Annotated in this window: 53 protein-coding genes, 4 tRNA genes and 1 pseudogene (1 of these 58 cut by a window edge); 30 read left to right on the forward strand and 28 right to left on the reverse strand. The window is 70.5% G+C overall.

Annotated elements, in window-relative coordinates; all coding sequences use genetic code 11:
- Positions 1–40 precede the first annotated feature (40 nt).
- Together N801_RS07635 and N801_RS07640 are read right to left on the reverse strand one after the other, a co-directional pair.
- A pseudogene (locus N801_RS07635) lies at positions 41–493 on the reverse strand (transposase); the annotation flags it as partial.
- Between the two features lie 216 nt (positions 494–709).
- A complete protein-coding gene (locus N801_RS07640; RefSeq protein WP_035935810.1) occupies positions 710–1,876 on the reverse strand; it encodes an amidohydrolase family protein in 1,167 nt (388 codons plus the stop codon).
- A gap of 225 nt (positions 1,877–2,101) precedes the next feature.
- Here N801_RS07640 and N801_RS07645 point away from each other — a divergent pair, with 225 nt between their 5' ends.
- Both N801_RS07645 and N801_RS07650 read left to right on the forward strand, forming a co-directional pair.
- Positions 2,102–2,797 carry a GntR family transcriptional regulator gene (locus tag N801_RS07645; RefSeq protein WP_052112742.1) on the forward strand — a complete coding sequence of 232 codons (696 nt, stop codon included), beginning with the start codon at positions 2,102–2,104 and terminating at the stop codon, positions 2,795–2,797.
- A gap of 59 nt (positions 2,798–2,856) precedes the next feature.
- A complete protein-coding gene (locus N801_RS07650; protein WP_211254687.1) occupies positions 2,857–3,297 on the forward strand; it encodes a RidA family protein in 441 nt (146 codons plus the stop codon).
- Here the strand turns inward: N801_RS07650 and N801_RS07655 are convergent.
- Positions 3,268–3,927: an SRPBCC family protein gene (locus N801_RS07655; protein WP_035935816.1), complete on the reverse strand. Its 660-nt coding sequence runs from the start codon at positions 3,925–3,927 to the stop codon at positions 3,268–3,270. The genes N801_RS07650 and N801_RS07655 overlap by 30 nt on opposite strands.
- A 113-nt stretch (positions 3,928–4,040) precedes the next feature.
- On the opposite strand from N801_RS07655, the gene N801_RS07660 reads away from it, so the two are divergent.
- The 15 genes from N801_RS07660 to ribA all read left to right on the forward strand — a co-directional run bounded on the left by N801_RS07660 (position 4,041) and on the right by ribA (position 21,908).
- Positions 4,041–5,033: an LLM class flavin-dependent oxidoreductase gene (locus N801_RS07660; RefSeq protein WP_035935820.1), complete on the forward strand. Its 993-nt coding sequence runs from the start codon at positions 4,041–4,043 to the stop codon at positions 5,031–5,033.
- 313 nt (positions 5,034–5,346) lie between these two features.
- Positions 5,347–6,360 (forward strand): ABC transporter substrate-binding protein, encoded by a 1,014-nt coding sequence (locus tag N801_RS07665; protein WP_052112744.1) that lies wholly within the window; start codon positions 5,347–5,349, stop codon positions 6,358–6,360.
- 62 nt (positions 6,361–6,422) lie between these two features.
- Complete coding sequence (locus N801_RS07670) at positions 6,423–7,214, forward strand: ABC transporter ATP-binding protein (RefSeq protein WP_035935823.1); 792 nt, start codon at positions 6,423–6,425, stop codon at positions 7,212–7,214.
- On the forward strand, positions 7,214–8,083 hold the full coding sequence (locus N801_RS07675; protein WP_245618304.1) for an ABC transporter permease: 870 nt from the start codon (positions 7,214–7,216) through the stop codon (positions 8,081–8,083). Before N801_RS07670 ends, N801_RS07675 begins: the two co-directional genes overlap by 1 nt.
- Before the next feature lie 29 nt (positions 8,084–8,112).
- The gene (locus N801_RS07680) at positions 8,113–8,847 is read left to right on the forward strand and encodes an ABC transporter permease (RefSeq protein ID WP_084108479.1); all 735 of its coding nucleotides are present in this window, start codon (positions 8,113–8,115) and stop codon (positions 8,845–8,847) included.
- 80 nt (positions 8,848–8,927) lie between these two features.
- On the forward strand, positions 8,928–11,198 hold the full coding sequence (locus N801_RS07685) for a xanthine dehydrogenase family protein molybdopterin-binding subunit (protein ID WP_084108481.1): 2,271 nt from the start codon (positions 8,928–8,930) through the stop codon (positions 11,196–11,198).
- On the forward strand, positions 11,195–12,097 hold the full coding sequence (locus N801_RS07690; protein ID WP_035935829.1) for an FAD binding domain-containing protein: 903 nt from the start codon (positions 11,195–11,197) through the stop codon (positions 12,095–12,097). The genes N801_RS07685 and N801_RS07690 overlap by 4 nt, the downstream gene beginning before the upstream one ends.
- The gene (locus N801_RS07695) at positions 12,087–12,608 is read left to right on the forward strand and encodes a (2Fe-2S)-binding protein (RefSeq protein ID WP_052112745.1); all 522 of its coding nucleotides are present in this window, start codon (positions 12,087–12,089) and stop codon (positions 12,606–12,608) included. Before N801_RS07690 ends, N801_RS07695 begins: the two co-directional genes overlap by 11 nt.
- Complete coding sequence (locus N801_RS07700) at positions 12,605–13,609, forward strand: TIGR03557 family F420-dependent LLM class oxidoreductase (RefSeq protein ID WP_035935830.1); 1,005 nt, start codon at positions 12,605–12,607, stop codon at positions 13,607–13,609. Before N801_RS07695 ends, N801_RS07700 begins: the two co-directional genes overlap by 4 nt.
- Positions 13,610–13,669: 60 nt before the next feature.
- Positions 13,670–14,443: a sulfite exporter TauE/SafE family protein gene (locus N801_RS07705; protein WP_035935955.1), complete on the forward strand. Its 774-nt coding sequence runs from the start codon at positions 13,670–13,672 to the stop codon at positions 14,441–14,443.
- Between the two features lie 85 nt (positions 14,444–14,528).
- Complete coding sequence (locus N801_RS07710) at positions 14,529–15,716, forward strand: acyl-CoA dehydrogenase family protein (protein ID WP_035935831.1); 1,188 nt, start codon at positions 14,529–14,531, stop codon at positions 15,714–15,716.
- Positions 15,713–17,941 carry a thiamine pyrophosphate-dependent enzyme gene (locus N801_RS07715; RefSeq protein ID WP_245618292.1) on the forward strand — a complete coding sequence of 743 codons (2,229 nt, stop codon included), beginning with the start codon at positions 15,713–15,715 and terminating at the stop codon, positions 17,939–17,941. Before N801_RS07710 ends, N801_RS07715 begins: the two co-directional genes overlap by 4 nt.
- A complete protein-coding gene (locus tag N801_RS07720) occupies positions 17,934–20,522 on the forward strand; it encodes a bifunctional FO biosynthesis protein CofGH (RefSeq protein WP_035935833.1) in 2,589 nt (862 codons plus the stop codon). The genes N801_RS07715 and N801_RS07720 overlap by 8 nt, the downstream gene beginning before the upstream one ends.
- Positions 20,519–21,250: a 2-phospho-L-lactate guanylyltransferase gene (gene cofC / locus N801_RS07725; protein WP_052112746.1), complete on the forward strand. Its 732-nt coding sequence runs from the start codon at positions 20,519–20,521 to the stop codon at positions 21,248–21,250. The genes N801_RS07720 and cofC overlap by 4 nt, the downstream gene beginning before the upstream one ends.
- A 64-nt stretch (positions 21,251–21,314) precedes the next feature.
- The gene (ribA, locus tag N801_RS07730; RefSeq protein ID WP_052112747.1) at positions 21,315–21,908 is read left to right on the forward strand and encodes a GTP cyclohydrolase II RibA; all 594 of its coding nucleotides are present in this window, start codon (positions 21,315–21,317) and stop codon (positions 21,906–21,908) included.
- Positions 21,909–22,503: 595 nt separating this feature from the next.
- On the opposite strand, the gene N801_RS07735 is transcribed toward ribA, so the two are convergent.
- A tRNA-Phe gene (locus tag N801_RS07735) sits at positions 22,504–22,577 on the reverse strand.
- A 186-nt stretch (positions 22,578–22,763) separates the two neighbouring features.
- Here N801_RS07735 and N801_RS07740 point away from each other — a divergent pair.
- Together N801_RS07740 and N801_RS07745 are read left to right on the forward strand one after the other, a co-directional pair.
- Positions 22,764–23,774 (forward strand): aldose epimerase family protein, encoded by a 1,011-nt coding sequence (locus tag N801_RS07740; RefSeq protein WP_084108491.1) that lies wholly within the window; start codon positions 22,764–22,766, stop codon positions 23,772–23,774.
- 98 nt (positions 23,775–23,872) lie between these two features.
- Positions 23,873–24,796 carry an NADP-dependent oxidoreductase gene (locus tag N801_RS07745; RefSeq protein WP_035935840.1) on the forward strand — a complete coding sequence of 308 codons (924 nt, stop codon included), beginning with the start codon at positions 23,873–23,875 and terminating at the stop codon, positions 24,794–24,796.
- A gap of 10 nt (positions 24,797–24,806) precedes the next feature.
- Here N801_RS07745 and N801_RS07750 read toward each other — a convergent pair whose 3' ends face one another.
- The 5 genes from N801_RS07750 to N801_RS07770 all read right to left on the reverse strand — a co-directional run bounded on the left by N801_RS07750 (position 24,807) and on the right by N801_RS07770 (position 27,355).
- Positions 24,807–25,430 carry a LysE family transporter gene (locus N801_RS07750; RefSeq protein ID WP_035935844.1) on the reverse strand — a complete coding sequence of 208 codons (624 nt, stop codon included), beginning with the start codon at positions 25,428–25,430 and terminating at the stop codon, positions 24,807–24,809.
- 76 nt (positions 25,431–25,506) lie between these two features.
- A tRNA-Asp gene (locus tag N801_RS07755) sits at positions 25,507–25,583 on the reverse strand.
- A 25-nt stretch (positions 25,584–25,608) separates the two neighbouring features.
- Positions 25,609–25,681: transfer RNA gene (locus N801_RS07760), tRNA-Glu, on the reverse strand.
- Positions 25,682–25,844: 163 nt separating this feature from the next.
- Complete coding sequence (locus N801_RS07765; protein WP_035935846.1) at positions 25,845–26,219, reverse strand: GntR family transcriptional regulator; 375 nt, start codon at positions 26,217–26,219, stop codon at positions 25,845–25,847.
- An 83-nt stretch (positions 26,220–26,302) separates the two neighbouring features.
- The gene (locus N801_RS07770; RefSeq protein WP_035935849.1) at positions 26,303–27,355 is read right to left on the reverse strand and encodes a PHP domain-containing protein; all 1,053 of its coding nucleotides are present in this window, start codon (positions 27,353–27,355) and stop codon (positions 26,303–26,305) included.
- A gap of 48 nt (positions 27,356–27,403) precedes the next feature.
- Between N801_RS07770 and N801_RS07775 the strand changes: the two genes are divergently transcribed.
- Positions 27,404–28,750 carry an alpha-hydroxy-acid oxidizing protein gene (locus N801_RS07775; RefSeq protein WP_035935851.1) on the forward strand — a complete coding sequence of 449 codons (1,347 nt, stop codon included), beginning with the start codon at positions 27,404–27,406 and terminating at the stop codon, positions 28,748–28,750.
- 210 nt (positions 28,751–28,960) lie between these two features.
- Here the strand turns inward: N801_RS07775 and N801_RS07780 are convergent, their stop codons facing one another.
- The 4 genes from N801_RS07780 to N801_RS07800 all read right to left on the reverse strand — a co-directional run bounded on the left by N801_RS07780 (position 28,961) and on the right by N801_RS07800 (position 33,513).
- Positions 28,961–30,178, reverse strand: coding sequence for a cysteine desulfurase-like protein (locus N801_RS07780; protein ID WP_035935855.1), 1,218 nt, complete (start codon positions 30,176–30,178; stop codon positions 28,961–28,963).
- A gap of 24 nt (positions 30,179–30,202) precedes the next feature.
- On the reverse strand, positions 30,203–30,985 hold the full coding sequence (locus tag N801_RS07785; RefSeq protein WP_156996611.1) for a hypothetical protein: 783 nt from the start codon (positions 30,983–30,985) through the stop codon (positions 30,203–30,205).
- 126 nt (positions 30,986–31,111) lie between these two features.
- Positions 31,112–32,080 (reverse strand): PQQ-binding-like beta-propeller repeat protein, encoded by a 969-nt coding sequence (locus tag N801_RS07795; RefSeq protein ID WP_035935864.1) that lies wholly within the window; start codon positions 32,078–32,080, stop codon positions 31,112–31,114.
- On the reverse strand, positions 32,077–33,513 hold the full coding sequence (locus tag N801_RS07800; protein ID WP_035935867.1) for a GuaB1 family IMP dehydrogenase-related protein: 1,437 nt from the start codon (positions 33,511–33,513) through the stop codon (positions 32,077–32,079). The genes N801_RS07795 and N801_RS07800 overlap by 4 nt, the downstream gene beginning before the upstream one ends.
- Positions 33,514–33,552: 39 nt before the next feature.
- On the opposite strand from N801_RS07800, the gene N801_RS07805 reads away from it, so the two are divergent.
- Positions 33,553–34,806 carry a DUF445 domain-containing protein gene (locus N801_RS07805; protein ID WP_035935869.1) on the forward strand — a complete coding sequence of 418 codons (1,254 nt, stop codon included), beginning with the start codon at positions 33,553–33,555 and terminating at the stop codon, positions 34,804–34,806.
- Positions 34,807–34,907: 101 nt separating this feature from the next.
- On the opposite strand, the gene N801_RS07810 is transcribed toward N801_RS07805, so the two are convergent.
- Both N801_RS07810 and N801_RS07815 read right to left on the reverse strand, forming a co-directional pair.
- Positions 34,908–35,336, reverse strand: a complete 429-nt coding sequence (locus N801_RS07810; RefSeq protein WP_052112748.1) for a hypothetical protein — start codon at positions 35,334–35,336, stop codon at positions 34,908–34,910.
- A gap of 121 nt (positions 35,337–35,457) precedes the next feature.
- Positions 35,458–36,246: a DUF1295 domain-containing protein gene (locus tag N801_RS07815; RefSeq protein WP_035935872.1), complete on the reverse strand. Its 789-nt coding sequence runs from the start codon at positions 36,244–36,246 to the stop codon at positions 35,458–35,460.
- A gap of 107 nt (positions 36,247–36,353) precedes the next feature.
- Here N801_RS07815 and N801_RS07820 point away from each other — a divergent pair, with 107 nt between their 5' ends.
- From N801_RS07820 to N801_RS07830, 3 genes are read left to right on the forward strand one after another with little or no spacing between them, the layout of a single operon-like run.
- Entirely contained in the window at positions 36,354–37,634 is a 1,281-nt protein-coding gene (locus N801_RS07820; protein ID WP_035935967.1) for an NAD(P)/FAD-dependent oxidoreductase, read from the forward strand.
- Positions 37,631–38,410 (forward strand): DUF1365 domain-containing protein, encoded by a 780-nt coding sequence (locus N801_RS07825; protein WP_245618294.1) that lies wholly within the window; start codon positions 37,631–37,633, stop codon positions 38,408–38,410. The genes N801_RS07820 and N801_RS07825 overlap by 4 nt, the downstream gene beginning before the upstream one ends.
- Positions 38,407–39,663 carry an SAM-dependent methyltransferase gene (locus N801_RS07830; protein WP_035935875.1) on the forward strand — a complete coding sequence of 419 codons (1,257 nt, stop codon included), beginning with the start codon at positions 38,407–38,409 and terminating at the stop codon, positions 39,661–39,663. Before N801_RS07825 ends, N801_RS07830 begins: the two co-directional genes overlap by 4 nt.
- A gap of 43 nt (positions 39,664–39,706) precedes the next feature.
- Here N801_RS07830 and N801_RS07835 read toward each other — a convergent pair whose 3' ends face one another.
- Positions 39,707–40,702 carry an NAD(P)H-binding protein gene (locus N801_RS07835; RefSeq protein WP_035935878.1) on the reverse strand — a complete coding sequence of 332 codons (996 nt, stop codon included), beginning with the start codon at positions 40,700–40,702 and terminating at the stop codon, positions 39,707–39,709.
- Positions 40,703–40,724: 22 nt separating this feature from the next.
- On the opposite strand from N801_RS07835, the gene N801_RS07840 reads away from it, so the two are divergent.
- The 3 genes from N801_RS07840 to N801_RS07850 all read left to right on the forward strand — a co-directional run bounded on the left by N801_RS07840 (position 40,725) and on the right by N801_RS07850 (position 42,746).
- Positions 40,725–41,450: a CPBP family intramembrane glutamic endopeptidase gene (locus N801_RS07840; protein ID WP_035935882.1), complete on the forward strand. Its 726-nt coding sequence runs from the start codon at positions 40,725–40,727 to the stop codon at positions 41,448–41,450.
- A 56-nt stretch (positions 41,451–41,506) separates the two neighbouring features.
- Entirely contained in the window at positions 41,507–41,869 is a 363-nt protein-coding gene (locus tag N801_RS07845) for a TFIIB-type zinc ribbon-containing protein (RefSeq protein WP_035935885.1), read from the forward strand.
- Between the two features lie 61 nt (positions 41,870–41,930).
- The gene (locus tag N801_RS07850) at positions 41,931–42,746 is read left to right on the forward strand and encodes a hypothetical protein (RefSeq protein ID WP_156996613.1); all 816 of its coding nucleotides are present in this window, start codon (positions 41,931–41,933) and stop codon (positions 42,744–42,746) included.
- A 10-nt stretch (positions 42,747–42,756) separates the two neighbouring features.
- Here N801_RS07850 and N801_RS07855 read toward each other — a convergent pair whose 3' ends face one another.
- The 6 genes from N801_RS07855 to N801_RS07880 all read right to left on the reverse strand — a co-directional run bounded on the left by N801_RS07855 (position 42,757) and on the right by N801_RS07880 (position 48,047).
- Entirely contained in the window at positions 42,757–43,191 is a 435-nt protein-coding gene (locus tag N801_RS07855; protein ID WP_035935889.1) for a hypothetical protein, read from the reverse strand.
- A gap of 88 nt (positions 43,192–43,279) precedes the next feature.
- A complete protein-coding gene (locus N801_RS07860; RefSeq protein ID WP_035935891.1) occupies positions 43,280–44,308 on the reverse strand; it encodes an NAD(P)H-binding protein in 1,029 nt (342 codons plus the stop codon).
- A 134-nt stretch (positions 44,309–44,442) separates the two neighbouring features.
- On the reverse strand, positions 44,443–46,323 hold the full coding sequence (locus N801_RS19675) for a DUF1996 domain-containing protein (RefSeq protein WP_052112751.1): 1,881 nt from the start codon (positions 46,321–46,323) through the stop codon (positions 44,443–44,445).
- A gap of 292 nt (positions 46,324–46,615) precedes the next feature.
- A tRNA-Lys gene (locus tag N801_RS07870) sits at positions 46,616–46,691 on the reverse strand.
- A 43-nt stretch (positions 46,692–46,734) separates the two neighbouring features.
- Positions 46,735–47,157 (reverse strand): DUF1810 domain-containing protein, encoded by a 423-nt coding sequence (locus N801_RS07875; RefSeq protein WP_035935894.1) that lies wholly within the window; start codon positions 47,155–47,157, stop codon positions 46,735–46,737.
- Positions 47,148–48,047 (reverse strand): crotonase/enoyl-CoA hydratase family protein, encoded by a 900-nt coding sequence (locus N801_RS07880; protein ID WP_035935897.1) that lies wholly within the window; start codon positions 48,045–48,047, stop codon positions 47,148–47,150. The genes N801_RS07875 and N801_RS07880 overlap by 10 nt, the downstream gene beginning before the upstream one ends.
- A 29-nt stretch (positions 48,048–48,076) precedes the next feature.
- On the opposite strand from N801_RS07880, the gene N801_RS07885 reads away from it, so the two are divergent.
- From N801_RS07885 to N801_RS07895, 3 genes are all read left to right on the forward strand, one after another.
- Positions 48,077–48,718, forward strand: a complete 642-nt coding sequence (locus N801_RS07885; RefSeq protein WP_035935899.1) for a hypothetical protein — start codon at positions 48,077–48,079, stop codon at positions 48,716–48,718.
- Positions 48,719–49,108: 390 nt separating this feature from the next.
- On the forward strand, positions 49,109–49,735 hold the full coding sequence (locus tag N801_RS07890; protein WP_035935902.1) for a DUF47 domain-containing protein: 627 nt from the start codon (positions 49,109–49,111) through the stop codon (positions 49,733–49,735).
- Positions 49,736–49,740: 5 nt separating this feature from the next.
- Positions 49,741–50,745: an inorganic phosphate transporter gene (locus N801_RS07895; protein WP_035935906.1), complete on the forward strand. Its 1,005-nt coding sequence runs from the start codon at positions 49,741–49,743 to the stop codon at positions 50,743–50,745.
- A 93-nt stretch (positions 50,746–50,838) separates the two neighbouring features.
- Here N801_RS07895 and N801_RS07900 read toward each other — a convergent pair whose 3' ends face one another.
- The 6 genes from N801_RS07900 to N801_RS07925 all read right to left on the reverse strand — a co-directional run.
- Positions 50,839–51,891, reverse strand: a complete 1,053-nt coding sequence (locus tag N801_RS07900) for a type IV toxin-antitoxin system AbiEi family antitoxin domain-containing protein (RefSeq protein WP_035935908.1) — start codon at positions 51,889–51,891, stop codon at positions 50,839–50,841.
- 169 nt (positions 51,892–52,060) lie between these two features.
- Positions 52,061–52,837, reverse strand: a complete 777-nt coding sequence (gene pstB, locus N801_RS07905; protein ID WP_035935910.1) for a phosphate ABC transporter ATP-binding protein PstB — start codon at positions 52,835–52,837, stop codon at positions 52,061–52,063.
- Between the two features lie 64 nt (positions 52,838–52,901).
- Positions 52,902–53,822, reverse strand: a complete 921-nt coding sequence (pstA, locus tag N801_RS07910) for a phosphate ABC transporter permease PstA (RefSeq protein WP_035935912.1) — start codon at positions 53,820–53,822, stop codon at positions 52,902–52,904.
- Entirely contained in the window at positions 53,819–54,832 is a 1,014-nt protein-coding gene (pstC, locus tag N801_RS07915) for a phosphate ABC transporter permease subunit PstC (protein ID WP_035935915.1), read from the reverse strand. The genes pstA and pstC overlap by 4 nt, the downstream gene beginning before the upstream one ends.
- A gap of 102 nt (positions 54,833–54,934) precedes the next feature.
- Complete coding sequence (gene pstS / locus N801_RS07920; protein ID WP_035935919.1) at positions 54,935–56,062, reverse strand: phosphate ABC transporter substrate-binding protein PstS; 1,128 nt, start codon at positions 56,060–56,062, stop codon at positions 54,935–54,937.
- A 256-nt stretch (positions 56,063–56,318) separates the two neighbouring features.
- Positions 56,319–56,866, reverse strand: partial view of an NUDIX hydrolase gene (locus N801_RS07925; protein WP_035935920.1) — the 3' portion only. 373 nt of this gene lie beyond the right edge of the window; 548 of the gene's 921 nt are visible here — the last part of the coding sequence; its start codon lies off the right edge, out of view — the gene reads right to left on this strand; it ends in the stop codon at positions 56,319–56,321.

Raw genomic sequence — 56,866 nt, forward strand, 5'->3', positions numbered from 1 at the left:
GGCCGATGATCGATTCGGCCATGGCGTTGAGGCCCCTATGTCAAGCGGCTGTGTCGAGGGCGTTTTCGTGGCGTAGAGCGTCTCGGATCAGGCCGAAGGTTTCTCGGGCGATGTAGCGCTTGAGGACCCGCAGGGTGTCGTTGCGGCTGTCGCCGGTGGTCTTGCGGCGTGCGGCGAATTCGCGGGTTCTGGTGTCGTGGATCATCCGGTTGTTGGCGATGGTCCATAGGGCGTTGTTCGCTGCTCGGTCGCCGCCGCGGCTGAGTCGGTGCCGGTGGGTCTGACCGCTGCTGGCCTGGACGGGGCTGACTCCGCAAAGGGCGGCGAATGCGGCGTCGTTGCGGAGTCGTTCGGGGTTCCCGCCGGCGGTCATGAGCAGTTGAGCGGCGCTGTGGATCCCGATGCCCGGGCGGGCCAAGAGAGCGGGCGCGGTGCGCCGCACGAGGGTCCGGATCATCGCATCGAGCTGCAGGATCTCGGTGTGGAGCTGGAGCCGAACCGTCGACCTTCCGATTTGTTAGTCGGACGCTTGTAGCAACTGAGCAACTGAGCAATGGCCTAAGGGTTGAGCGCCCGCTACCCACGTCCCCCAACGACCTGACGCTGCGGAACGCCCCTGCGACCCATTGCCGCACCAGCGCCCATTCCGCCCACTGAGGTCGCCCATCCTCGGGGTGGCCTCGTCCCGTCGCAGGGACGCGCTCATGGGTCACGCCCAGGTGACGTGGCGGCGAGGTGGTGGCGTTTGCTCGCTGCGCCCCAGGACGAGTGGTTCGCCGTCAACCATAATCGCCGCGATGCCGGGCAGGTCCCCCAGCGCGAAGCAGTCGAGGACGGTGTCGGCCTGGGACCCGGTGATCGGCCCCAAAACGAGGAGGTCGGCGGGCCTTCCTACTTCGATGACGCCCACGTCCAGTCCGTGCGCGCGGGCGGTGTTGCCCGTCCCAGCCGCCACGGCCACCGCCGGGTCCATCCCGCACACGGAGGACAGGTACAGGATGTTTCGAAGCATTCCCCGAGGGATGACGCCGGTCCCCCCGGGTGTGTCGGTCCCGAGGGTGAGGCGGTGCAGTTCCCCACGCAGGGTGAGCTGGTCGACGGCCACCTGCGTGGCGCGGTAGTTCATCGAGCTACATACTTCGATGTAACCGGTCAAATCGTCAATGGTATGGCGGATCTCGTCGTCCGGCATGGGGATGGGGCCCCCCGAGATGTGGGCCACCACGTCGGGCTTCACCGCTGACACGAGGTCGTATCCTGCGACGCGACTCGCGCCGGATCGTGACACACCACCAGAGTGCATCTTGACGACGATTCCGCGCTCATGGGCCCAGTCGAGGTAATTCATGGGTTCGCCCGAGTCGAGGTGGCTCCAGTCGTAGAAGATGAACTTGGCTTGGCTCGCGCCCGCCTCGGCCAGGCGATCGAAGTGGCTCTGGGTCATGCCAGTCGTGAGCAGCACGGTGCCCGCGGTCGTCTTGACCCCCGAGGCGCGGACGCGACCGGTGGTTCCGAGCGAGACGACCGCCAGGCTGACGACCAGCTCGGGGTTCAAGGCGTCGACGGCCAAGCCCGGCAGGTGCAGCTCGCCGGCCGATACCATGCTCGTCGTCCCGCCGTGCAGGTAGTTGTGCATCCACCCAATGGAGTTCTGAGCGGGCGTCCATTCCCCGAACGTCGGGTGCACATGTCCGTCGACCAGGCCCGGCATCATGCTTAGGCCTCCAGCGGAAATGACCCGGTCCGGTGCGGCAAGATCTTCGCCGATGGCGGCGACGAGCCCGTCCTCGATGACCAGCTGGGTGTCGCGGAACACGCTTCCGTCGGCCCGTCCGGTGACGAGCATGTCGATGTCGGTGATGAGCGTGGTCGTCACGATGGGCCCCTGACGGTTGCGGTGGATGGACGTTCTTTATATCGTATCCAATATGGCGGTTCTCGTGCAGCGACACTTGATGGTCCGCGAGCAGCTCGTTCGAGGGGCATCATGGGTCCGCCTGACACCGCGCAGCCACGCTGCGGAAAGGGCTCTAGTGATGAAGGGATCCGTGGGGATGCAGACGCGCAGCGGCCCGACCTCCGAACGGCTGAGGGGGCAGCCGTGACGGCGAGTGCCTCGGGTGTGCCGTCGGCAGAGACTCGCTTCCTTCGACCGCAGACCGCGCAGCAGGCTGTCCTTGCCGAACTGCGGGCCCTCATCGTGCGCGGCGAGATTCCTCCCGGCAGCGCGATCGTGCAGGACGCCCTGGCCGAACGTTTCGGAGTTAGCCGAGTCCCGGTGCGGGAGGCCCTCAAAATCCTCGAGGGTGAGGGCCACATCACTTATGCCCCCCACCACGGCTACAAGGTTGCCAAGCTCGAGGTCGCCGAGCTGCTGGAGGTCTACGACCTGCGCGACGTGCTCGAGTCGTACGTGGCCAGGGTGGGAGTCCCCAAGATCGACGACCGCCACGTGGCAAAGATGCAGGCCGCCATGCAAGCTATGGACTCCGCAGCCGATCGTGAGGACATGATCGGCGTGGGTGTCCAGAACCGGATCTTTCACTTCGTGGTCTTCGATGCCAGCGGCCTGACGCGGGCGGTTCGCATGATCCGTCAGCTCTGGGACACCACGGACCCCTATCGCTCGCTGTACTTCGTCAAGCCGCTCAACCGCGAGACCGTCAATGCTGAGCACTCCCAGATCTTCGAAGCATGCGTGTCCCGGGACGCAGAGGCGGTCGTCGGCCTCCTCGAGATACACCGCAGCCATGCGGTGCAGGACCTGCGGGCCATGGCCGAGGCCGCGCAGGGATGAGCAGCCAGTCCGCGGAAGGCAGACGGCGGGACGCCCGAGAGCGGTTGGAGCGACTGGGCTTGCAACTGCGTGACCCGCTGGTGAGCAAGGGCCTGTACCTCTCGGTCCGGCGCCACGCCGGCCTGCTCTGGGTGTCCGGTCACACCGGTAGGGGGCCTGCGGGCCTGCACGTCTCCGGCGTGGTCGGAGCGGATGTCACTCTCGCCGAGGCGAAGGACGACGCGCGCCGAGCAGCCCTGAACCTCTTGGCTGCCGTGGACGGCTCACGCGAGCTCGACGCCGGGCTCGGGGACGTCGGGGGCGTCCTCCACATGCGGGTCTACGTTCGGTCCACGCCCGACTTCGCCGACCATCCCGCGGTTGCCGACGCCGCGAGTTCTCTGCTGCGCGAGGTGCTCGGCCCGGAGGTGGGCGATCACGCGAGGACGGCTGTCGGTGTCGCGTCCCTGCCCGGGGGTGCCCCGGTCGAGCTAGAAGCGGTGCTCGCCTGCGCCGACTGACCGGATGGCACGGGTGATCGCCACGCCGAGCAGGGTGCCGGCTGCGACCGTGGCAACCAGAGGGGCGAGCTTCCCCCAACGTTCGAGGAGAGGCGGGGCTGATGGCTCCGCCCCATCGACCGTGACCGACGCCGCTGAGAGCCCTGCCGTCTTCGCCAGGCCTGGGTGCTCGGCCCGGATCAAGTCGTCGAGCCGCTTGACGAACTGGTCCATGATTCGTCGGTTCACCTGCGTGATGGCGGCCCCACCGAACTGGGCCACACGACCAGAGAGCTCGAGGTCGGTGACCACTCTCACGGTGGCGGCCGCAGCGGCGATCGAACCGGACTCGATGTCGTCCACCGTCATGGTGATTACAGCCTGCGCCCCGCCCTGGCCCGACCTCTCACGCGCTGTCCCGCGCACGACGAACCGACGCTTCGAGGCGTCCCGCTCGACGACCGTGCCGGAGCTCGCCATGACGAGCTTCACGGGGCCGATCCGCACGCCCAACTGGCCGTGGTAGCTCTCCCCGTTCCGCCCCTCGAGGGTGGCGCCGGGCAGGCAGGAGGCGATGCGTTCGAGGTCCGACAGGATCGTGAAAGCTTCGTCTGCCCCGGTCGGGACGGTGAATTCGTTGACGAGTTCCATCTGGACCTCCGCGGGTCGATCGAAAGAAATAGTGGCTCAAGGGTTGATTGTATACGAGATACAAGACACAGTATGGGTGGTCAAGGTCGACCACCACGCCTCCGGAGGTAGATGTGCTCAGCAAAGGAATCGGGCTCTTTCCCACCGAGCCCGTCGGTGCCCTGCGGGAGTATGTGGCCCTCTGCGAGTCCTTGGGCTACGACAACGTCTGGTTCGGCGACTCCCAGAACATCTGGCGCGAGTCCAGCGTCGTGATGGGTGCGGCGGCGGTGGGAACCGAGCGCATCGTCTTCGGTACCGGTGTCACCAACGCCGTGACGAGGCACCGGTCGTTGCTCGCATCCTCGTGGGCCACCCTGGCCGAGTTCACGGGGGGCCGGGCCATCCTCGGCATCGGCACCGGCGACTCGTCCCTGCGCACGATGGGGCTCAAGCCGCTCAAGCTCGCAGAGCTGGAGGAGGCCATCGAGGAGCTAAGGGCGCTGTTCCGCGGCGAGGAGGTCACCGAACCGACCAGCGGGGCCAAGTACCACCTGGGCTACCTGCAGGGTCCGGTCGAGGTCCCCATCTACATCGCGGCCTCCGCACCCAAGATCCTGCAGATGTCGGGACGCATCGCGGACGGAGTCATCGTGCTCGTTGGCACGGCCCCGCACTTCATCGAGGCCGCCCTGGAGCGTATCGAGGCCGGAGCCAAGCAGAGCGGTCGGACGCTGGACGACCTGCGCATCGTGCTGTGGACGCCGACGGCGATCCAGGACGACAGCACCGAGGCCCGAGACCTGGTCCGCGCCCACGTGAGCAGAGTCGTGATCCGACCGCTTCCTGCGCCGGTCGCCCCGCACCTGCAGGCGGCGGTCGACCGCATCCGAGAGACCTATGACTACTACCACCACATGGACACCGAGGCGTCTCACGCCGAGCTCGTCCCGGACGAGCTCGTGGACCTCTTCGCTCTGGCCGGCACCCCGGAGGAGTGCGAGAAGCGGCTGGCCGAGATCAGCCACCTGGGCATCGACCAGGTCTCGATCGTGCCGTTCGTGCGGCCTGGCCAAAGCAAAGAGGGCACCATCCGTGCCTTCGCCGACATCGCCACAAGGGTCTGACACCCATGGAGAGGCAGCCCCAGCACCCCGCACCCGGCAGCTCCGTCCCGGGTGCGCCGCCCACCCTGCGACGCGATCTCACGGCGCAGGACGGGGTGACCGCACCACCGCCCACCACCACGCCGCCCGCGACCTCGGTGGCGGGCGACCCCAACGTGCGAGCCCACGGTTTTGCACGACCAGAACGTCCCGCCAGCACCTTGGACCACTACCTAACCGCTCTCGGTTTCATCAGCGTGGCTGTCGCCATTGAGGTCGGAACCCGACGTACCCGAGCACACTTCGTGCACCGCGCCGCCCACAAGGAGATCTCATGACACTGAACTCGTTCCGCTCGTTCCGCTCCACGGCGGCCGTCGCCGCCGGCGCTGCCACGATCCTGGCCCTGTCCGCGTGCGGTGGCACCGCCGAGGGGGAGACCGACTCCGGTGGCGAGAGCGCCACCACCAAGCTCAGCATCTCGGCCACAGGCGTCGACAGCCTGCCGTTCATGGCCATCCTCCAGGTGGGTGTCGACAAGGGCTGGTTCAAGGAGGAGGGCCTCGACGTGTCCATGTTCTCGGGCGGTGGCGGTGGCAACACCCTGCGCGTGGTGACCAGCGGCGATGCCGACATGGCCATCGCCGGGAACAGCTCGGTCCTGCTGGCCGCGAAGCAGCCGTCTTCGAACCTGACCGTTGTGGCGCCTTGGTTCCAGGTGAACGACTTCTACTGGATCGCACCAAAAGGCAAGAGCCAGCCACTGGACAAGGCCACGCTCGGTTTCTCGTCTGCGGGGTCGTCGACGGAGCTTCTAGTCAAGGGCCTGGAGAAGAAGCTAGGCGTCAAGAGCCAGGCAGTCGGCGGGATGGGCGACAACTGGACCGCAGCCAAGGCCGGCGAGGTGACCGCGGGGTGGGCAATGCATCCCTTCCTCACGCAAAAGCAGGAGGAGGAGGGTGCCGAGGTGCTGGTCTCGGCACGGGAGCACCTGGGGGACGTGCCCGCTGACCTGGTAGCCGTGAACTCCGACTACGCCAAGGCGAACCCTGAGAATCTTCGGAAGTTCTTCAAGGTTTCGCAGCGCCTTATGGACTACGTCGTGCAGGACTCAGCCGCCGCCGCGAAGGACATCGCCCCGATCGTCAAGGTGGACGAGGCGATCGTGGCCAAGGCTTTGGCGGACACCCCGGACCTCGAGAAGGCGTACTCGCTCAAGGTTGACGCCAAGGCCCTGGAGAACCTCTCGAGCCTGATGGTCGATGCCGGGCAACTGACGGACCCGGTCGACTGGTCAAAGACCCTGGACCAGCAGTACCTGTCCGAGTCGGACCGGGCCACCTTCTAGCCGGACCTCGAGCCGTGGGGCCGCTCCGGCGGCCCCACGGACCCGTACACCAGGAGCAAAACATGTCCACGATCCAGCTTGACGACATCAGGGTTGAGTTCGACACCCCCTCCGGCAAGGTGGTGGCAGTCAACGGCGTGACGCAGCAAGTTCCGTCCGGGGGCTTTGTCTCCCTGGTCGGCCCCAGCGGCTGCGGAAAGTCCACGCTGCTCGCCGTCATCTCCGGCCTGACGCGTGCCACGAGCGGTCAGGTCGCGGTCGGCGGCAAGGCCGTCACCCGGCCTGGTCGCGGGATCGGCGTGGTCTTTCAGGAGGAGTCGACCCTGCCGTGGCGAACGGTGCAGGAGAACGTCCAGTTCGCACTGCAGATCGCCGGCGTCGACAAGGGCGAGCAGGTCGAACGGGCCAACTGGGCCATCGACCTGGTCGGCCTCAAGGGCTTCGAGAAGTCATACCCCTCGATGCTCTCCGGGGGAATGCGCCAGCGTGTCGCCTTGGCGAGGACGCTCGCGCTCGAGCCGGGGGTGGTGCTGATGGACGAACCCTTCGCGGCGTTGGACCAGCAGACCCGGATTTTCCTCGGTGCCGAGGTCCGCGACATCTGGCAGCGCAGCCAGCAGACCGTTCTGTTCGTCACGCACGACATCTCCGAGGCGATCCTGCTGTCCCAGCAGGTGTGGGTGATGTCCTACCGCCCGGGCCGCATCATCGACGTCATCGACGTCGACCTGCCTGAACACCGGGATGCCTCCATCGTCTCCAGCCCGGCTTTCAACCAGCTGCACAACCGGGTGTGGTCCTCGTTGCAGGAGGAGTCCAAGCGCGGGTTCCGACAGCAGGAGACCCGCACGTGATGACCTCAGTCATGGGCGGAGATGTCGAGCCGGGGACGGGCGACGACGTGTCCATCGAGCGACCGGACACGGAGTCCGACAGGCCGGTCCAGCTGCCTCGTCGGTGGCGCCTGAGCGACCCCCTGATCAGCGCCGGGGCCACAGCCGGGTTGCTCGTCGTGATGGCCGTCGTCGCGGAGGTGGGGGCGCGCAGTGGCTGGTGGCGCGCCAGCACCCTCCCCGCTACGTCGACCATGCTCTCCGGGGTCGCAGGGCTCATGGACGACCCTCAGTTCTGGTCTGACCTCACGCGCAGCGGGCTGGAGATCGGGCTGGCTATCCTGTTCGGCTCCACCGCCGGACTGCTGTCAGGCCTGCTCTTCTGGAAGCTGCCGACGCTCGGTCGAATCTTCGAGCCCTACCTGGTGTCGTTCTATGCCGTGCCGATGGTTCTCTTCTATCCCCTGGCGATCGTGGTCGTGGGTATCAACGCGAGCTCGGTGGTCATCCTCGCGACGATCATGGCCACCATCCCCGTGGCGCTGAACACGACTGTCGGACTCAACGGCATACGACCCGTGTACCTCAAGCTCTCCCGCTCGCTCCAATGCAAGCCACACCAGATGCTTTTCTCGATCGCGTTGCCGGCAGCCGCCCCCTTCATCGTGGCGGGTTTGAGGCTGGGGGTCGTCTACGCCCTGATCGGAAGCATCGCCATGGAGTTCGTGACCGCACAGGCTGGTCTCGGGTACCGCATTCGGTATTACTACGAGATCTTCGACAACGACCGGATGTTCGCGTACATCCTCGTCGTGCTCGTGCTCTCGGTGCTCCTCACGGCGCTTCTGGCCGGGCTCGAACGACTCGTCGTCAAGGGGCGGACGTCATGAGCCTCGCGGCTAGGAGGTCGGCCAGCGCTATGCGCGGACACGAAAACGTCAAGGAGATTGCGGGCTCCGCTGGCCTGGCCCTCGTGGCGCTCGTGGTCTGGCAGGTGGCCAGCGGCCTCACCTTCGTCATCCCCACTCCGGTGGAGACGCTCAGGGTGCTGGTCGCGAACCTGGGCGACCCGGCATACCTGACCGACGTGCGGGCGACTGCGGTCGCGGTCGTCAGTGCCTTCACAGTTGGGACGGTGCTCGGCGGCATCATGGGTCTGGTGCTCGGGTTGTCGCGATGGGCGCGGCTGATCTTCGAGCCCCTCGTCATCGCCCTCAACGGCGTCCCAAAGATCGTGCTGTACCCGATCCTGCTGCCCATCTTCCAGCTCAGCGGATCCAAGGTCGTGATGGGGATCCTCTTCGCCCTTTTTCCTGTGCTGATCAACGTCGCCACCGGGGTCCGCGAGGTGCCAGCGGTCTACTGGAAGCTGGGTCGCTCCGTGCAGGCCTCCCGGGTGCAGATGCTGCTCCACATCATCCTGCCCACCATCCGACGTCCCCTGCTCACAGGGATCCGCCTGGCCGCAAGCTTGGCCGTCGTAGGGGTCGTGCTGTCCGAGTTCTTCGCGACACGGAGAGGCCTCGGCCGCGTCGTCCTGCAGAGCTACGGTCACGGTGACTACGCCGAGATGGTGGCGACGATCCTGCTCCTCATCGTCGTCTCCTTCACCGTGTCAATCATGCTGTGGCGCTGGGAGAAGCGAATCCGTTGACGTCCACCGATGCAGAGGCAAGCAGCCGCGTTGGGCCCTACGTCGGACGGCCGGTGGCGCGACGTGAAGACGAACGCCTCATGAGCGGCCGAGGCCGCTACCTCGCCGACCTCGCGGCTGGTGCGCTGTCGGTCGTCTTCGTGCGCTCCGCGGTCCCGCACGCCCTGATCAACACGATCGACACCTCAGCGGCCGTCGGCATGCCTGGAGTGGTCGGGGTGTACACCGGTGCCGACCTCGGCCTGGTCAACGACCACATCGCCGAACTGCACGTGCCCCATCCCGCCTTCGTCGACGCCACCGCTTTCCGCATGGCCGAGCAGCGCCTGGCCATCATGCCGACGGACCGTGTCCACTACGTGGGCCAGCCCCTCGTGGCGCTCATCGCTGTCGACAGGTACACCGCCGAGGACGCGATGGAGGCAGTGGACATCACCTACAGTCCGCTGGCGCCATGCCTTGATGCGGACGCGGCTCTTCGCGAGGACGCCACCCCGATCCACCGACACCTGCGGGACAACGAGGCCGCCAGCATCCACATCGAGTTCGGCGGTCTCACTCCGGACGTGACCGCGGACCTGACGGTCGAGGGAACCTATCGGATCGGTCGGCACGGAGCAGTCCCCCTCGAAGGTCGTGGAGTGCTCGCCCGGGTGGACGCACGACGCGTCTCGGTGTGGACGTCCACCCAGATCCCGCACATGGTCCGGCGGGGCATCTGTGAGGCGACCGGGTGGGCGACCGAGGAGGTGCGTGTCGCGGTCCCTGATGTCGGTGGTGGCTTCGGCACCAAGGCGAACGTCTATGCGGAAGAGATCGTCATCGCTGCTCTGGCCCGCCGCACGGGGCGCGACCTCGTGTGGGTCGAGGATCGCCAGGAACACCTGGTCTCCGCTGCCCAGGGTCGCGACCAGACCCACCGGACCCGCCTGGCCGTGGACGGCGAAGGACAGATCGTGCACTGGGCGGATGACTTCACCGTGGACATCGGGGCGGGAGGGCTCTGGGTCGCGGGCGTCGTCGCGAACACCGCGATCCATGCCTTGGGTCCGTACCGGGTCCCACGCGCGAGGATCACGGGTCGGGCCGCCTTCACCAACAAGACCATCACGGCGCAGTATCGCGGGGCCGGCCGCCCGGAAGCGTGCTTCGCGCTGGAGCGCAGCCTCGACGACGCGGCACGTCGGCTGGGCCTGTCGGGTGCGGAGATCCGGCGACGCAACCTGCTCACAGCGGAAGACCTGCCCTACCCCCGGCCGCTGCCCTACCGAGACGGCGTCGACGTCGTCTTCGACGGGGGTGACTACGCTGGGTGCCTAGAGGCAGCTCTCGAGCTGCTGCCCGTGGAGGAGATCGAGGCACTCCAGGACGACCATCCCGATCTGCAGGTCGGCCACGGCGTCGGCTGCTACCTTGAGGCCACGGGACGTGGTCCCTATGAGACCGGACGAGTCCGGCTTATGAGCACCGGGCAGTTCGAGGTGTCCTCCGGCGCAGCCTCGGCGGGTCAGGCCCATGAGACCGCCTTCGCCCAGGTGGCGGCGGATGCCCTGCGGGTCGATCTTGCCCGGGTGAGGGTGCGACAGGCCGACACCGACTTGGTCGAGCACGGCATCGGCACGTTCGCAAGCCGGTCGGCGGTGCTCGCCGGATCGGCCATCCGCAAGGCAGCCGACGAGGTGCGGACCCTGGCCACCGCGCGGGCCGCTGAACTGCTGGGCGCGCCTGTGCACGCCGTCGAACTGAATGACGGCATCTTCAGGAGCCACATCGGCGAGCCCGGGAGCGGCGGGGTGGGCTGGGATGACGTCGCCCGTGCGGCCGCGCCCGGAGGTGCGCACGAGGAGCTCGGACCGCTCGACGTCACGGAGGTCTTCCGGCCACAGACCGTCACCTGGACGATGGGAGCCCACGCAGCCGTGGTCGGGGTCCATCGGCGCACTGGTGCAGTGCGGGTGCTCGCGTACGCCGTGGCGCACGAGGGTGGCGTCGAGATCAACCCCCAGGTCGTCGAGGGGCAGGTCATCGGCGGCGTGGCGCAGGGAATCGGCGGGACGCTGATGGAGGAGTTCCGCTACTCCCCGCAAGGCCAGCCGCAGTCCACCACGTTCGCGGACTACCTGCTCCCCAGCACGTGCGACGTCCCCGAGGTCCGCGTGCGTCATCTGGGTGTCGACACACCGGGCAACCCGCTTGGGGTGCGCGGCGCGGGTGAGAGCGGGACCATCGCGGTCGCGGCTGCCGTCGCCGCTGCGGTCGAGCACGCGCTCGGCGACCGGGTCCAGGTCACCGAGACGCCGATCAGCCCAGCACTGCTGCGGACCGCCCTGCGCCAGGAGCAGCGGGCATGAAGCCGGCAGCCTTCGACTACCTGCGCGCCGAGACCATCTCGGAGGTGCTCTCGGCACTGGCGCATCCGGACACCGAGACCAAGGTCCTCGCCGGTGGCCAGAGTCTGGTGACCCTGATGAACCTGCGGCTGGCACGGCCCTCCCGGCTGGTGGACATCGGGTCCCTCGACGAGCTCGACCGGGTCTTCGACGACGTCGACGGCGTCGTGCTCGGGGCCCGGGTCCGGCACCGGACCCTCGAGTCACATCGGCTGATCCGAGAACGGCTGCCGCTGGTGGCTGCCGCTGCCGGTCACATCGGCCATGTCAGCATCCGCAACCGCGGGACTCTCGGAGGGTCGCTGGCCCACGCCGACCCGGCGGGCGAGCCTCCCTTGGCCATGCTCGTGCACGACGCCACCGTGCATGTCGAGTCGGCGGCCCGGGGATCCCGAGCCATCGCTGCCGAGGACTTCTTCGAGTCGGTCTTCACAACAACCCTCGAGCCCGACGAGCTGCTCACGTGGGTCAGCGTGCCCGCCCTCACGCCCGGCCAGGGGTGGGGTTTCGTGGAGTACGCACCGCGGCACGGCGACTATGCGCACGCCGGGGCCGGCTGCCTGGTCACCCTCGGATCGGATGGCAGGGTCTCCGGCCTCCGCGCGGGGCTCATGGCCGTCGCGGCCCGACCCGTGCTGGTGGGCTCGGCCCAAGACGTCGTCGGTGAGCAGCCGTCCGAGGACCTGTGGCGCAAGGTCGCCGCGCACTGGGTGGGGGATCTCGACCTCGCCGGTGACGACCCCGACCACGTACGCCATCTGAGCGCCGGGGCGCTGACCGAGGTCCTCACGGCAGCGTCCCGACGCGCCTCGGGCCACCATTCGGACCACGCGAGAAATGAGGCGGAGCATGACCGTTGAGCAGACCGACGCCCCGCAGATCCAGCACGTCAGACTCACGACGACCGTGAACGGGAACGTTGTGACCGTCCACGTGCCCCCCCGGCTGACCTTGGCCGACCTGCTGCGCGACGAGCTTCGCCTGACCGGCACGCACCTGGGATGTGAGCACGGGGTCTGCGGCGCATGCACCGTGCTCGTCGACGGCGACAGCGTGCGGGCCTGCCTGATGTTCGCTGTGCAGGTGGAGGGCCGACAGGTGTCCACCATCGAGGGCCTCGAGGCGTGCGCCACGACCGCGCGCCTCAAGGAGGCGTTCACGCGTCACCACGGACTGCAGTGCGGGTTCTGCACGCCCGGGATGCTTGTCGTGGCGACCGAGCTGATCGACGGCAGCGACCCACGCGTGCCGTTGACCGAGACCTGCGTCCGGGAGGCCTTGTCCGGCAACGCCTGCCGGTGCACCGGCTACCAAGGAATCGTCCGTGCCGTCCTCGACGCGGCGGACCCCTCCCCTGAAGGAGCGCCATGAACGGACCGTTGACCATCGGGTATGCCGCGATGCTGGAGCAGTTCGACCCTCGCGAGAGCGTCGAGCTCACGGTGCTGGCCGAGCAGCACGGGTTCTCCGGCTGTATGGCGGCCGACCACTTCCAGCCCTGGGTTCCGGCGCAGGGTCAGGCGGCCTTCGTCTGGAACGTGCTCGGGGCCGTGGGCGAGCGCACCCACGGTGACCTCGGTCCTGGCGTGACCTGTCCCAGCTTCCGTTTCCACCCCGCGATCGTCGCCCAGGCGGCGGCCACCCTCGAGGCGATGAACCCCGGCCGCACCTGGTTGGGACTCGGCACCGGGGAGGCTCTCAACGAGCACGTCGTCCCGGGGTACTGGCCTGAGGCGGGGGAACGCTCGCTGCGCATGTGGGAAGCCATCGAGCTCATCTCCACCTTGTTCGCCGGCTCCCTCGAGAGGCGGGACGTGAAGTTCAAGGGGGAGTACTTCACCATGGAGAGCACCCGGCTGTGGACCATGCCGGCGGAACCCCCGCCGATCCTTGTCGCCACAGCAGGGCCGATCAACGCGAAGAAGGCCGGAAAGTTCGCCGACGGCATCATCACGGTCGGCGCCCCGCTCGAGAAGATCGAGGGGCTCTTCGCGCGATTCGATGCGGGCGCTGCTGAGGCAGGCAAGGACCCGGACACGATGCCCAAGGTGCTGCAGCTGCACATGTCCTGGGCGGAGACCGACGAGGAGGCGTTGGTCAACGCGATGACCGAGTGGCCCAACGGTGGCATGAAGTTCCCGAAGGCTGACATCCGGTCACCGCACGACTTCGCCGAGATGGCGAAGCTGGTCCGGCCCGAGGACTTCCGGGGGCGCATGGTGATCTCGTCCGACCCCGACGAGCACCGTGCGTACATCCAGAAGTTCCTCGATCTCGGCTTCGACCGGGTCTACCTTCACAATGTCGGACGGAACCAGCGTGAGTGGATCGAGACCTTCGGCCGTGACGTCCTGCCGCACCTGCACCGATGAGTCGTCCTCGCGTGACCGTTGGTCGTGGGTCACGGTCGACCAGACCCGAAGCCGTCGACCGTGAGCCTCCTCGAAGGGGCAGTGCTGTTCCTTGCGGGCCTCGCCGGCGGGACGATCAACGCCGTCGTCGGCTCCGGGTCGCTCATCACGTTTCCCACGTTGGTCGCCCTGGGCTACCCACCCGTGCTCGCGAACGTCTCGAACAACATCGGGATGGTCCCCGGTGGTCTCGCCGGAACGTGGGGCTGCCGGAAGGACTTGGTGAATCAACGCGGTCGGCTGGCAGCACTGGCCGCGATGTCTGCGCTCGGTGGGCTCAGCGGTGCACTGCTCCTGCTGGTGCTGCCACCGGAGACGTTCCGGACCGTCGTGCCCATCCTGCTCGGCCTCTCCGTCGGTCTCGTCGTGATGCAGCCCGCCATCCAGCGGTCGGTGGCGCTGCGACGGTCCCGAGCCGTGCAGGGCGCGCGCCCCTCCACGCCGCTGGGCGCTCGGGTCGGCGTGGCCCTGGCTGGGACGTACGGTGGCTACTTCGGCGGGGCGCAGGGCGTCCTGCTGATCGGCGTGCTCGGTGGACTGCTTCCCGAGAGCCTGCACCGGATCAACGCGCTCAAGAACGCGTTGGCGACCTGTGTCAACGCCTGTGCCGCCGTCGTCTTCCTCGCGGTGGCGCGCGAGCAGGTCGACTGGCGCCTGGTCGTCCTCATTGCCGCGGGTTCCGCCTGCGGCGGGCTGATCGGCGCCAGGGTGGGCCGGGCATTGTCACAGCGGATGCTGCGAGCCGTCGTGGTGGTCGTGGGCCTCAGCGCCATCGCCGTCTTCGTTCGGTCCTGAACCACCCGATGGCCGATTCCTCACGTCGGCCCCACCAGCACGCCCCGGTCCCAAGCCCTTCTTCGCAGACGTCACAGGAGTTGACATGAACCGCCCCTCCGCCACCGCGCGCCAGTCCCCCGACGCCCTCTTCGCCATCAACCACCTGCTCGCCGCAGACGAGCTGGACGTCTGCCGCACGGTCCGCAAAGTGGTGGACGACCGCATCAGGCCTCATGTGGCCACGTGGTACGAGGAGGGCGAGCTGCCCGCGCGGGAGCTGGCCCTCCAGCTCGGCGAGATCGGGCTCCTCGGCATGCACCTCGAGGGATACGGCTGCGCCGGAATGTCGGCCACGGCCTACGGCCTCGCGTGCCTGGAGCTCGAGGCCGGGGACTCCGGCATCCGGTCGCTCGTGAGCGTCCAGGGGTCGTTGGCCATGTATGCGATCCACGCCTACGGGAGCGAGGAACAGAAGACGCAGTGGCTGCCCCGCATGGCCACGGGGGAGGCCATCGGCTGTTTCGGACTCACCGAACCCGACCACGGGTCGAACCCCGCGGGGATGCGCACCGTTGCCACCGGCGACGGCTCCGACTGGGTGCTCAACGGCACCAAGATGTGGATCACCAACGGGTCCATCGCCGATGTCGCCGTGATCTGGGCACGGACCAGCGACGGTGTGCGCGGGTTCGTCGTTCCCACCGACACACCGGGATTTTCGGCACGGGCCATCAAGGGCAAGATGTCGCTGCGCGCCTCGGTGACCGCTGAGCTCGTCCTGGACGGCGTGCGGCTTCCGTCGTCAGCGCTCCTCGAGGGTGCGCGCGGACTGTCCGGCCCGCTCGGCTGCTTGTCTGAGGCCCGGTTCGGCATCGTCTTCGGGGCGCTCGGCGCAGCGCGGGACTGCCTCGAGGTCACCCTCGACTACGCGCTCAGCCGTGAGCAGTTCGACCGGCCCATCGCCGGCTTCCAGCTGACCCAACAGAAGCTCGCCGACATGACGCTGGAGTACGGCAAGGGCCTGCTTCTGGCGCTGCACCTCGGTCGGCTCAAGGACACCCAGGGTCTCGCACCGGAGCAGGTGAGCCTCGGCAAGCTCAACAATGTCCGAGAGTCCCTGTCCATCGCGCGCGAATGCCGCACCATCCTGGGCGCCAATGGGATCAGCTCGGAGTACCCCCTCATGCGCCATGCCAACAACCTCGAGTCGGTGCTCACCTACGAGGGCACCTCCGAGATGCACTCCCTCGTGATCGGGCAGGCACTCACCGGACTCGCGGCATTCCGGTGAGCGTCCCGGCGGGTCAGGAACTCATCGACGCGCAGTTCGTCACGCGGCTGGGGGAAGTCGATCGGCATGCCACCCTGCCCGGCTCCACGCGCGACATCAGCCCCGACGTCTCCGAGGAGCTGCTGCTCGGGCTCTTCGACTCCCAGATCGGCAGCCGGCACCTGGATCTCGCCGCCAGGTGGCTCCGCGGAATGGGCGAGGGTTTCTACACGATCGGCTCGTCGGGGCACGAGGGCAACGCCGCGGTGGCCGCGGCGCTGCGACCCACCGATCCCGCTCTGCTGCACTATCGCTCGGGGGGCTTCTACCTCGAGCGAGCACGACAGGTCCCGGAGGTCGATGGACTGCGGGACGTGCTGCTCGGGCTGGTGGCATCGGTGGACGACCCCATCTCCGGCGGTCGGCACAAGGTGTTCGGCCGACCCGAGCTCTCGGTGATACCCCAGACGTCGACGATCGCCTCGCATCTGCCGCGGGCCCTCGGTGTCGCGTTCTCACTTCCTCGTGCGGCCAAGCTCGGCGTCGCCGTGGCGTGGCCGACGGACTCCGTCGTCGTGTGCTCCTTCGGTGACGCGTCCGCGAACCATTCCACAGCCACGGGGGCCGTCAACGCCGCGATCCAGGTGGGGGCCAGGGGCCTGCCGGTACCGCTGCTGTTCGTCTGCGAGGACAACGGAATCGGCATCAGCGTGCCCACTCCACTGAACTGGATCGCCAAGGCCTACGGCAGGCGTCCGGGTCTGGAGTACTTCGCCGGCGACGGTTGCGACCTGCCGAGCGCGCTCGCCGCGGCAAGGAGCGCCGTCGCCTTCGTGCGCAAGCACCGCAAGCCGGCCTTCCTGCACCTGAGCACCGTCCGGCTCATGGGGCACGCTGGATCGGACCTCGAGGCCGCCTACCGGACCCCGGCAGAGATCGCCGCAGAGGCATCCCGCGACCCCGTGCTGCGCACCGGGCTCCTTCTGGTGGAGGCTGGCATCCGCAGCCCGCGGGAGGTGCTCGGCTTGTACGAGGACAAGCGACAGCGGGTGCGGGAGGTGGCGCAGGAGTGCATCCAGCGGCCCCGCCTCAAGACGCGTGAGCAGGTGATGTCCGCCCTGGCGCCGCGGTCCCCTGATGCGGTGCGGAGCACCGCTGTGGCGCCCGCCTCGCCGGCCCGTAGAAGCCGAGCCTTCGGGAGGCAGCTGCCAGAGGCGGAACCGGCCCTGACACTGGCACAGTCGATCAACCGGGCGCTTCTCGACGTCATGGCGGCGGACCCCGGTGCCGTGCTGTTCGGGGAGGACGTTGCCGTCAAGGGCGGCGTGTACGGGGTGACGCGTGGCATCGCCAAGCGGATGGGGACTGCGCGTGTGTTCGACACCATCCTCGACGAGCAGACTGTGCTGGGGCTCGCACTCGGCGCCGGGCTGAGTGGCCTGCTTCCCATTCCCGAGATCCAGTACCTCGCCTATCTGCACAACGCCGCCGACCAGCTGCGCGGTGAGGCGGCGACCCTTCAGTTCTTTTCCTCGGGTCAGTACCGCAACCCCATGGTCCTGCGGATCGCCGGTTACGCGTACCAGAAGGGTTTCGGGGGCCACTTCCACAACGACAACGCCGTTGGTGCGCTGCGCGACATCCCCGGCATCGTGATCGCGTCACCGTCGCGCCCGGAGGACGCGGCCGCGATATTGCGCACGTGTGTCGCCGCTGCACGGGTAGACGGCACGGTCTGCGTGTTCCTCGAGCCCATCGCGCTCTACCACACCAAGGACCTGCACGAGGAGGGCGACGGCGGGTGGACGGCCCCGTACGCGGGGCCGGAGGACTGGGCGGGCGCCCATGTCCCGGTCGGTCGTGCCGCCACCCACGGCGATGGTCGCGACCTGACCATCGTCACCTTCGGGAACGGACTGTTCATGAGCCTGAGAGTGGCAGAACGTCTGCGGCACAGTGGAATCGGAGTGAGAGTGGTTGACCTGCGCTGGCTCGCGCCCCTGCCGGTCGAGGACATCGAGCGGGAAGCAACCGCAACCGGGAAGGTGCTAGTGGTCGACGAGACGCGCAGGACAGGGGGCGTCTCGGAGGCGGTCGTCACCGCGCTCGTCGACATGGGCTTCGCCGGGACGATCCGGCGGGTGGCCAGCGAGGACAGCTTCATCCCGCTGGGCGACGCGGCCCTGCACGTTCTCATCAGCGAGGAAGACATCCACCACGCAGCCATGGAGCTTCTCGATGCCTGAGCAGCTCCGGACCGGTGAGCGGGACTCGGCAGTCCGCCGCGCAGTGCGGCGGGCGAGCGACGGTGTGACGCTCAACGAGCAGGAAGTCCTCAGCCTGCTCCACGCCCGCGGAGACGACCTCGCCAGGCTCTGCGCAGCCGCGGCACGGGTCCGCGACGCCGGCCTGACGCAGGCGGGCAGGCCGGGGGTCATCACATACTCCCGCAAGGTCTTCATCCCCCTGACACGGCTGTGCCGGGACCGTTGTCACTACTGCACCTTCGCCACGACGCCAGGGCGGTTGGCTGCGGCCGGACAAGAACCTTTCCTCGGCCCCGACGAGGTGCTGGCCATCGCAGCCCAAGGTGCGGCTCTGGGCTGCAAGGAGGCGCTGTTCACGCTGGGCGACCGCCCTGAGGATCGTTGGCCTCAAGCACGGGAGTGGCTCGGCGCCCACGGCTACGACTCCACTCTCGGCTATGTCCGGGCGATGGCCGTGCGCGTCCTCGAGGAGACCGGGCTGCTGCCGCACCTGAACCCGGGCGTGATGAGCTGGGAGGAGATGAACCGGCTGAAGCCCGTGGCTCTGTCGATGGGCATGATGCTCGAGACGACGTCCACGGAGCTGTTCAAGCGGCGCGGCGGGGCACATTTCGGCAGTCCGGACAAGGACCCCGAGGTCCGGCTACGAGTCATCGAGGATGCCGGGCGCCTCAGCATCCCGTTTACCTCCGGCATCCTCGTGGGCATCGGGGAGAGCCTCCAGGACCGTGTCGAGTCGATCTTCGCGCTGCGCCGCCTGGGGAGGACCTACGGTCACCTCCAGGAGATCATCGTCCAGAACTTCCGGGCCAAGGAAGACACCGCGATGCGCTCGGCTCCGGACGCGACCCTCGACGACTATGTCGCCACTATCGCCGCGACCCGTCTGGTGCTGGGCCCGACGGCACGTATCCAAACTCCCCCCAACCTTACCGACACCGATGAACTGCGTCGGCTGCTCGACGCCGGGGTGGACGACTGGGGTGGGGTCAGCCCGCTGACGCCGGACCATGTCAACCCGGAGCGTCCGTGGCCGCAGGTCGAGGAGCTCGCGGCCCGCACCGCCGTCCTCGGGTTCACCCTGCGCGAACGGCTCACCGCTCACCCCGGGTACCACGAACCGCCATGGCTCGACCCCCGTGTGGTCCCCCATTTGCAGGCGCTCGTGGGCGCCGACGGACTGGCTGTCGAGGGCCGGGTACCGTGTGGCCTGCCCTGGCAGGAACCGGATGAGGCGTGGGGGAGCAGCGGGCGCGTGGACCTGCACATGGCAATCGACACGGAGGGGCGAAGCGAGGGCCGGCGCAGCGACTTCGACGCCGTCTTCGGCGACTGGGCCGAGGTCGACCTCGCAAGCAAGTCAGTGGGCGTCACGGCGCCCTCGGTCACCGGCGACGTCTGGGACGCCCTGCGACGGGCCGAGCGAGACCCATTGAGCCTCAACGATGCCCAGGCCCTGGCTCTGGCCCACGCCGAGGGTTCGAGCCTCAGCACGATGGTCGGGCTCGCAGACGGTCTTCGACGCGAGGCGACAGGTGAGACGGTCACCTATGTTGTCACGAGGAACATCAACTTCACCAACGTCTGCTACACCGGGTGCCGCTTCTGTGCCTTCGCACAGCGCAAGAGCGACGCTGACGCATTCACCCTGTCGCTGGAGGAGGTGGGGCAACGGGCCGAGCAGGCCTGGCAGGCCGGCGCGACCGAGATCTGCATGCAGGGCGGCATCGACCCCAGCCTGCCGGGCAGCGCCTACTTCGACCTGGCGCGCGAGATCAAGCGGCGCGCACCCGGCATACACCTGCACGCCTTCAGCCCGATGGAGGTGGTCAACGGCGTCAGCCGCACCGGACTGGGCCTTCGCGAGTTCCTGATGGAGCTGCGATCCGCCGGCGTCGACTCCTTGCCCGGCACCGCCGCCGAGATCCTCGATGACGAGGTCCGCTGGCTATTGACCAAGGGCAAGCTGCCGACAGCGACCTGGGTGGACGTTGTCTCCACGGCGCACGACGTGGGCCTTCCCACGTCCAGCACGATGATGTACGGGCACGTCGACACCCCGGCCCACTGGGTCACCCACCTAAGGGTCCTCATGGACGTGCAGGACAGGACCGGCGGGTTCACCGAGTTCGTGCCGCTTCCCTTCGTGCACCAGCAGTCACCGATCTACCTCGCGGGCATCGCCAGGCCGGGCCCTTCACGCCGCGACAACATCGCCGTGCACGCCTTGGCCAGGATCATGTTGCACACCCGTATCGGGAATGTGCAGACATCCTGGGTGAAGATGGGCGCGGACGGAGCGGCCGCGATGCTGTGCGGTGGGGCCAACGACCTCGGTGGCACCCTGATGGAGGAGACCATCAGCCGGATGGCGGGCTCGAGCCATGGGTCGTCCATGGCACCCCATGAGCTCGAGGCCATCGCGACGTCCTTGGGTCGCCCCTTCCGGCAGCGCACCACGACGTATGGTCCGGTCGCCGAGGAACGGCAGCAGGCCAGCCGTTCGGTGCGTACCTACCTGCCGCTGCTCACCTCGCCCTCGAGTAGCTGCACCCGATGACCACGCGTACGGCACGGCCGAGCGCCGAGAGGGACGGGTGGGCCGTGGTGGTGCCCGTCAAGGACTTCGCCCACGCGAAGAGTCGAGTCGTGGGGCTGCCACCTCGGCTCCGCAGGAACCTCGCACGCGCCCTGGCCATGGACACCGTCGAGACCGTCTGTGCCGCGGTTGGGCCACAGGCATGCTTCGTCGTAAGCAGCGCCGCCGGTTGCGCCGGGATTCGCCACCTCGGCGTCAACCTCGTCCGGGAGCCGTACGAGAGGGGTCTCAACGCTGCCTTGAGCGCGGGTCGTGACGCGGCCATCTCGTGCGGTTACCGCGCCGTGGCAATGGTGGTCGCCGACCTCCCGCTGCTCACTTCTCAGGACCTCGAGGCCGCACTCGCCGATGTGCCCTCGCGCGGAACCGTCGTCGTCCGTGACGCCTCCGGCGCAGGATCGACCCTCCTCGCGTCCAGGTCAGGGGCGCTCATCGAGGCGGCGTTCGGGGGTGCGTCGGCGGCTCGACATGTGCGGCTGGGCGTGCTCGACCACACCCTGATGGCGGCCACGTCCCTGAGGTTCGACCTTGACACCATGTCTGACGTCGAGGCCCTGCGGGCGCGAGGAGGTGACGCCGGCCCTCGCACCATGAGGTGGCTGCGAGAGGCGTCCAGCGCCCTGGACGGCACGAACGTGTCCGGCGTCGGACTGGCGCACTCGACCTCGCGGCGCTGTGCGACAGGGTGAACTCCCGCGCTCTGGCTGGAGCGCGGGAGACTTGAGCAGACCAGCGGTTCGTCAGGAGGTGCCGATGGGCCTATCCGTCGGCGGACGCCCTGTCCGGGCGGCGGCACTGTCGTTCTCGGGTCTGGATGACGACGCGGACCACTTTGCGCTGGGACTCGGGCCTTGGCGCCGCGAGCTGGACCGGTCGCGGGGGCCTGGAGGTTCCCTGATGGTGCGCCTGCACAGTGAGTGCCTGACCGGAGACGTCTTCCGGTCCGACCGGTGTGACTGCGGAGCTCAGCTCCAAGAGGCTCTGGAACGACTGGTCGACCGGGGTGGCCTGCTGCTCTACCTCCGGCAGGAGGGGCGTGGGATCGGGCTGGCCGCCAAGCTCGACGCCTACGCACTGCAGGACAGCGGTCTTGACACCTTCGCCGCCAACGAGGCGCTCGGCTACGCACCTGACGCCCGCGACTACCTGGTCGCGGCCCAGATGCTCCGAGCGCTCCGCGTCGGAGGTGTGTCGCTCCTGACCAACAACCCGGACAAGGGGGCCCAACTGGCTCAGTACGGCATTCAGATCGACGGCATGGTGCCAACGGCCACCCACTTGACAGACCGCAACGAGGCATACCTCAGGTCGAAGGCCGAGGTGTGCGGCCATCACCTGTTCGTGTGAGGACGGGTCGAACCCTCATGGCCGGCCGGTTCTTCGAGGTCGGCTTGCCGCGGACAGGGAGGCCCGCCGCGGGGAGCTGATGAACCTGCGCTGGGCCGATGTCCACCTCGGTGACGAGCCTGAACCAGGCGCGTTCGCGCAGCTGGCGGGACCTTGGCGGGCGAGCTCGCCGCCGCGCGGGCCTGTCTGGAGCGCGCGGTTGACCTTGCCCAGCGTTGCCGCGACGCCCGCACGGCCGCCGGGGCGCGCACCCACTTGGCGCGACTGCTGCAGCGATGCCCGCACGGCCGGCGTGGCGCTGCATTGGCCGAGCAGGCCGCGACATTTGGTCGCGAGTGCAGGCGGACCGGGACGGCGCCGCGCCGTCAGATGATGTACTCGCTGACCTGCGACCCGACGTCCCGCTCCACCGAAGCGCACACCTGTTGTCCCACAGGGTTCCCTTGATGCCGAGATTTCGTGCAACATCCCGTGCAACATCTCACGGCGAATCGGGGTACATCGCGGTCTCTCACGGTATCTCGCCGATCGAACGCCCGACGCCCGGAATAACAAAGACGCAGGTCAGAAGGCATCTGACCTGCGGCTGGGGGGGTGGCCAGGGACGGGGTCGAACCGTCGACCTTCCGATTTTCAGTCGGACGCTCGTACCAACTGAGCTACCTGGCCGCGTCGTCACAGGCCGTCGTCGGCGCGTGGCCTGGCCTGCTCAAACAGATCGCCAGGTCACCCCGGCGTGCCAGAACTATAACGCATGCCCGGAGGGCCGCTGGAGCCCCCGGGCTCGTACGGTGGGAGCGACTGCACCGTGCCACCCCGCGACGAGGAGACCCCATGCGACGACACTTCGGATCGATGCCGGGTGGGGAACCGGTGTCTGCCTTCACCCTCGCGAGCGAGACGGGCCTGGAGCTCACCGTCCTCGACCTCGGGGCCACGGTGCAGAGCATTCGGCTCCCCAACGGCGAGGGCCGGTCCGTGGAGGTGGTGCTGGGTTACGACGACGTGGCCGGCTACGTCTCGCCGACCAACCCCTACCTCGGGGCGACGGTGGGCCGCTACGCGAACCGCATCGCCGGGGCGTCGTTCACGCTCGACGGAGTGACGTATGCCGTCTCCGCCAACGAGGGCCCGACCTGCCTCCACGGCGGGGTGGACGGTTTCCATGCGCGGGTGTGGACGGTCACGGACCACGGGCCGGACAGCCTCACGCTGGAGCTCGTCAGCCCCGACGGGGACCAGGGCTTCCCCGGTCAGCTGACCGCGCGGGCGACCTACGTCGTCGCCGGCGGCGACGTCAGCGTCGACTACGAGGCCACGTGCGACGCTCCCACGGTCGTCAGCCTCACCAACCACGCCTACTTCGCCCTCGGTGGCCCTGACGGTGGTGGCGTCGACGCACACGTGCTCAGCGTCCAGGCGGACGAGTACCTCCCCGTCACGACGGCCTCCACTCCCGAGGGCCGGACGGAGCCGGTCGCCGAAACGCCGCTCGACCTCAGGACGCCCGCCCCTCTCGGGCCGCGGGTCAGGTCCGCGCACCCGCAGGTGGCGAGGGTGGTCGGCATCGACCACACCTTCGTCCTGGGTGGGTCCGGCACCCGCACCGCTGCCCGGCTCGAGCACCCGGCCACCGGCCGTGCACTCGAGGTCGACACGGACCAGCCCTCGATTCAGGTGTACACCGGCAACCGGCTCGACGGGACGCTCGCCGGACGGGAGGGCCGGCTCCTGCGACAGGGCGACGGCATCTGCCTCGAGACCCAGCAGTACCCGGACGCCCCGAACCAGCCGAGCTTCCCCTCGGCGGTCCTGCGCCCGGGGGAGACCTACCGGTCACACACCCGCTGGACCTTCTCGTCCTGACGCCCACCCGGGGCCGACGGCCGCCCGGGCGCCTCGCCCTGGCCGTGAGGAACGCGCGCAAGGAATGCGGACGACCTCCCGGCACGTTGGCCCTCTCCATGCGCGCCATCACCTACAGCCAGTACGGCTCCCCCGACACCCTCACCCTCACCGACGTCGCCGACCCCCGGGTGGGACCCGGCGAGGTCCTCATCCGCGTCCGGAGCGCCTCGGTCAACCCGGTCGACTGGAAGGTCGCTGCCGGGTACCTCGACGGGCTCATGCAGGTCGACTTCCCGGCGATCCCCGGCTGGGACGTCGCGGGCGTCGTCGAGGCCGTGGGCCTGGACACCCCCGAGTACGCCGTCGGTGACGAGGTCATCGCCTACGCCCGCAAGGACTGGGTGCAGCACGGCACGTTCGCCGAGCTCGTCGCCGCACCCGTGCGCACCGTCGCCCGCAAGCCGGCCAGCCTCGACTGGAACCAGGCCGCAGGGCTCCCGCTCGCCGGCCTCACGGCATACCAGCTGCTCAAGCGGTTGGGCACGAGGGAGGGCGACACCGTCCTCGTCCACGCGGCCGCCGGCGGGGTCGGCATCCTCGCCGTCCAGATCGCGACCGCACTCGGCGCCCGCGTCATCGGCACGGCCTCCGAGGGCAACCACGAGTTCCTGCGGGGCTACGGCGCCGAGCCGGTCTCGTATGCCGCCGGGCTGGCCGAGCGCGTCCGTGTCCTTGCGCCCGACGGCGTCGACGTCGTCGCCGACTTCGTCGGCGGAGTGCTGGAGACGACGCTCGCAGTGCTCGCGGACGGCGGTCGGCACGGCTCGGTCACCGACCCGAGCGTCGAGCCTGCCGGCGGGATCTCGGCCTGGGTCCGACCCGACTCCGCGGACCTGCAGGCGCTCGCGGACCTCGCGGACGAGGGCCGGCTCACCGTGCCCGTCGCCGAGGTGTTCGCCCTCGAGGACGCTGCCAAGGCGTTTGAGCTGAGCCAGGGCGGGCACGTCCGCGGCAAGATCGCGATCGAGGTCAGCCGCTGAGCCGGCGCGGTCAGTGAACGGCGGCGAGCAGCACGCCGACACCGACGAAGAGGCCGCCGAACGTCCTGTTCATCGCCCGCTGACCGCGCGGGGTGCTCGTCACCCGACGCAGACCCCGCGCGGCCGTGGCGAAGAAGCACCACATGACGACGACGTCGATGACGACGATCGTCGCCGCCAGCACGGCGTACTGCGGCAGCAGGGGACGGTCGGGTCGGGTGAACTGCGGGATGAAGGCCAGGAAGAAGACGAGCGCCTTCGGGTTCGTGAGGTTGACGAGGATCCCGCGCCGCACCATGGCCGCCGGCGTCCTCGTGCCCGTCGTCGTGGGCTCGCCGTCGTCGGTGACCGCGCGCGAGCGCCACTGCCGAACGCCGAGGTAGACGAGGTAGCCGGCACCGGCATAGCGGATGGCACCGAACACAGCGGGTGAGCTCGCGACGAGGACGCCCAGCCCCGCGGCGACGAGGACGATGTGGGTGACGAGGGCGATCTGCTGGCCGAGGATCCCCCAGATCGAGCGGGTCCACCCGACGCCCAGCGAGTTGGCCATCGTGTTGATGGCCCCGGCGCCGGGGGTGAACGAGATGAGCACCCCGGTCACCACGAGGGACAGCCAGACCGACCATGACATGGCCGTCAGGTTAGGCCGTCGCCCGTCCGGAGATGCGGAGAGGCCCACACCTGCTGGTGTGGGCCTCTCGCTGTGCTGGCGACCCCGACGGGACTCGAACCCGCGACCTCCGCCGTGACAGGGCGGCGCGCTAACCAACTGCGCTACGGGGCCTTGCGGTTGCAAGACCGTTACTGCGTATCCCCAACGGGATTCGAACCCGTGCTACCGCCGTGAAAGGGCGGGGTCCTGGGCCGCTAGACGATGGGGACCCATCACGTGACGGGAACCCACGTCGCGCAGCGCGCAGCGCTCGGATCCGTCGTGGACTCGGAAAGCATAGGGGACGATCGCGCCCATTCCAAAACGAGCCCGGACGTGTGCCACGCGACTCGTCGTATGCCGTCCCACGCAGCGCGTGGGACCGTCTGCGCCTCAGGTGCGCGCCTCGCGGAGCGCTGCACGCACGAGGTCCAGGGCAGCTGCCTCGCTCAACCCGGCCCGGGTGGCGTCGGCGGCGAAGGCGACGGCGCTGCGTCGCAGGGCGGTGTCGGTGGCGTGCCCCCCGCCGGCGACCACGGTGCCGGCCCGCCGGCCCGTCGTCACGAGGCCCTCGGTCTCGAGCTCCTTGTAGGCCCTGGCGACGGTGTTCACGGCGAGGCCGAGGTCCCCGGCCATCGCGCGCACCGTGGGCAGGTGGTCGCCCTCGGCCAGGACGCCCTGCTCGATGAGCGCGGCAAGCTGCGCCCGCACCTGCTCGTAGGAAGGACCCGAGGCGTCAGGGTCCAGCGTGATGCGGAGGTCGCCCATGAGGAGAGTGTGTCAACCCGGTCCGCGGATCGGGGCGAATCCGTCGCGATCCGCGGGACCCCGGACGGGGGCGCGACCCGAGGTCAGTGGGGGTTGGCCCAGGCGTGGACGCGGTCGGCGTCCCACGTCGTGACGATGCGGTCCCACGGCACCCCGAGCCGCTCGGCGCGCTCGCAGCCGTAGGCCTTCATGTCGAGCTGCCCCGGCGCGTGGGCGTCCGAGTCGACCGAGAACAGGCACCCGATCTCGAGGGCCAGCTCCACGAGCTCGTCCGGGGGGTCGCAGCGCTCCGGACGCGAGTTGATCTCGACCGCCGTGTCGCCCTCGAGGCAGGCCTCGAAGACCGCCTGCGCGTCGAAGTCCGACGGGGGGCGCTTGCCCCGTGAGCCCTCGACGAGCCGCCCCGTGCAGTGGCCGAGGACGTTGACCCTCGGGTTGAGGACCGCCGCCACCATCCGCTTGGTCATGGGGCCGGAGTTCATCCGGAGCTTGCTGTGGACCGACGCGGTCACGAGGTCGAGCCGGCCGAGCATCGCGTCGGTCTGGTCGAGGGAACCGTCGTCGAGGATGTCGACCTCGATCCCCTTGAAGAGCCGGAACGCCTCTCCCACACCACGGTTGATCGCGTCGACGATGGCGATCTGCTGGGTGAGCCGCTCGGCGGTGAGCCCGTTGGCGACCCGCAGCTGGGGGGAGTGGTCGGTGAGGACCATCCACCGGTGGCCGAGCTCGATGCCCGTCAGCACCATCTCGTCGATCGGCGACCCACCGTCGGACCAGTCGGAGTGGAGGTGGCAGTCGCCCTGCAGCGCGGCATACAGGTCCTCGCCCCCGGCCACGAGCGGACCGCCGCTCTTGTCCTGCAACGACGAGAGGTATGCCGGCAGCTCACCTCTCACGGACTCCTCCACCACCGCGGAGGTCGACTTGCCGATGCCGGGGATGTCCTGGAGGGTGCCGGCGCGGGCGCGCTGCTCGACCTCGTCGTCGCCGATCCCCTTGAGCGCCTTGGCTGCGCCGCGGAACGCCTCGACGCGGTAGGTGCCGGCGCGGGTGCGCTCGAGCAGGAAGGCGATGCGGCGCAGGGCGTCGACCGGGTCGACCGGGGCCTCGAGCGGGGGGAGGAGCGCAACCATGGCCTCAGTCTCGCCCACGTCACCGACGCCCGCCGATAGCGTGGCACCGTGACTGAGCAGACCCTCCCCGAGGCCGCGGTCGGACCCGGGCGCGCGCGCCAGAGCGCCATCTACCGTCGCGGCACGTTGGGGCAGGCCCCCCGCGTCCCGACTGCCCCCCACGAGCTCGAGGGGCGAGCCCGTGACGCCATGAGCGACCGGGCCTGGGCGTACGTCGCCGGCGGTGCAGGTGCCGGTGCGACGATGCGGGCAAACCGGGCGGCGTTCGACCGGTGGCAGATCGTCCCGCGGGTGCTCCACGGCCACACCACCCGGGACCTCCGCACCGAGGTCCTCGGGACGCCGCTGTCGGCGCCGGTGATGCTCGCCCCGATCGGCGCCGCGGAGCTCGTCGCCCGAGAGGCCGACGTCGCGATCGCGCGCGGGTCAGCGGCGGCCGGGACGCCGTACATCGTGTCGACGCAGGGCTGCTCACCGATGGAGGCGACCGCCCGGGCCATGGGGGAGGTGCCGTGGTGGTACCAGCTCTACTGGTCCACCGACGAGCGCCTCGTCGACTCGCTCATCGGGCGGGCCGAGGCGGCCGGGGCGCGGGCGCTCGTGGTCACCCTCGACACGACGATGCTCGGCTGGCGGACCGCCGACCTCGACCTCGGGTCGCTGCCGTTCACGCAGGGCATGGGCATCGCGCAGTACACCTCCGACCCCCGCTTCATGGAGATCGTCAGGGAACGGGTCGCCGCGGCGGGGGAGGCGGCGTCACCGCTGGCCGGGACCGCAGGGGTGGAGAAGGTCCGGGCCGTGGCGGGCGGCGCACGGACGCTGCTCAACCAGTCGCGTCGCCACCCCGGTGGGGTGCGGGACAACCTGCGCTCACCGGTGCCGCGCGCGGCCGTCGAGACCTTCCTCGACATCTACTCGAACCCGGGTCTGTCCTGGCAGCACATCGAGACGTTGCGCGAGCGGACGACGCTGCCGGTGCTGCTCAAGGGGATCCTCCACCCTGACGACGCGGCCAGGGCGTTCGAGGCCGGTGTCGACGGCGTCATCGTGTCCAACCACGGCGGTCGGCAGGTCGACCGTTCCATCGCCTCGCTCGACGCCCTCGTGGCGATCCGCGAGCGGGTGGGGCGTGAGCCGGTCGTCCTGGTGGACAGTGGGATCCGCACCGGCGCGGACGTCTTCGTGGCGCTCGCCCTCGGCGCGGACGCGACCCTCCTGGGGCGGCCGCACGTCTACGGGCTGGCGCTCGACGGGGCGGACGGCGTGCGCGACGTCATCGACGACGTCGTCGCCGAGCTCGACCTCACGATGGGGCTCACCGGGGCGCAGAGCATCGCCGACATCACCCGCGACGCGTTCCTCGTCCCGGCGCCGGCGCCGGCGGCACGCTGACCTTCCCGGTTCGCGCTGTGCACTGCTGCGCTCAGCGGCAGCAGCGCACAGCGTGTGTGGTGGTCGGCCCGGCGGAGTGTGCACTGCTGCGCTGGGGCGCAGCAGTGCACAGCGGCGCGCGAGGACGTGGGGGCGGCGTCGTTCTCGCCGCAGTCGGGCGGGTCGGCTCGCTGGCGCTCGCCGAACGTCGTGCGCCATCAGTCGGACGGGTCAGGTGAGGGCGGCGAGGGCGGTGAGGAGGCGCTCGACGTCGTCCAGGTCCGTGTAGGGCGCGAGGCCGATGCGGACCCCGCCCTCGTCGCCGAGGCCGAGGTGACGGGAGGCCTCGATGGCGTAGAAGTTGCTCGCCGGGGCGTTGACGCCGCTCTCGGCGAGGCCCCGGCGCACGTCCTGCGCGGACCGTCCCTCGACGGTGAAGAGCAGGGTGGGGGTGCGCTTGCGCGCGTTGGAGTACACCCGCACGCCGGGCAGCGAGCGCAGCCCGGACTCGAGCCGGTCGAGCAGGCGGTGCTCGTGCTCCTCCAGCGCCTCGAAGCTCGCGAGGATGCGCTCGCGCCGCGACCCGGTCGCCGTGCCGTCGAGTGACGCGAGCACGTCGACCGCGGCGGTGACCCCGGCGAGCAGCTCGTACGGCAGGGTCCCGAACTCGAAGCGCTCCGGCACGGCGTCGGAGGACGGCAGCAGCTTGTCGATCCGGATGCCCTCGAGGAGCTCGGGGGAAGCCGCGACGATCCCGATGTGCGGCCCGAGGAACTTGTAGGGAGAGCAGGTCCAGAAGTCGACACCGAGCGAGTCGAGGTCGACCGAGGCGTGCGCCGTCGCGTGGACCCCGTCGACCCAGTGCAGGGCGCCGACCTCGTGCACGGCCCGGGCGATCTTGCAGACCGGTGGCTTGGTGCCGATGAGGTTCGAGGCCGCCGTCGTCGCGACGAGCCGGGTCCGGTCGGAGAGCAGGGAGGTCACGGCGGCGGAGTGCATCTCGCCGGTCTCGGGCTCGAAGTCCGCCCACCGCACGACCGCACCGACGGCCTCCGCGGCCTGCACCCACGGGCGGATGTTGGAGTCGTGGTCGAGCCGGGTGACGACGACCTCGTCACCGGGAGCCCAGGTCTTGGCCAGCGCCCGGGCGAAGTCGTAGGTGAGCGCCGTCGCGCTGCGCCCGAACACCACGCCTCGCGGGTCGGCGCCCAGAAGGTCCGCCACCGCCCGTCGGGCCTCGCGGACGACGTCCTCGGCGCGACGCTCGCTGGCCGTGACCTCGCCGCGGTTGGAGATCGCGGACACGAGCGTGGCGTGGACGGCGTCGGCCACCGGTGTGGGGGTCTGGCTGCCACCCGGCCCGTCGAAGAAGGCCGCCGGGGCGGAGCCGTCGGGCCCGCCTCGCAGCGCAGGGAAGAGCTCACGGATCGCTGCCACGTCGTAGGTCACCACGACAACGTACCCAGCGCAGCGTCAGGCGCAGGCGGGGGCCGCACCCACGGCAGCGGCGGCCGCGGCATGCGTCCGCAGCGGCGCCTGTGCGTCCCGGACCATGGCGATCCAGCGCCGGTGGTACGCACCCATGTCGGCGTGCTCCTTCTGCTGCATCATCAGCAGGTGGGCCGACCACTGCCGGTGGACCACCGTCCCGGTGGCGACGGCCGACTCGAGGGCCTTGAGGCGGGACGCGCAGGCCGTCGTGGCCGCCACCGGGGGAGCGGCGGACACCGCGGCGGCGCAGGCCCCCTTCGACGCACCCGCTGCCTGCGTGGCCGCCGCGAACTCCCGCTCGTCCGCGGGACCGAACGCCCGCGAGGCCGCCCACTGGGCCTTGGTCGTCGCGAACGACTGGGTGCGCGCATCCCAGGCGAGCTGGGCGGCCACGTGCTGCCTCCAGTGGGTGGCGGAGGTGGCGACGGCGTTCGCGAGCCGGGTCGCCGACGCGACCTCGGCGACACACTTCGCGTGACGCTCGGCGCTCTGGGCCGCGGCCGCGTCCACCGTGGCGGAGGCGGTCGCGGACGGTTCCGGGCTCGACGCCGTGGGGGAGGCACTCGGTGTCGCCGACGCCGTCGCGGTCGCCGACGCCGACGCCGACGCGCTCGCCGACGCCAAGGGACGCGACCCCGCGGTCCCCGGGTCCTCTTCCATGAGGGACGCGACCGCCCACGTGCCCCCGACGAGCACGGCGATGGCCGCCACGGCAGCGATCACGGTGACCCGGCCCGTGGTGCGGGATGACTCGTGCTTCCCCACCGCGTCATCGTGGCACCGCCGTCCCCGCCCCGTGTCCGGTTCCGTGACCTTCTGGCCCGACAACCACCCGGTGGTGCTGGTCCCTCGTGGCCCCCGCCGTCGCCCGACCGGGGGGCGGCGACGTCCTCAGCCGCCCTCGACCCACCCGTAGCGACGGACCACGTCGCCCTCGCGGACGGTCAGTCCCGCGTCGTCGTGGCGCAGCACCGCCAGCGGTTCCCGGCTCACCACCCGACCCGTATGCCGTCCGCGCACCTCGAGCGTCGGCCGACCGTCACCGAAGGGCCACCACCACACCCGGGACCGGGCCGCCGTGACCCGCTCCGGACCGGGGGGAGGCGGCGCCGACGCGCACGGCTCCGACGTCGTCGACGTGGACGTCCGGTCGAGGGTCTCTAAGGTCGTGAGGGCGCACCCGCCGGACGCCTCGGAGCGCAGCGTCAGCCGCCCGTCGGCGCCCACGGACGCCCGCGACGCGGGTCGGAGCACGATGCGGCTCGACGCGGGGTCGACGAGGACCAGCGTGCCGTCCGGGGTCGGCAGGACACCGACGGTCGGGAGGTTGCCGTCGGCCCCGACGACCGGCGCCGAGGTGCCGGTCGCGGTCGGCTGGGGGGTCTGCCAGGACTCGCGCCCGTTGCCGTCGACGCCGATGAGGCGGCACCCGCCGGGGGTCCCCCCGCAGGCCTGCACGACGGTCACGGAAGGTCCGGCGGCCACGAGCGTCAGCGCGTGGGCGGGCGGTCCCTGCCACGTCCAGCGCGAGCGACCGTCCAGCCCGGCGCCGTCGAGCCGGCCGTCCCCGAGGACGAGCAGTCGCCCCGCGCCGATCGCCGGTGCCCCACCGGTGACGGACCCGAGGGTGATGCGGGTCCCGGTGACGAGGTCGACCGCCACGGGGGACCCGGAACCGACGAGCGCGCGGCCGCCGAGCACCTCGCCCGGGACCGCCGCCGTCTCCCACTCACCCTCCAACCCCGAGGTGCGGGGGGTCGTGAGCCAGGCCACCGCGACGACCGCCACGAGGACGAGGACCGGTGTGACGGCATACGCGGTCGTGCGGCGGGACCACCCGCGCGACGATCCGGCGGTCACCAGGACTGGTGCAGCGGTCGCCCCTCGGCGAAGCCGGCGGTGCTCTGGAGGCCGATGGTCGCGCGCTCGTGGAACTCGGCGAGCGTGCGCGCCCCGGCGTAGGTGCAGCTGCTCCGCAGGCCCGAGATGATCTCGTCGATGACGTCCTCGACCGAGGGCCGGGCCGGGTCGACGTACATCCGGGCCGAGCTGATCCCCTCCTCGAACATCGCCTTGCGGGCGCGCTCGTAGGCCGTGTCGGTCGCGGTCCGGTTCCGGACCGCGCGCGAGGACGCCATGCCGAAGGACTCCTTGAACTGCCGCCCGGTCTCGTCGGTGAACAGGTCGCCTGGCGACTCGAGCGTCCCGGCGAACCACGAGCCGATCATGACGTTGGACGCCCCGGCCGCGAGGGCGAGGGCGACGTCGCGGGGGTGACGCACGCCGCCGTCGGCCCACACGTGCCCGCCGAGATCGCGGGCCGCGGTGGCGCACTCGAGCACGGCGGAGAACTGGGGGCGGCCGACGGCGGTCATCATCCGGGTCGTGCACATCGCGCCCGGCCCGACCCCGACCTTGACGATGTCGGCCCCCGCCTCGATGAGCTCACGGGTCCCGGCGGCGCTGACGACGTTGCCCGCGACGACCGGCACCTGCGGGTCGAGGGAGCGCACGGCCTTGAGCGCGTCCAGCATCCGCTGCTGGTGGCCGTGGGCGGTGTCGATGACGAGGACGTCGGCCCCGGCCTCGAGGAGCTGCGTGGCCCTGGCGGCGACGTCGCCGTTGATGCCGACGGCGGCACCGACCCGCAGGGCGCCGTCGGCATCGAGCGCGGGCGCGTAGAGGCCGGCGCGCAGGGCACCCTGGCGGGTGAGCACCCCGACGAGCGTCCCGTCCTCGGCGACGACCGGGGCGAGGCGGCGGCGGGTGCCGGACAGGGTGTCGTAGGCACCGACGACGTCGACGTCGTCGCGGACCGTGACGAGCTCGCGCGACATGACGTCGCGGACCTGGACGAACCGGTCGACGCCGGTGAGGTCGCTCTCGGTGACGATGCCGATGGGCCGGTCGCCCTCGGTGACGATGGCCGCGCCGTGGGCACGCTTGCCGATGAGGACCTGCGCCTCGCCGACGGTGGTGAGCGGGTCGAGGGTGATCGGGGTGTCGAAGACGAGGTGTCGCTGCTTGGTCCAGCCGATGACGTCGCTGACGACCTCGACGGGGATGTCCTGCGGGATGATCGTCAGCGCGCCGCGCCGGGCCGTCGTCTCGGCCATGCGTCGTCCGGCGATCGCCGTCATGTTGGCCACGACGAGCGGGATCGTCGTGCCCGTGCCGTCGTCCGACGCGAGGTCGACGTCGAGGCGGCTCGCGACGTCGGAGCGGTTCGGGACCATGAAGACGTCGTCGTAGGTGAGGTCGTGCTGGGGCTGGAGACCGTTGAGGAACTGCACGGACCCACTCTAGGAGGGGCGTGGGGCAGGATCGTCCCCGTGAGTCTGCTCGCCCCGTCCCCCGCCGACGCGCAGCGCCGCACCGGCCTGCGCCGGATGCGGGCGCTCGCGCTCGGCCTGCTCGTGCTCGCCGCGATCGTGTATGCCGTGACGTTGCGTCACGAGACCGGCTGGCTGGGCTACGTCAACGCCGGCGCCGAGGCCGCGATGATCGGGGCGCTCGCGGACTGGTTCGCCGTGACCGCGCTGTTCCGGCACCCGCTAGGGCTGCCGGTGCCGCACACCGCGATCATCCCCAAGCGCAAGAACGAGATCGGGCGCAACCTCCAGGACTTCGTCACCGAGAACTTCCTCACCGACGAGATCGCCCGCGAGCGACTCGCCTCCGCCCGGGTGGGGGAACGGCTCGGCGCCTGGCTGCTCGTCCCCGGCCACCGCACCCGGGTGATGGCGGAGGTCGTCCGGGTGACCCGGGCCGGACTGGGTCGGCTGTCCGACGACGCCGTCCGCGAGGTGATCGAGGACTTCCTCCTCCCACGCCTGGCGAAGGAGCCGATCAGCCCGATCGCCGGCTCGCTGCTCGAGGGCGTGGTCGGGGAGCGGACCCACCACGGCCTCGTCGACCTCGGGCTGGAGCAGCTGCACGACTGGCTGCGCGACAACCCCGGCACGTTCGCCTCGGTCATCGGGGAGCGGGCGCCATGGTGGTCGCCGCCGTGGGTCGACGACCGGGTCATCGGGTGGAGCTACCAGCAGGTGCTCACCTGGCTGCGGGACATCCGGGTCGCCCCGGGGCACCCGGCCCGGGTCGCGTTCGACGACCTGCTCACGCGCCTGGCGCACGACCTGCAGTCGGACCCGGAGGTCATGGAGCAGGCCGAGGCGCTCAAGGAGCGGCTCCTGTCGCACCCGCAGGTGCCCGACACGGCCGTGGGCCTGTGGCGCTCGTTCGGTTCCGCGCTCGAGTCGGCGATGGACGACCCGACGTCGTACTTCCACGTCCGCGGCGAGGAGCTCCTCGAGCACCTCGGACGCCACCTCGTCGAGGACGAGCCGTGGCGCTCCCGCCTCGAGGGGCACCTCGGCGAGGCGGTGTCCTTCTTCGTCAACACCTACGGCTCCGAGATCGCCGAGGTCATCTCGGTGACCGTCGACCAGTGGGACGGGCGCGAGGCTGCCGAACGCATCGAGCTGCACGTCGGCCGCGACCTCCAGTTCATCCGCATCAACGGCACGATCGTCGGGGCCCTCGCCGGCGTCGTCATCCACGCGCTCAGCTCCGTCGCGACCTGACCCACCCGGGTGACCCGACCCACCCGGGTCGAGAGGTCACGACACCCCGCATGCGCGGACGGCATACGGGGTGTCGTGACCACTCGACGTGGACGCGAGGGTCAGCGCCGGCGCACGTCTCCCCGGTCGCGCACGTCGTCGTCCCGGTCGGACTCCACGCGGTCGGCGCGTCCGTCACCGTCGGTGTCGACGTCCGGGTCGAGCTCGTCGGCGCGCTGGAGCTTCTCCTCGTACTCGGAGCGCGCGGCCACGGCGGGCTCGCGCCGGCGGGCGCCCTCGGTCTCGAGCTTGTCCGCCTCGGCGAGCTTCTGCTCGGCCTCGGCGCGCGCCTGGCGGGCTGCCGCCTCGGCCTGCGTGGCGTGCGCCTCGCGCTCGCGCACGACCTGGGAATGCTCCTGCGCCTCCTCGCGGACCTCGGCGGCCTGCTGGCGCCGGGACTCCACGTTGCGCTTGCGCATCTGCGGGACCAGCAGCAGCGCCAGTGCGATGAGCACGACAGCTGCGATCACCCACCACCAGATGGCGTCCATCCCGATCACACTCCTTCGATGTCGTGGGGACGTGCCCCCACCCCTCGAAACTAGTGAGGTTCGGCCTGCTTCGGCGGCTAGCGTGCGACCCAAACCGACCCTGAGCAGGGCGAACGCGCCGTCAGCCCCGGGTCCGACGACGCGGCGGGAGCGGGAGGAACATCGACGTCCGCTCCATGTAGTCGCGGTACCCGGGCCGCTTCGACATCTCCGACTCGAGCAGCCGGGCGCCCGTCGCGAACGCCAGGAGGTAGGTCATGAGCACCGGCGAGAGCACGGTGAGCACTCCCGGCCACGCCTCCGCCGCGACGACCCACAGTCCCCACCACACGGCCGCGTCGCCGACGTAGTTCGGGTGCCGGGTCCACGCCCACAGCCCGCGGTCCATGATCGCGCCACGGTTGGCCGGGTCCGCCTTGAACCTCGCCAGCTGGGCGTCGCCGAGCGCCTCGAAGGTCACCCCGACGAGGAAGAGCACGACCCCGCCCGCGGCCACCCAGCCGAGCGGGCGGTCCGTCGAGGCCGCGACCTGGATGGGCAGCGAGACGACCCAGGCCGCGAGACCCTGGACGCCGAACACCCGCCGGAGCGCGAACCGGAACCGGTCCTGCTCGGGGACGCCCTCGACGAGCTTCGCGTAGCGCGGGTCCTCGTCGCCGCCGAGCGCCCGGCGCCGGATGTGCCAGGCCAGCCGGCCTCCCCACGCCGTGACGAGCACCGCGAGCAGCAGGGAGCGAGCGGAGTGGGTGCCGACGGCATACGACACCCAGGCGATCGCGACGAAGACCAGTCCCCACGTGACGTCGACGACCGAGAGACGGCCCAGCCGTCGGGAGACGACGGCGGTCACGCCCATGGCCAGCACGGCGGTGAGCAGGGCGCAGAGGGTGACGAGGAGGAAGCGGCTCATCCGCGCACTGTGTCACGCGGAGCCAAGGTGCGTCCGGGGCCCCACGGCACGGCATATTGGTCTCCCGACAGACCCATCCGGTTCCCCGCCGGCGACGAATGGACAGCATGACACCGACCGACGATGCGCCCCGCACCGCCGTCGTGGGGTCCGGCGTGGCCGGCCTCACGGCCGCGCACGTGCTGGCCCGACGCCACCGGGTGACCCTCTTCGAGGCGGACACCAGGCTGGGTGGGCACGCGCACACGCACAACATCGGCTCCGGACCGGGACAGGTCCGGGTCGACTCGGGCTTCATCGTCCACAACGACCGGACCTACCCCCTCCTCGGGCGGCTCTTCGCCGAGCTGGGCATCGCGGTGCGCGACACCGAGATGTCGATGTCGATCTCCGACCCGGCCTCCGGCATGGAGTACGCCGGCGGCCGCGGGATCACCGGCTTCCTCGCCCGCCCGCGCCAGCTCCTCTCGCGCGACTTCGTCACCATGCTCCGCTCGGTCCGACGCTTCCACCACGAGGCGGCGGACTTCCTCGCCGCGACCGACGACACCGACCAGACGACCTACGGGGAGTTCGTGGCCGCCCGCGACTTCCCGGACAGCTTCGTCGAGCTGTATGCCGTCCCGCTCGTGTCGTGCGTGTGGTCCAGCGGTCGCGGCGACGCGATGGAGTACCCGGCCCGCTACCTGTTCCAGTTCCTCGACCACCACGGGATGCTCAGCATCGGTGGGGCGCCCCAGTGGCGGACGGTCGTCGGCGGCTCCGCGACGTACGTCGAGGCGCTCGCGGCGCGGCTTCCCGACGTCCGCCGTGGCCACGAGGTCCTCGCGGTCGAGCGTGACGACGACGGCGTGGAGGTGGCCACGGCGGCCGGGCGGGAGCGCTTCGACCACGTCGTCGTCGCGACCCACGCCGACGACGCGCTCCGCCTGCTCGTCGACGCGACCCCGACCGAGAAGGAGGTGCTCGGCGCCTTCCGCTACTCGCGCAACGAGACGGTCCTGCACCGCGACTCGTCGTTCATGCCGCGCGCACGCTGGGCGCACGCGTCCTGGAACTACCGCGCGGCCGGCCCCGGCCACGACGCCGGCACCACCGGTCCGGTCGTCACCTACGACATGAACCGGCTCATGGGCCTGCCCGCCTCGGACCCGTTGTTCGTCACCCTCAACGCGACCTCCCTCATCGACCCGGCCGCGGTCGTCGCGGTCATGGACTACGCGCACCCCATCCACGACCTCGACGCCGTCCGGGCCCAGCGACGTCGGGACGAGATCACGACGTCGCGCACCGCCTTCGCCGGCGCGCACTGGGGCTGGGGGTTCCACGAGGACGGTGCCCGCTCGGGAGTCGAGGCCGCCCGCGCGCTCGGGGTGGAGTGGTCGTGACCGAGACGCTGCCCGGGACGGGGGTCGTGTCGGTCGAGCTGCCGACGCTGCCCTCCCTCGTCGTCGGGCGGGTCCACCACGTCCGGCACACACCGCTGCGCCGGACCTTCACCAACCGCCACTACCAGTGGCTCCTCGACCTCGACGAGCCCCTGGACCTACCGCGGTGGCTCGGTCCGGTCGCGTCGTTCCGACCGGAGGACCACCTCTCCGGTCCGGCGACCCTGCCCGAGCTCAAGGCGAACGTGCTGCGCTGCCTCGAGCGCGACGGCATACCCACTGAGGGTGTCACTCGGGTCGTCGCGCTGACCCACGCCCGCGTGCTCGGCCACGTCTTCGACCCCATGACCGCCTACTGGTGCCTCACCGCGTCGGGTGAGCTGCGCGGGGTCGTCGTCGAGGTGCACAACACCTACGGCGGACGGCACGCGTATGCCGTCCGGCCCGACGCGCGCGGTGCGGCCTCCGTGGGCAAGGACTTCTACGTCTCGCCGTTCAACGACACGACGGGGGAGTACGCGATCCGCTTCCACCTCGACGCCGAGCGGGTGTCCGTGGCGATCCGGCTCCACCGCGAGGGCGAGCTCGTCTTCACCGCCGTCGTCGACGGGGAGCTCGTCCCGGGAACCCCGCGCGCCGTGGTCGCCACCGTCGCCCGCCACCCGTTCATGACCCAGCAGGTGTCGGCGCTCATCCGGATGCACGGCATCCGGCTGTGGGCCCGACGCCTTCCCGTCCAACGCCGCCCAGCCGAATCACTGGAGACCGTCCGATGACGTCCGAAGCCCTCAGCCCTCTCGAGATGCCCTCTGCGAGAAGGTTCCTCACGCGTGGAGCCGTCGCCCGCACGCTGATCCACCAGATCGTCGCCGGCGTGCCTGTGCGACTGCGCTACCCCGACGGGTCCACCGTGGGTTCGGCCGGGCCGGACGGCCCGACGCTGGACGTCATCCGGCCGGAGTCGATGTACCGGCGGATCGGCCACCACCCCAAGATCGGCCTCGGCGAGGGCTACATGGCGGGAGACTGGCGGGCGGCACCGGGCACCGACCTCGCGCAGGCGCTGCTGCCGTTCGCCGAGCGGATGAGCCACCTGCTGCCGAAGCCGGTGCTCGCGATGCGCCGGCTCGTCGACCGGGCGCTCCCGGCGGCGACCCGCAACACGCTGACCGGCAGCCGTGCCAACATCGAGGCGCACTACGACCTGTCGAACGACCTGTTCGCGGCCTTCCTCGACCCGACGATGTCGTACTCGTCGGCGCTGTTCGACGACTCGCGCCCGCTGGCCGAGCAGGACCTCGTCGAGGCGCAGCACCGCAAGATCGACGCCATCCTCGACACCGCCAAGGTCGGGCCGGGTTCCCGGGTCCTCGAGATCGGCACCGGCTGGGGCGAGCTGTCGCTCCGCGCCGCGGCCCGTGGCGCGGACGTCCTCTCCATCACGTTGTCGCGCGAGCAGCAGGCCCTGGCCCGGGAGCGGATCGCCGACGGCGGCTTCGCCGAGCGGGTCGAGGTCAGGCTCCAGGACTACCGCGAGGTGAGCCCGCGCACCGACGGGACGTTCGACGCGGTCGTCTCCGTCGAGATGATCGAGGCAGTCGGCGAGGAGTACTGGCCGACGTACTTCGCCGCGATCGACAAGCTCCTCGCCCCGGGCGGGACGGCGGTCGTGCAGGCGATCCTCATGGATCACGACCGCTACCTCGCGACGCGCAACTCCTACGGCTGGATCCAGAAGTACATCTTCCCGGGCGGGCTCATCCCGTCGCTCGAGACGATGCGCTCGGTGACAGGACAGCACACCCGGCTCCGGGTGACGGGAGTGCACGCGTTCGGCACGGACTACGCCGAGACGCTGCGTCGCTGGCGGCTGCGCTTCCTCGAGGAGTGGCCGCGGATCGAGGGCGGCGCGTTCGACGAGACGTTCAAGCGGATGTGGGAGTTCTACCTCGCGTACTGCGAGGCGGGGTTCGCCTCCGGCTACCTCGACGTCGCCCAAGTGACGATGACGCGTCCCCGCGCGGCCTGACCTCAGGCTCGGCTGGGTCCGGATCGGTCCGGCTCGGTCCGGCTCAGCCGGCCCAGTCGGGGTCGGCCGCGGTGAGGTGGGCCGGGTCGACGGTGCCCGGCTCCGGGCGCTCCTTGCCCCGACCGCCGAGGGCGGCGCGCACGGCTTCGTCGAACGGGGTGGGCCCACCGGCGGGCGGGCCGACGACGTCGTCGATGTCGTTCTCCTGGCAGACGACCTCATGGATGAGGCTCCCGACGAGCGGCTTCGCGATACCCGCGGGCACCGGCGTGACGAAACCGACCCAGTGGCTCGCGAGCCCGGGGGTGAGGACGGGAACGGTCCGCACCGTGCGCGGGCGCAGGCCGGCGACCTTGGCGTAGCGCTGGATCATCTCGCGGTAGGTGAGAACCTCGGGCCCGCCGACGTCGAAGCTGCGGTTGAGGTCCTCCTTGATCGTCGCGGCACCGACGAGGTAGTGCAGGACGTCGGCGATCGCGATGGGCTGAATCCGGTTGTTGACCCACTTGGGTGTGACCATGACCGGCAGCTTCTTGGTGAGGTGGCGCAGCATCTCGAACGACGCCGAGCCCGAGCCGATGATGATGGCGGCCTGGAGGACGACCGTGGGGACGCCGGAGGCCATGAGCAGGTCGCCGACCTCCACCCGCGAGGCGAGGTGCGTCGACAGGTGCCCCTCGTTGGGGTGCAGGCCCGACAGGTAGACGATCCGGCCGACCCCCGCCTCCTGCGCCGCCAGCCCGAAGGTGCGGGCCAGCTCGCGGTCGCGGTGCTCGAAGTCGTCCTTGCCGTCCATCGAGTGGAGCAGGTAGTAGGCGACGTCGACGCCGGCCAGGGCCGTGTCGAGGTCCCGTCGCGAGGTGGCGTCGCCCTCGACGACCTCCACGTCGTCGGCCCAGTTGCGCGCTCGCAGCCGGTCGGCCGACCTCGTGAGGACCCGGACGTGGTGGCCGGTCTCGAGCAGGACGGGGACGAGGCGGGACCCGATGTAGCCGGTCGCGCCCGTCACGAGGACACGGGGCTGCTGGGGGGAAGTCATCTGTGGCATCGTCTCACTCGTCATGCCGAATCCCGTCACGGAACTGCGACGTTTCCTCAACGCTGCGCTCATCGAGCCCGTCCCGCGGGACCACTCCGAGAGCGACGCGGCCTTCCGGCGACGGCGCGTGGTGGCGGGGGTGACGCTCGTCGTCGGGCTCGGGGTGCACGCCTGGGCCCTGCGCATCCCGGCGGGCAACGACCTGTTCTACTTCGCGGCCGTCGCCCTGGCCATCGTCTGGGCGGTCGGCGCCCTCGTCTCCGGGCCGCTGCACCTCGGCCGGGCCAACACGCGCTCGGGTGACCACGGGGGCCGCTCGATCGTCCAGTCGCTCGTCCTCGGTGGCGCGCTGCTCGCGCTCTTCCTCGCCGGGGCCCTCGTCGTCGCGCGGATCCCGGTCCTGCGCGAGCCGGTCGACGCGCTGCTCGACCACGCGACGTACGGCTCGCTGGCCGTGGTCGCGGTCATCACGGCGGTCAACGGGGTCGCGGAGGAGCTGTTCTACCGCGGGGCCCTGTTCGCCGCCGTCGGACGCAGGCACGCGGTGCTCGTGACGACGGTGATCTACACGCTGGTCTCCGCCGCGGCCGGCATCCCGCTCCTCATCGTCGCGGGGCTGATCGTGGGCCTTGTCGTCGGACTCCAGCGTCGCGTCACCGGTGGGATCCTCGGGCCGATCATCACCCACCTCACCTGGTCGCAGGGGATGCTCTTCCTCCTCCCCCACGTCCTCGGCGCGGCGGGCTGATCCGCCGGTCCTCGGGCGGCGGGCACTCCCGACGCGGTTGGGGCGTTGGGTCAGGCATGAGCACCCTCACCTGCCCCAAGTGCGCGTCCGAGATGCGCAACTACGAGCGCAACCAGGTCCACGTCGACCAGTGCACCGGCTGCGGTGGCCTCTTCCTCGACCGCGGTGAGCTGGAGGCCCTCGTCAACGCCGAGAACGCCTGGCACCAGCAGCCTGCGACTCCGGCCCCGGTCACGCCGCAGCAGCCCCCGGTCCCGCAGCAGCCGGCATACCCCTCCCAGAGCGGCCCGTACGCGCAGCCCGCCGCCCAGTCGTACGGGCAGGCGCCCCGCTACTCCTCGTCGCCGGGCAAGGGGTACTACGGCCAGCCGCACGGCCAGCGCCGCAAGAAGTCGTTCCTCTCCGAGCTGTTCGACTGACCCGACTCGCAGGCCCCCGTTGACCACTGGTCAGCGGGGGTTTGTCGTGCCACGCTGGGCCATGAGCATCGGGGTGGGCCAGGGTCCCGTGGCCCGGGAGGGCGTGGCGACAGCGGGTGCGTCGACGTGGCCGGCGCGGGTGCTGGCGGCGTGCGGCGGCGGCGTGGTCGTCGTGTGCCTCCTCATGTGGGTCGCAGCGTGGAGCGACGGACTGCGCCCCTCCTCCTTCGAGCGGCTGCGCTCCGACATCGCAGCCGGCTCGGTGGTGCAGTGGTATGCCGCGTCCTCGCTCGACACGGGGCCGCTCGACGTCGCCCGGGCCGAGCAGGCGGGGATGTCCGACGGGGTGGGCTCGCAGGTCTCCGAGGATGCGGACGTCGCCGCGCCCGAGGGGTACCCCGACGGTGGGATCCTCGTGTGGCGCACGTGGGGCCAGACCGGGTGGTCGGTCGCAGGACCCGACGACGCGGTCTCGCCCGAGATGTCGGCGGACGCCACCGGGGAGTCCACCGCGCTGGTGCGCCAGCTGCGTGAGGCCGGGGTGGCGATGCGGCCGTTCGGGCACACCGACAGCTCCGTCCTCGACGGGGTCTTCGGTCTCGGCGGCGTGGCCCTCCTGGGGCGGCTGGTGCTCGGGCCGGCCACGCGCGTGGGGACGAAGTGGTTCTGGTTCTGGCTGCTCGTGGGCGCTCCGCTCGCGCTGGGCGCCGTCGCGTATGCCGTGACCGAGCTCGTCGGCCTGCGGCGCCGACGCGGCCGGTCCCCGGGCAGTCGACTCACGGGGATCGTCGGGTTCGCCGGGGGGATCCTGCTCAGCCTCGCGGTCGGGGTCGCCCTCGAGGTGCTCACGTCGTGGGGCGTGCCGGTCCCGCTCTGAGGCTGGGCCGTCAGCGGTCCTGGGGGGTGGCCTCGTGTCCGGGGCGGCCGTGGGTGCGCCGGGCCTGCTTCATCTCCGCCTCGTAGACGTGTCGTCGACCGTCCATGAGCGCGTCGCGGACGCGCTGGTCGTGCTCGCGGAAGGCGGCGTAGTAGCCGTCCTCGAACTCCTCGACGACCTGGAACGTCCACCGCCCGGCGAGGACGTTGCGGCCCACGAGGTCGGTCTCGATGTCGTCGGCCAGCTGGTCGTGCCCGGCGGCGCGCAGCTGGTCCACGGCCTCCCCCAGCGTGAGGTCGGCCCGGCCGAGGTTGCGGTGGAAGGCGAAGAGGGCACCCCTCGCCTCCTCGATGACCTCGAAGGCCTCCGAGAGCTTGCCGACGGCCTCCACCGTCGCGTCGCTGACACCGGAAGGTCGGGCGTGGGCGTCGTCCAGCGGCTTCATGGTCCCGATGCTAGGTGGCAGTGGACCGGGCGTGGGGTGCACGCACGGGTCGGTCGGTGGGAGGCGGGCCCCTCACCCGGCCACGGGGTCAGCGCCGGGTCGCGACGTCCTTGACCGCGTCGGCCACCTTGGCGAGGGCGGGCCTGCCGTCCCCACCACTGGCCCAGGCCGGGTCCTGCGGGAGGGGGCCCATGGGGTCGGCGTTCGCGGCCTCGGGGGCAGGTGCGGCCAGGGACCTGCCGAACGCCTCGTCGAGACCGACCAGCCGGTGGCCCACGGGCAGGAGCAGCTCGCGGAAGTCGTCGTCGCCGGCGACCATGTCGTGGTGGAGGCTCTCGGTGAGGGCCTCCACCGTCGGCCGGGGGACGTCGGTGAGGCTGCCGACGAGCGTGCCGACGAGCTGCGTGGGCAGCAGGGGGACGGTGACCTGCGGGCGAGTGAGGCCGGCGTGTGCGGTGTAGGCGGCGAGCAGCGCGCCGTAGCGCAACCGGTCGGGCCCGCCCACGTCGAAGTGACGCGAGGGGCCGCTGTAGTCCAGGGCGCCGACGAGCGCCTCGAGGACGTCGACGACGGCGATCGGCTGCACGAGCGAGTCCATCCAGGCGGGCACGGTGTGCACCGGCAGACGCTGGCTGACCTGGCGGATGATCTCGAAGGAGGTGGACCCGCTGCCGAGGAGGATGGCGGCGCGCAGGACCACCAGGGTGGAGGGCGTGTCACCGAGGATGCGCTCGACCTCGCGTCGAGAGGTGAGGTGCTCGGACAGCTCGTCGTCCGCGACGTCAGGGACGATCCCGGACAGGTAGACCACCCGCTCCACGCCGTGAGCGCGAACCGCCTCAGCGACGTGGGTGGCCGCCGCGCGGTCGGCCGCCGCGAAGTCCTCGCCGCCCATGCCGTGGATGAGGTAGTAGATCGCGTGGACGCCCGCGCAGGCCGACGAGACCTGGTCCGCGTCGAGGGCGTCCATGACCTGCGTCTCGACCTCGTCCGCCCACCACGGCTGCTCCCGGTCCGGGTCGCTCGTGGTGGTGCGCACCTCGTGGCCCAGCTCGAGTAGCCTCGGCACCAGCCGGCCACCGACGTACCCGCTGGCGCCCGTCACGAGAATCTTCACTGCGTACCCCAGTCCGTCGGTGGGCCCCGTGGGACTCGGACCCCCAACCTACAGAGGTGGTGCGCCCGAGGCTGTTCTCAGTGGTGCATCCCCGGCATCGGCACCGTCATGGGTGGTGGCGGTGCGATGGTCGGCTACTGGAGGGTCCAGCCGCTCCAGGGCGAGGTGCTCGAGAAGTTCCTCAGGTCGATGGTGATCGGCTCGGGGTCGTAGCTCGGCCTGAACAGGGTGTCGCCCGAGCGGTTGATGTTGGCGCACTCGCGGGCGCCGTTGAGGCAGGCGGCCACCAGGGCGTTCTGCACACGGTCGTCCCAAACGTTGAAGAAGTCGGCATGGAACGAGTAGATGCCGCCACTGGCCAGGGAGTACTCGGGTCCGCCGCCGAGGTTGACGTACTCCACCTCCATCGACAGTCGGGGGAGGGAGACCGGGTGGCTGGTCGGGCAGGCACCGGTGCTCGCGGCATACGCCATGTGGGACTTGTGGTCGGCACTGTCGAGGCGCACCCCGTCCCAGCAGCTGGGGAAGGTGAGGTCGACGACCATGGGTGCCGAGCTGCCCCCCGGGCAGGGGAACATGTGCGGGCTCTCCGGGCCACCGCGGCCGCAGCTCCACGACACGACCGAGGACGGCTGGTCGGACGTCGCCTTGGCGTTGCCGGCGATCATCCGCAGGCCGGGAGGGAACGGGTAGACCCCGGGGCCCCGGCCGTCGCCCGCTCGGCGGTAGTAGATCTGGCTCAGCTGTGGCGATCCGACGAACGAGCTTGTTCCGTCGGCGTTCTTCTTCACCAGCGAGGGGACCCAGTACGCCGAGCGGTCGCTCGTCCCCATGTCACGTCCGCAGCTCGACGTCGTCGCCTTGAGGCTCGTGAAGGTGCTGGCGGCATTCGTCGACCTGTTGCCGAAGAAGGTGTGCATGTGGGACGCGCCGAACTGGCCCGGGAACACGATCGGGTCGTCCGCCGCAGCGTGGTCGTTGCCGCACAGCACGTTCCACTGCGCGACGTGGTCCGCATAGGTGACTTTGCCCAGCGGGGGCAGGCTCGTCGGCGTGGGGGGAGTGGTCGTCGGCGTCGGGGTCGGGGTGGGCGTCGGCGTCGGGGTGGGGGTGGGCGTCGGAGTCGGCGTGGGTGTGGTCGTCAGCGGTCCCGCGTCGGGGAAGCGGACGCCGTTCCAGCCCGTGCTGATGGTGGGGTAGGGGGTGAGCCAGCCGCCGACGCCGTTGCCCCGGTACAGGCGCAGGCTGCCATCGGTGGTCCGCGCGAGCACGTCGCTGTGGCCGTCACCGGACCAGTCGCCGACACCGAGGAGACCGGTGAACCCCTTCCAACCGGTCCCGACGGTACGGGTCGTGGCGAAGCCTCCGGAGCCGTTGCTCCGGAACAGCCGCAGCTGGCCGTTGGCGCGGTTGCGGGCGAGGAAGTCGGGCGACGAGTCGCCGTCGAAGTCTCCGGTGAGCATCAGACCGTCGTGGCTGGACCACCCGGAGCCCACGACCCGCATGCCCAGGAACCCTCCGGCGCCGGTGCCGCGGTACATCCGCAGGGAGCCGTCGCTCCTCACGGTGGCCAGCAGGTCGTGGTGACCGTCACCGTCCCAGTCCCCGGGGGAGAAGATCTGGCTGAACATCTGCCAGCCGCTGCCGATGGTCCGGGCCTGGCGGAAACCGCCGGCGCCGTTGCCCGAGTAGAGCCAGAGCGCACCGGCGGGGTCGCGCGCGATGAGGTCGGTCCCGGCGACACCGTCCCAGTTGCCCACGAGGCGGGTCTGGTCCAGTGAGCCCCAGTTGCTGCCGACCTGGGTGCGGGCGCCGGCGAAGCCACTCGTCCCGGTTCCGCGGTACAGCCACAGCCTGCCGTCGGTCGCCGAGGGCACGACGACGTCGGCCGTGCCGTCGCCGCTCCAGTCCGACGCCGCCGTGGCGTTGACCGGGACGGCCGCTGCCCTCGCGGGTGCGGCACTCGGTCCGCCGAGCGTCGCCAAGAGGCTCGCCAGCAGGGCTGTGACCAACATCGAACGGTTTCTGACGGATCGACCCATCACGTACTCCCGGGGCAGGGTTTCGGGGTTGCGGCGGAGAGCTCCCGCCGGACGAGCTTGACTTGTGGCCGAGAGGGGCCCCTGCGTGCGGGCACGGCCGTGGGAGTGGTGGACATGCTAACCCCGTGGCAGGCGATCGAGCCCGTATATCAGGTGGTGGGCAGTCGGCGGGCCAGAATGGCCGAAATGTCTCACTGGGTGAGAGGCCACTCTCAGAAGGTGGTCGAAAGGGTCCGTCCGAGGAGCTGCGCGCGCCCGAGGAGGGTGGTGGGCCCCGTGGGACTCGAACCCACAACCTACGGATTAAAAGTCCGCAGCTCTGACCATTGAGCTAGAGGCCCGCGCAGGCAACGCCTGCACGTGCGGAGACGATACCTGCCGGTGTCAGAGGCGCTCGGTCGTCGCCGCGTCCTCGACCCCGTCGAAGTACTTCTCCAGCACGTCGGTGAAGAGCTGCCGGTCCGGGTCGACCTCGGCGGCCCGCGCGAACAGCGTCATCGACGACCGGAGCTTCACGGCGTCGATGCCCCCGAACACGGCCGCCGCGTCCGATCCGGGCAGCCCCAGCAGCACGGCGCAGCACTCGCGCAACCGTTGCCCGAGAACGGGATCGGCGAGGTAGGCGCGCGCCTCGGGGAGGCCGGACACGGCATACCTCTGCGCCATCTCACTGCGACCGAGCCCGGCGACCTGCGGGAAGACGAACCACATCCAGTGGCTGGTCTTCCGGCCGCGCCGCAGCTCGGCCAGCGCCGCGGCATACGTCCCGCCCGAGTCCTGCGCCTCGACGAACCGGTTCAGTCCCATGGCAGCCACTCCGGCAGGTCGCGGGAGGCCGAGGACGTGAACGACGGGGACCGCTTCTCCGCGAACGCCGCCACGCCCTCCTTCCCGTCGTGGACGCTCGTCCACCACATCGCCAGCGAGTCGATGCGGTGCGCCTCGATCGGGTGGGGCTGGGCGGAGCTGCGCCACATCATCTGGCGGGTCAGGGCGGTGGCGACCCGGGACCTGCCCGTGACGAAGCGCCGGGCCAGCTCGTATGCCGTGTCCAGCAGCGCCTCCGGCTCCACCACCGATCGGAGCAGGCCACCGTCCAGGGCCTCGGCCGGGGAGAGGATGTCGGCGGCGTACGTCCACTCGAGGGCCCGGGAGACCCCGACGAGCCGTGGCAGGAACCACGACGAGCACGCCTCGGGCACGATGCCCAGCCGCCCGAAGACGAAGCCGATCCGGGCGGCGGTCGAGGCGATCCGCACGTCCATCGGCAGCGTCATCGTCGCGCCGATGCCGACGGCCGGGCCGTTGATCGCGGCGATGACCGGCTTGGTGCAGTCGTAGATCGCCAGCGCGACGCGACCACCGGTGTCGCGCACGCCGTCGGCGATCTCGGGGGCGTCGAGACGGCTGCGCACGTCGTCGAGCGTCGGTGCGATCGACTCGTCGAGCCCGAAGACGTTGCCCTCGCGGGACAGGTCCATCCCGGCGCAGAAGGCGCGTCCGGCGCCGGTGACGACGACGGCGGCCACCGAGTCGTCGGTGTTGACCCGTCGGAACGCGTGCTCGAGCTCGTGCGCCATCGTCACGGTGAACGCGTTGAGCGCCTCGGGGCGGTGGAGCGTGAGGGTGAGGATGCCGTCGTCGGCCGCCTCCCAGCGGAGGGTCTCGTAGGGCCCGGGGACCGCGGTGTCCGTCATGCCCTCAACGTACGGTGCAGGATGGAGCGGTGACAGACAGCGGCCGCAGCGTTCCCCGTCGCCCGATCGCGTTCGGCCCGGATGCGATCGAGGCGCACGGCGGCAGTCTGCCCGGCCCGGCCGAGGTCACCGAGATCGCCCACCAGACGGCGGCCGTCCTCGTCGGGACGGGTCGCGCCGCCCACGACCCGGCGCTCACCGCCCGCCTCGTCGCGCTCGTCGACGACCTGGGCCTGTCGACCGTCGCCGACCTCTGGGCCGGGCGGCCGGCGCGGAGCCTCCCGGGTGCGCTGTGGCGGCTCTACGCGCTGCGCGAGTGGGTCCGGCGCCAACCCGTCCAGGCGAGCCGGGAGTATGCCGCGGGGATCCGGTTCACCGACGTCGCCCACGCCGTGGCCGGCATCGCCGAGCCCCCCGGACCGGACGAGGTCCGCGTCCTGGCCGACGACATCCTCACCGGGGTCTTCGCGGGCGACCTCGCCGTGGCGCTCGAGCGTGCCGCGGCGTTCGCCTCGGTCATCTCCGCAGGTCGGGCGGACCTGGCCCACGACCGGGACGGCACCGACCCGGCCGGCGCCGGGACGCTCACCACGACCGCCGCGGCGATGCAGCGCACGGGCGAGGACCTCCTGGCCTGCGCGCGGCTCTGGCGGGTCGACGAGCTCGACTGAGCCACCCGGCACACGCACCCGGCGTGCGCCCGGCATACGCGCTCGGCACTCACCCGGCATACGCGCCCGGCACTCACCCGGCATACGCGCTCGGCACTCACCCGGCATACGGCATCGACGGCACGCAGGGACGGGCGATCGTTCGGGAACACATCCCGCCCGACCGCGCGTTAGGCTTCAGTGGTGGTGCCGGACCGCGGCAGCCCCGGGTCCCAAAATCAGCCGCTACGAGCGGCCTCGCGCCGTGAGGCGCTCCCGGTCCGGCACCACGCACCGCTACCCCGTCGTACAGCCGGTGAACGGGGCCTGGACTGCCGATGTCGGAGATCTGGCCGACAGGCCGTAGCCTTTCCTCCGACACTTGACCTCGAGCCGTTCGGAGCGACTCTCGTGGGCTTCAGCCTCACTCCCAAGGAGACCGGGTTCTACGACCTGTTCTCGCAGTCCGCCAACCACCTCATCCAGGGTGCCGCCGAGCTCACCGCCATCCTCGGAGCGGACACTCAGGTCGAACGCGAAGCGATCGCCAAGAGGATGGACGAGGTGGAGACCTCGGCCGACGAGGCGACGCACGAGATCATCCGCAAGGTCAACTCCTCGTTCATCACGCCGTTCGACCGTGAGGACATCCACGGTCTCGCGAGCGCGCTCGACGACTGCATCGACCACATGGACGCCGCGGCCGACCTCGTCGCGCTCTACCGCATCGCCAGCTTCCCCAAGGGCGTGGTCAAGCAGGTCGAGATCCTCTCGCGGATGGCCGAGCTCACCGTCGAGGCGATGCCGCGGCTGCGCTCGATGAAGGACCTCAACACGTACTGGATCGAGATCAACCGTCTCGAGAACCGGGCTGACAAGGCGTACCGCCGGATGCTCGCCGAGCTCTTCAACGCCGACGGCGCCGACCCCATCCTCGTCATGAAGCTCAAGGAGCTCATCGACGAGCTCGAGGCGGCAGCGGATGCGTTCGAGAGCGTGGCCCACAAGGTCGAGAGCATCGCCGTCAAGGAGTCCTGACCACCGTGGAGAGCTGGATCCCGGTGGCCCTCGTCGTCTCCCTGGCGATGGGCTTCAACTACACCAACGGCTTCCACGACGCCGCGAACGCGATCGCGACGTCGGTGTCGACCCGTGCGCTCACGCCACGGATCGCCCTGGCCATGGCCGCCGTCGCCAACCTGTTCGGCGCCTTCCTCGGCACCAAGGTCGCCAAGACCGTCGGCAGCGGCATCATCGACGCGCCCGCGGGTTCGGTCGGCCTCACCATCTGCGCCGCGGGCCTCATCGGCGCGATCGCCTGGAACATGCTCACGTGGTGGTACGGGCTCCCGTCCTCCTCGTCGCACGCCCTCATCGGCGGCCTCGGTGGTGCGGCCATCGCCGCGTCGTCGACCGTCCACTGGGACGCCGTGTTCCAGAAGGTCATCCTGCCGATGATCGCCTCGCCCGTCGTCGGCCTCATCGTCGGCTACCTCGTCATGACGGCGATCCTCTGGCTCTTCCGCCGGACGCACCCGGGCAGGGTCAACCGCGGCTTCCGCTACGCGCAGACCGTCTCCGCTGCCGCCATGGCCTTCGGCCACGGCATGCAGGACGCGGCCAAGACCGCCGGTGTCGTCGTGCTCGCGCTCACCGTCGGCGGCTTCCACTCCGCCGACAGCGCGGCGATCCCGCTGTGGGTCCTCGTCCTCAGTGCCCTGGTGATCTCCGCCGGGACGTATGCCGGCGGGTGGCGGATCATGCGCACCCTCGGCCGACGCATCATCCACCTCGACCCCCCGCAGGGATTCGCGGCCGAGACCACGGCCGCGGCCGTCCTCTTCGTCGCGACCGGCACCGGGGCCCCGATCTCGACGACCCACGCCATCACCTCGGCGATCATGGGCGTCGGCTCGACGAAGTCGCTCAAGGCGGTGCGCTGGGGCGTGGCCAAGAACATCGTCGGGGCGTGGGTCTTCACCTTCCCCGGCGCCGGCCTCGTCGCCGCCGCGTCCTTCCTCCTCCTCAAGCTCATCGTCGGCATCTGACCCCTCGGGCCCCCCCCCGCTTCCCCGACTTATTGCGCATTCCGGTCCCCGCACGGCCACTGATTGCGCGTGACGTTCACCCCCCGGGGCGCATCACCACACGGAGCGCTCGAACTCCTTGCGGACGAGGATCCGCCAGCGCCTGAGACGGCGGTCGACCTCGCACTCGGCCAGGGGCGCACGGCAGCACCCGCACCGGAACACCGCGCTGTGCCGCAGCGGCGGCCGGGTGAGGTACGGCTGGAGCCGACCGTGCAGCGCCTCACCCGACACGGCCTCCGCCGGTGTCCACCGCACGACGGCCAGGCCGTGGTGCAGCAGGCGCTTCTCACCGCTCACCTCCGCGGCCACGGCGCTGCTCACCGCCTGCTCGGTCGTGCCCGAGATCAGGTACTTGCCGACACCGTCGGCCTCACCGATGACCCCGTGCTCGGGCCACAGGGCGTCGACCCGAGCGAGGAACTCGCCATCAGGAGTGAGGACCTCGACCTGCGGGACCGGGTCCGGCACCGCCCACGCCGCCAGGGCCCAGGCCGAGGCGGACTCGAGCCAGTTCTCCCTCCTGCCGTCCGCGAGGAGGAGGATCCCGTTCATCGACGCGACGCCGGGCCACCGTCGTTGGTGCCTGCGCATGGCGAGCAGCCCGTCGTGGGTGACGAACCCGGCTCGCAGCGCGCCGTCCGCGATCGCGAGGGCGTCGCGCGGCAGCAGCACCCTCGCGCAGTCGACCACGGTCCGCGTGGGGGTGAGCCGCGGCCGACCGCCGTCGAGCTCGATGTGCCGGTGCGGAGTGGCCCCTCGGTGGAACCGCCGCCAGTCGTCGGGCCGGCTCGTGCGCGCGTCGTCCAGCAGCGTCATGGAGACCCGCTCGGGAGGGTATGCCGGGTGCGGCAGTCCCATGGCGGCCGCGGCGCTCGCGTGACTGAGGATCGCGTCGGGGGTCAGCCGGGCGGCGGCGAGGCTGAGGAACTGGTGGCGCTGCCACGGTTCGTGGGCCGACCACGGTGAGCGGACGGCATACACGCCTCTGCCCAACCGCTGGAGGCTGCCCGCGCTCGTCGCACGGGACAGGGAGGCACTGGTGAAGCCGAGCGAGAGGGCCTCGTGCCGGGAGAAGGGTTGGGGGAGCAGAGCGAAGTCGTCCACCCGCAACAGCGTCGCGCGCGAGCCGTGGACGGGTCACCCCCGAGGGTGCGACCTGTGGATGACGAGGTCCACGGGCTCCGCCTGTGGACGACCGTGAACGCCGCGCGCAATCAGTCGTCGTCGCTGGGACGAAATGCGCAATAAGTCGGGAAAGGCTCGGGGCGAGGGGTCAGCCGAAGCGGCCGGAGATGTAGTCCTCGGTGGCCTTCTGCGTCGGGTTGCTGAAGATCTTCTGGGTGTCGGCGACCTCGACGAGGCGTCCGGGCTGGCCCGTGGCCTTGAGGTTGAAGAACGCCGTCTGGTCCGAGACACGCGCCGCCTGCTGCATGTTGTGCGTGACGATGACGATCGTGTACTGGCTCTTGAGGTCGTTGATGAGGTCCTCGATGGCCAGCGTCGAGATCGGGTCGAGCGCCGAGCACGGCTCGTCCATGAGCAGCACCTGGGGCTCGACGGCGATGGCGCGGGCGATGCACAGCCGCTGCTGCTGACCACCGGACAGCCCGGCGCCCGGCTTGTCGAGGCGGTCCTTGACCTCGTTCCACAGGTTGGCGCCCTTGAGTGAGCGCTCGACCACCTCGTCGAGCTTCTTCTTGTTCTTGACGCCGTTGAGCCTGAGCCCCGCGGCGACGTTGTCGCGGATCGACATGGTCGGGAACGGGTTGGGCCGCTGGAAGACCATGCCGACGGTGCGGCGCACCGCCACCGGGTCCATCGACGACGCGTACAGGTCCTGGTCGTCGAGCGTGACCTTCCCCTCGACGCGACCACCGGGGATGACCTCGTGCATGCGGTTGAGGGTGCGCAGGACGGTCGACTTGCCGCAGCCCGACGGGCCGATGAAGGCCGTCACGGAGCGGGGTTCGACGGTGAGCGAGACCCCCTCGACGGCCTTGAAGTCGCCGTAGTAGATGTCGAGGTCCTTGACGTCGATGCGCTTGGCCATGGGTGCTGTCGTTTCTCTCTGCTGTCAGGGGTCGTGAGGTCGGTATGCCGGGTGCGCGGCCGGGTCAGTTCCGCACCTTGCTGAACCGGCCGACGAAACGGCCGAGGATGTTCAGCAGGAAGATGATGAGGATGAGGGTGAGGGCTGCGCCCCAGACCCGGTCGACGGCCGGCTGGAGGTTCTCGCTGTACTCCTGGTAGATCATCGTCGGCAGCGTGGCCATGAGCCCGTCGAAGAGGTTGGTCGCGATGACCTTGGTGTAGGGGCCGAGGATGATGAGCGGCGCCGTCTCACCCATGACGCGGGCGAGCCCGAGGAGCACGCCGGTGACGATGCCCGAGAAGGAGGTCGGGATGACGATCTTCATGATCGTCTTCCACTTCGGCACCCCCAGGGCGTAGGACGCCTCGCGCAGCTCGTTGGGGACGAGCTTGAGCATCTCCTCGGTGGAGCGGACGACCGTGGGGATCATGAGCATCGTCAGCGCGAGACACACGGCGAAGCCGATCCGCTGGAAGCCGAAGGTGACGACCCAGACGGCGTAGATGAACAGGGCCGCGACGATCGAGGGGATGCCGGTGAGGATGTCGACCATGAACGACACGGTCTTGGCGAGCCGTCCGCGGCCGTACTCGACGAGGTAGACCGCGGTGAGCACGCCGATCGGCACCGAGATGAGCGCGGTGACGAACGCCTGGATGAGCGTCCCCTGGATCGCGTGCACCGCGCCGCCGCCGACCCGGCGCGCGGTGATGCCGGACTGGGAGTTGCCCCACCAGCTGGCGTCGAGCAGCATCTGGCCGCCCTTGAGGACGGTCGTCCCGAGGATCCACACCAGGGGGATGAGGGCGATGACGAAGGCCGCCCACATCACGACCCGGGCGAGCTGGTCGGTGAGGGCCCGTCCCGTGGACTTGCCGCCGAAGTCGTCGACCCCCGTCGTGGCCGGGGGGGCGGACTCGTCGAGGGTGCGGACGGCGCTCATTCGGTGAAGGCCTTCCGGCGCTCGATGACGACACGGGCGGCCGCGTTGACGATGAAGGTGAGGATGAACAGGACCAGGCCGGCGGCGATGTAGGCGCCGGTCTTCTGGGCGGAGTCGAACTCACCGGCGTCGTTGGCGATCCGGGACGCGAAGGTCTCGCCGCCGCCGAAGATGGAGAACGAGAAGGCCGACGACGTGTTGAGCGCCGACAGCAGCAGCGTGACCGCGAGGGTCTCGCCCAGTGCGCGGCCGAGGCCGAGCATGGCCGCGGAGATGATGCCCGGCTTGCCGAACGGCAGGACCGCGACGCGGATCATCTCCCACTTGGTCGCACCCAGGGCGAGGGCGCCCTCCTTGTGCGTCGTCGGCACCTGCGCGAAGACCTCGCGGGAGATGGCGGTGACGATCGGCAGGATCATGATGGCGAGGATGAGGCCCGCGAACGCGAGGGTGCTCTTCGCGCTCGGCGTCCCGGTGTACTCGAAGACGGGCAGCCAGCCGAGCACGCGGTCGACGACCTCGGCGAAGGGCTCGAAGTACTGGCCCGCGACGGTGAGGCCCCAGAAGCCGTAGACGATCGAGGGCACGGCGGCCAGCAGGTCGACGAGCGTCGCCGCGGACCGGGTCAGCCACGGGGGCGCGTACTGCGTGATGAAGAGGGCGACCGCGACGCCCAGAGGCACGGCGATGAGCATCGCGATGACCGAGGTGACGATCGTGGCCCAGAGGAGGTCGACGATCCCGAAGCGGGGCTCGGCGCCGCTCGCCACCCACTCGCGCGAGGTGAGGAAGTTGGCGTTGTTGTTGAGGAGGGAGGGGACGGCCTGGACGACGAGGAAGACCCCGACGAGGCTGACGAGCGCGACGACGAGGAGCCCGGCGCCGGTGGCCAGCCCACCGAAGATGCGGTCACCGAGACGACCCGTGCCGGCCCGGTCGGCCTCGAGCGGGGGGCGACCGTCACTGGTGGGGAGCTCGTCGATCGCGCTGTGCCCGGTGATCGATGACACGAGGTCGCGTCCTCTCAGGAGGGGAAGGGGAGAGGGGGCGGGGCCGGACGGGCCCCGCCCCCTCAGTGGACCAGATGGTCGACCGGTCCGGAAGGACCGGGGTCAGGAAATGGCGTCGATCGCCGCGACGACCTTGGTCTGCACCTCGGGGGGCAGCGGGGCGTAGCCGATCTCCTCGATCGTCTTCTGGGCCTCCTCGGACGCGAAGTACTTGAGGAAGGCCTTGATGTTCTTCTGCTTCTCGGGGTCCTTGCCCTTCGAGCAGACGATCTCGTAGGTGACGAGGTTGATCGGGTAGGCGCCCGGCACCTTGGTCGCGTAGTCGAGCTTGAGGGCGAGGTCGTTGCCCGTGCCGGTCTGCTCGGCGGTGGCGATGGCCTTGCCGACCGACTCGGAGGTCAGCTCGACGGGGCCGGCGCCGTTGTCGATCGCCGCGACGGCCAGGTCGTTGTCCTTGGCGTAGCTCCACTCGACGTAGGTCAGGCCACCGTCGGTGCTCTTGACGCCCTCGGCGACACCGGCCGACTTGGCCTTGCCCTCGCCCTTGCCGTCCCACGTCTTGGCCGGCTCGGTGGTCCAGTTGGCCGGGGCCGCGGCCTTGAGGTACTTCGTGAAGTTCTCTGTCGTGCCCGACTCATCGGAGCGGAAGAAGACCTTGATGGCGGTGGCCGGGAGCTCGACGCCGGGGTTGACCGCGGCGATCTTCGGGTCGTTCCAGGTGGTGATCTTGCCCGAGAAGATGTCGCCGGCGACGGCGGGGGTCAGGGTGAGCTTGTCGATGCCCTTGACGTTGTAGGCGAGGGCGACGGGGCCGGTGACCATGGGGATGTTCCAGGCGGGCGAGCCGCAGGCGGTCGCGGCCTCGGTGGCCTCGACCTTGCCGTCCTTCTCGACGGTCTTCAGTGCGGAGTCGGACCCGCCGAAGTCGACCTGCCCGGCGATGAACTGCTTGATGCCCGCGCCGGAGCCGGACGGGTTGTAGTTGACCGTGGCGCCGCTGCACTTCTCCTTGAAGCCCGCCGCGACCTCGTCGATGGCGTTCTTCTGGGCGGAGGAGCCCTCGACGTTGAGGGTGCCCTCGAAGCAGTCGGCGGGGGCCGACGAGCTGGCGGTGCCCTCGGCAGCGCCGGCGCTGTCGGTGCCGGTGTTGTTGTCCGAGCCGCAGCCGGCCAGGGCGATCGAACCGACGAGGGCGAGGGACGCCATCGCGCCGAGACGCTGAATCTTCACTGTGTGTACCTCTCACAAGGACATGGAATGGGGCCGGACAGGGTGTGCCGACGCCTTGAAGGTAGGCAGGGCCGGTGACGCGGTGGCCCGTGCCGGGTGAACGAGGCGTGAACGCTGTTCGGCCATTGCCTGTCGAGCAGTTCAAGCGTGCCGGGGCCTGGTCCCACGTCCGGAATGCGCAACCAGTGGGGTCGCTGGGAACGGAATGCGCAATGAGTCGGGGTCGTGGGAACGGAATGCGCAATAAGTCGGGGGGTTAGGGGAGGTGACGCTCGACGGCGACGACGCGGGCATCCGTGCCCGAGCCGGCCACGTGACAGACGAGCGCCTCGCCCTTGAGCAGCCGGTCTTCCTGCGCCTGCGCGAACGCCTCGAGCATCCCCACCGAGTCGGGTCCGCCGAGCGCGAGGCGGGAGCCGAGGACGTCGAGCAGGTCGCCCATCACCGGCCCGTGCGAGCACACGACGACGGGCTCGGCCCGCCGCAGCAGGCTGTCGACGTGCGACACGGCCTTGCCCGGGTTGGCGGCGTACCCCTCCTCGGACAGGCCGCCCCTCGTGCGCGGCTCGATGCCGGCGGACACGGCATACGGAAGGACCGTGTCGAGACACCGCACGGAGGGTGAGCTCACCACCCGGGTGACCCCGTATGCCGCGAGCACCGGGACGAGGGCGGCCGCCCGTTCGCGGCCGCGCGCGTCCAACGGCCGCTCCGTGTCGTCGCGGGTCCAGGCGGAGCGGGCCACCGCCCGGGCGTGCCGGACGACGACGAGGGGCCAGGTGTCGAGGGCGCCGTCGGTGTGGA

Source organism: Knoellia aerolata DSM 18566, assembly GCF_000768695.1.
In the GTDB taxonomy this organism is placed as follows: domain Bacteria; phylum Actinomycetota; class Actinomycetes; order Actinomycetales; family Dermatophilaceae; genus Knoellia; species Knoellia aerolata.

Coding starts and splice junctions, on each gene's coding strand:
- N801_RS07655 (WP_035935816.1), bottom strand. CDS start 3,927: ATGGAACTCGTCAACGAATTCACCGTCCCGACCGGGGCAGACGAAGCT.
- N801_RS07665 (WP_052112744.1), top strand. CDS start 5,347: ATGACACTGAACTCGTTCCGCTCGTTCCGCTCCACGGCGGCCGTCGCC.
- N801_RS07670 (WP_035935823.1), top strand. CDS start 6,423: ATGTCCACGATCCAGCTTGACGACATCAGGGTTGAGTTCGACACCCCC.
- N801_RS07675 (WP_245618304.1), top strand. CDS start 7,214: ATGACCTCAGTCATGGGCGGAGATGTCGAGCCGGGGACGGGCGACGAC.
- N801_RS07680 (WP_084108479.1), top strand. CDS start 8,113: ATGCGCGGACACGAAAACGTCAAGGAGATTGCGGGCTCCGCTGGCCTG.
- N801_RS07685 (WP_084108481.1), top strand. CDS start 8,928: ATGAGCGGCCGAGGCCGCTACCTCGCCGACCTCGCGGCTGGTGCGCTG.
- N801_RS07690 (WP_035935829.1), top strand. CDS start 11,195: ATGAAGCCGGCAGCCTTCGACTACCTGCGCGCCGAGACCATCTCGGAG.
- N801_RS07695 (WP_052112745.1), top strand. CDS start 12,087: ATGACCGTTGAGCAGACCGACGCCCCGCAGATCCAGCACGTCAGACTC.
- N801_RS07700 (WP_035935830.1), top strand. CDS start 12,605: ATGAACGGACCGTTGACCATCGGGTATGCCGCGATGCTGGAGCAGTTC.
- N801_RS07710 (WP_035935831.1), top strand. CDS start 14,529: ATGAACCGCCCCTCCGCCACCGCGCGCCAGTCCCCCGACGCCCTCTTC.
- N801_RS07720 (WP_035935833.1), top strand. CDS start 17,934: ATGCCTGAGCAGCTCCGGACCGGTGAGCGGGACTCGGCAGTCCGCCGC.
- cofC (WP_052112746.1), top strand. CDS start 20,519: ATGACCACGCGTACGGCACGGCCGAGCGCCGAGAGGGACGGGTGGGCC.
- ribA (WP_052112747.1), top strand. CDS start 21,315: ATGGGCCTATCCGTCGGCGGACGCCCTGTCCGGGCGGCGGCACTGTCG.
- N801_RS07740 (WP_084108491.1), top strand. CDS start 22,764: ATGCCGGGTGGGGAACCGGTGTCTGCCTTCACCCTCGCGAGCGAGACG.
- N801_RS07745 (WP_035935840.1), top strand. CDS start 23,873: ATGCGCGCCATCACCTACAGCCAGTACGGCTCCCCCGACACCCTCACC.
- N801_RS07750 (WP_035935844.1), bottom strand. CDS start 25,430: ATGTCATGGTCGGTCTGGCTGTCCCTCGTGGTGACCGGGGTGCTCATC.
- N801_RS07765 (WP_035935846.1), bottom strand. CDS start 26,219: ATGGGCGACCTCCGCATCACGCTGGACCCTGACGCCTCGGGTCCTTCC.
- N801_RS07770 (WP_035935849.1), bottom strand. CDS start 27,355: ATGGTTGCGCTCCTCCCCCCGCTCGAGGCCCCGGTCGACCCGGTCGAC.
- N801_RS07810 (WP_052112748.1), bottom strand. CDS start 35,336: ATGGACGCCATCTGGTGGTGGGTGATCGCAGCTGTCGTGCTCATCGCA.
- N801_RS07815 (WP_035935872.1), bottom strand. CDS start 36,246: ATGAGCCGCTTCCTCCTCGTCACCCTCTGCGCCCTGCTCACCGCCGTG.
- N801_RS07820 (WP_035935967.1), top strand. CDS start 36,354: ATGACACCGACCGACGATGCGCCCCGCACCGCCGTCGTGGGGTCCGGC.
- N801_RS07830 (WP_035935875.1), top strand. CDS start 38,407: ATGACGTCCGAAGCCCTCAGCCCTCTCGAGATGCCCTCTGCGAGAAGG.
- N801_RS07835 (WP_035935878.1), bottom strand. CDS start 40,702: ATGACTTCCCCCCAGCAGCCCCGTGTCCTCGTGACGGGCGCGACCGGC.
- N801_RS07840 (WP_035935882.1), top strand. CDS start 40,725: ATGCCGAATCCCGTCACGGAACTGCGACGTTTCCTCAACGCTGCGCTC.
- N801_RS07845 (WP_035935885.1), top strand. CDS start 41,507: ATGAGCACCCTCACCTGCCCCAAGTGCGCGTCCGAGATGCGCAACTAC.
- N801_RS07850 (WP_156996613.1), top strand. CDS start 41,931: ATGAGCATCGGGGTGGGCCAGGGTCCCGTGGCCCGGGAGGGCGTGGCG.
- N801_RS07855 (WP_035935889.1), bottom strand. CDS start 43,191: ATGAAGCCGCTGGACGACGCCCACGCCCGACCTTCCGGTGTCAGCGAC.
- N801_RS19675 (WP_052112751.1), bottom strand. CDS start 46,323: ATGTTGGTCACAGCCCTGCTGGCGAGCCTCTTGGCGACGCTCGGCGGA.
- N801_RS07875 (WP_035935894.1), bottom strand. CDS start 47,157: ATGGGACTGAACCGGTTCGTCGAGGCGCAGGACTCGGGCGGGACGTAT.
- N801_RS07880 (WP_035935897.1), bottom strand. CDS start 48,047: ATGACGGACACCGCGGTCCCCGGGCCCTACGAGACCCTCCGCTGGGAG.
- pstB (WP_035935910.1), bottom strand. CDS start 52,837: ATGGCCAAGCGCATCGACGTCAAGGACCTCGACATCTACTACGGCGAC.
- pstA (WP_035935912.1), bottom strand. CDS start 53,822: ATGAGCGCCGTCCGCACCCTCGACGAGTCCGCCCCCCCGGCCACGACG.